Source organism: Herbaspirillum sp. SJZ099 (assembly GCF_007828355.1).
Classification (GTDB): domain Bacteria; phylum Pseudomonadota; class Gammaproteobacteria; order Burkholderiales; family Burkholderiaceae_D; genus Herbaspirillum.
The window spans coordinates 1-57671 of the sequence record NZ_VIUO01000012.1 but is presented as its reverse complement, the minus strand read 5'-3'; the positions used below and the strand labels follow the sequence as shown (position 1 = coordinate 57671).

The 57671-nt window shown below is 63.6% G+C and carries 54 protein-coding genes (1 of these 54 running past the window's edge); 23 read left to right on the top strand and 31 right to left on the bottom strand.

All coding sequences use genetic code 11. The annotated features are described in order from the left end of the window. Positions 1–384: the 3' portion of a DMT family transporter gene (locus tag FB597_RS18795; RefSeq protein ID WP_141911422.1), read on the top strand. It extends 534 nt beyond the left edge of the window; the window shows 384 of its 918 coding nt (coding positions 535–918); its start codon lies off the left edge, out of view; it ends in the stop codon at positions 382–384. A 38-nt stretch (positions 385–422) separates the two neighbouring features. Beyond that, the gene (locus FB597_RS18790) at positions 423–1280 is read left to right on the top strand and encodes a sulfurtransferase (RefSeq protein WP_144770369.1); all 858 of its coding nucleotides are present in this window, start codon (positions 423–425) and stop codon (positions 1278–1280) included. 30 nt (positions 1281–1310) lie between these two features. On the opposite strand, the gene FB597_RS18785 is transcribed toward FB597_RS18790, so the two are convergent. The 8 genes from FB597_RS18785 to FB597_RS18750 form a co-directional block, all read right to left on the bottom strand. Beyond that, a complete protein-coding gene (locus tag FB597_RS18785; protein WP_144770368.1) occupies positions 1311–2234 on the bottom strand; it encodes a LysR family transcriptional regulator in 924 nt (307 codons plus the stop codon). 272 nt (positions 2235–2506) lie between these two features. Then, on the bottom strand, positions 2507–7549 hold the full coding sequence (locus FB597_RS18780; protein WP_144770367.1) for an Hpt domain-containing protein: 5043 nt from the start codon (positions 7547–7549) through the stop codon (positions 2507–2509). Positions 7550–7586: 37 nt separating this feature from the next. After that, the gene (locus FB597_RS18775) at positions 7587–9770 is read right to left on the bottom strand and encodes a methyl-accepting chemotaxis protein (protein WP_141911411.1); all 2184 of its coding nucleotides are present in this window, start codon (positions 9768–9770) and stop codon (positions 7587–7589) included. Between the two features lie 74 nt (positions 9771–9844). Next, a complete protein-coding gene (locus FB597_RS18770) occupies positions 9845–10324 on the bottom strand; it encodes a chemotaxis protein CheW (RefSeq protein WP_255517215.1) in 480 nt (159 codons plus the stop codon). A gap of 125 nt (positions 10325–10449) precedes the next feature. Next, positions 10450–10815: a PleD family two-component system response regulator gene (locus FB597_RS18765; RefSeq protein WP_141911406.1), complete on the bottom strand. Its 366-nt coding sequence runs from the start codon at positions 10813–10815 to the stop codon at positions 10450–10452. Positions 10816–10847: 32 nt separating this feature from the next. Continuing rightward, entirely contained in the window at positions 10848–11246 is a 399-nt protein-coding gene (locus FB597_RS18760) for a response regulator (protein WP_186442821.1), read from the bottom strand. A gap of 124 nt (positions 11247–11370) precedes the next feature. Beyond that, a complete protein-coding gene (locus FB597_RS18755) occupies positions 11371–11586 on the bottom strand; it encodes a hypothetical protein (protein ID WP_144770364.1) in 216 nt (71 codons plus the stop codon). A 30-nt stretch (positions 11587–11616) separates the two neighbouring features. After that, positions 11617–11769 carry a rubredoxin gene (locus FB597_RS18750; RefSeq protein WP_141913301.1) on the bottom strand — a complete coding sequence of 51 codons (153 nt, stop codon included), beginning with the start codon at positions 11767–11769 and terminating at the stop codon, positions 11617–11619. Positions 11770–11970: 201 nt separating this feature from the next. Between FB597_RS18750 and FB597_RS18745 the strand changes: the two genes are divergently transcribed. After that, positions 11971–12801: a hydroxymethylpyrimidine/phosphomethylpyrimidine kinase gene (locus FB597_RS18745; RefSeq protein WP_141911400.1), complete on the top strand. Its 831-nt coding sequence runs from the start codon at positions 11971–11973 to the stop codon at positions 12799–12801. A gap of 44 nt (positions 12802–12845) precedes the next feature. Beyond that, complete coding sequence (hemL, locus tag FB597_RS18740) at positions 12846–14132, top strand: glutamate-1-semialdehyde 2,1-aminomutase (RefSeq protein WP_141911397.1); 1287 nt, start codon at positions 12846–12848, stop codon at positions 14130–14132. Between the two features lie 116 nt (positions 14133–14248). Here hemL and erpA read toward each other — a convergent pair whose 3' ends face one another. The 6 genes from erpA to rplM all read right to left on the bottom strand — a co-directional run bounded on the left by erpA (position 14249) and on the right by rplM (position 17936). Beyond that, positions 14249–14614, bottom strand: coding sequence for an iron-sulfur cluster insertion protein ErpA (erpA, locus tag FB597_RS18735; protein ID WP_141911395.1), 366 nt, complete (start codon positions 14612–14614; stop codon positions 14249–14251). A 57-nt stretch (positions 14615–14671) separates the two neighbouring features. Beyond that, positions 14672–15067, bottom strand: coding sequence for a polymer-forming cytoskeletal protein (locus FB597_RS18730; protein ID WP_141911394.1), 396 nt, complete (start codon positions 15065–15067; stop codon positions 14672–14674). Positions 15068–15076: 9 nt separating this feature from the next. Beyond that, on the bottom strand, positions 15077–15781 hold the full coding sequence (locus FB597_RS18725; protein WP_141913300.1) for a DUF6776 family protein: 705 nt from the start codon (positions 15779–15781) through the stop codon (positions 15077–15079). A 23-nt stretch (positions 15782–15804) separates the two neighbouring features. Next, positions 15805–16842: an N-acetyl-gamma-glutamyl-phosphate reductase gene (argC, locus tag FB597_RS18720; RefSeq protein WP_141911393.1), complete on the bottom strand. Its 1038-nt coding sequence runs from the start codon at positions 16840–16842 to the stop codon at positions 15805–15807. A gap of 263 nt (positions 16843–17105) precedes the next feature. After that, the gene (gene rpsI / locus FB597_RS18715; protein WP_050469370.1) at positions 17106–17498 is read right to left on the bottom strand and encodes a 30S ribosomal protein S9; all 393 of its coding nucleotides are present in this window, start codon (positions 17496–17498) and stop codon (positions 17106–17108) included. Between the two features lie 9 nt (positions 17499–17507). Then, positions 17508–17936: a 50S ribosomal protein L13 gene (rplM, locus tag FB597_RS18710; RefSeq protein ID WP_050469369.1), complete on the bottom strand. Its 429-nt coding sequence runs from the start codon at positions 17934–17936 to the stop codon at positions 17508–17510. Positions 17937–18577: 641 nt separating this feature from the next. Between rplM and FB597_RS18705 the strand changes: the two genes are divergently transcribed. Further along, a complete protein-coding gene (locus FB597_RS18705) occupies positions 18578–19036 on the top strand; it encodes an OsmC family protein (RefSeq protein WP_144770363.1) in 459 nt (152 codons plus the stop codon). A 68-nt stretch (positions 19037–19104) separates the two neighbouring features. Here the strand turns inward: FB597_RS18705 and coq7 are convergent, their stop codons facing one another. The 10 genes from coq7 to FB597_RS18655 form a co-directional block, all read right to left on the bottom strand. After that, positions 19105–19731 (bottom strand): 2-polyprenyl-3-methyl-6-methoxy-1,4-benzoquinone monooxygenase, encoded by a 627-nt coding sequence (coq7, locus tag FB597_RS18700; protein WP_144770362.1) that lies wholly within the window; start codon positions 19729–19731, stop codon positions 19105–19107. A gap of 22 nt (positions 19732–19753) precedes the next feature. Next, positions 19754–20788, bottom strand: coding sequence for a dihydroorotase (pyrC, locus tag FB597_RS18695; protein ID WP_144770361.1), 1035 nt, complete (start codon positions 20786–20788; stop codon positions 19754–19756). Between the two features lie 226 nt (positions 20789–21014). Next, complete coding sequence (locus FB597_RS18690) at positions 21015–21743, bottom strand: amino acid ABC transporter ATP-binding protein (RefSeq protein ID WP_141911389.1); 729 nt, start codon at positions 21741–21743, stop codon at positions 21015–21017. 71 nt (positions 21744–21814) lie between these two features. Further along, positions 21815–22510 (bottom strand): amino acid ABC transporter permease, encoded by a 696-nt coding sequence (locus tag FB597_RS18685; protein WP_141911388.1) that lies wholly within the window; start codon positions 22508–22510, stop codon positions 21815–21817. 3 nt (positions 22511–22513) lie between these two features. Further along, positions 22514–23263 carry an amino acid ABC transporter permease gene (locus tag FB597_RS18680; protein ID WP_141911387.1) on the bottom strand — a complete coding sequence of 250 codons (750 nt, stop codon included), beginning with the start codon at positions 23261–23263 and terminating at the stop codon, positions 22514–22516. Between the two features lie 246 nt (positions 23264–23509). Further along, positions 23510–24460: an amino acid ABC transporter substrate-binding protein gene (locus tag FB597_RS18675; protein WP_141911385.1), complete on the bottom strand. Its 951-nt coding sequence runs from the start codon at positions 24458–24460 to the stop codon at positions 23510–23512. A 463-nt stretch (positions 24461–24923) separates the two neighbouring features. After that, complete coding sequence (locus tag FB597_RS18670; protein WP_183405782.1) at positions 24924–25853, bottom strand: amino acid ABC transporter substrate-binding protein; 930 nt, start codon at positions 25851–25853, stop codon at positions 24924–24926. A gap of 79 nt (positions 25854–25932) precedes the next feature. Then, positions 25933–27225, bottom strand: a complete 1293-nt coding sequence (locus tag FB597_RS18665; RefSeq protein ID WP_141911380.1) for a Glu/Leu/Phe/Val dehydrogenase — start codon at positions 27223–27225, stop codon at positions 25933–25935. A gap of 374 nt (positions 27226–27599) precedes the next feature. Beyond that, positions 27600–28610 (bottom strand): LysR family transcriptional regulator, encoded by a 1011-nt coding sequence (locus tag FB597_RS18660; RefSeq protein ID WP_141911377.1) that lies wholly within the window; start codon positions 28608–28610, stop codon positions 27600–27602. Positions 28611–28734: 124 nt separating this feature from the next. Next, positions 28735–30648 carry an ABC transporter ATP-binding protein/permease gene (locus tag FB597_RS18655; protein WP_144770360.1) on the bottom strand — a complete coding sequence of 638 codons (1914 nt, stop codon included), beginning with the start codon at positions 30646–30648 and terminating at the stop codon, positions 28735–28737. Positions 30649–30900: 252 nt separating this feature from the next. Between FB597_RS18655 and FB597_RS18650 the strand changes: the two genes are divergently transcribed. The 4 genes from FB597_RS18650 (at position 30901) to FB597_RS18635 (ending at position 34128) form a co-directional block, all read left to right on the top strand. Continuing rightward, positions 30901–31368, top strand: coding sequence for an acyl-CoA thioesterase (locus FB597_RS18650; RefSeq protein WP_141911372.1), 468 nt, complete (start codon positions 30901–30903; stop codon positions 31366–31368). Positions 31369–31509: 141 nt separating this feature from the next. After that, the gene (locus FB597_RS18645; RefSeq protein WP_141911370.1) at positions 31510–32451 is read left to right on the top strand and encodes a 2-hydroxyacid dehydrogenase; all 942 of its coding nucleotides are present in this window, start codon (positions 31510–31512) and stop codon (positions 32449–32451) included. An 8-nt stretch (positions 32452–32459) separates the two neighbouring features. After that, positions 32460–33431, top strand: a complete 972-nt coding sequence (locus FB597_RS18640; protein ID WP_144770359.1) for a 2-dehydro-3-deoxygalactonokinase — start codon at positions 32460–32462, stop codon at positions 33429–33431. Between the two features lie 70 nt (positions 33432–33501). Next, on the top strand, positions 33502–34128 hold the full coding sequence (locus tag FB597_RS18635; RefSeq protein ID WP_144770358.1) for a 2-dehydro-3-deoxy-6-phosphogalactonate aldolase: 627 nt from the start codon (positions 33502–33504) through the stop codon (positions 34126–34128). A 112-nt stretch (positions 34129–34240) separates the two neighbouring features. On the opposite strand, the gene FB597_RS18630 is transcribed toward FB597_RS18635, so the two are convergent. The 3 genes from FB597_RS18630 to FB597_RS18620 all read right to left on the bottom strand — a co-directional run bounded on the left by FB597_RS18630 (position 34241) and on the right by FB597_RS18620 (position 39477). After that, positions 34241–35944 (bottom strand): long-chain fatty acid--CoA ligase, encoded by a 1704-nt coding sequence (locus tag FB597_RS18630; protein ID WP_141911362.1) that lies wholly within the window; start codon positions 35942–35944, stop codon positions 34241–34243. Positions 35945–36248: 304 nt separating this feature from the next. Then, a complete protein-coding gene (locus FB597_RS18625; RefSeq protein ID WP_144770357.1) occupies positions 36249–37361 on the bottom strand; it encodes an aminopeptidase in 1113 nt (370 codons plus the stop codon). A gap of 10 nt (positions 37362–37371) precedes the next feature. Then, on the bottom strand, positions 37372–39477 hold the full coding sequence (locus FB597_RS18620; protein ID WP_144770356.1) for a molybdopterin-dependent oxidoreductase: 2106 nt from the start codon (positions 39475–39477) through the stop codon (positions 37372–37374). A gap of 107 nt (positions 39478–39584) precedes the next feature. On the opposite strand from FB597_RS18620, the gene FB597_RS18615 reads away from it, so the two are divergent. Further along, positions 39585–40427 (top strand): AraC family transcriptional regulator, encoded by an 843-nt coding sequence (locus FB597_RS18615; protein ID WP_144770355.1) that lies wholly within the window; start codon positions 39585–39587, stop codon positions 40425–40427. Here FB597_RS18615 and FB597_RS18610 read toward each other — a convergent pair. Both FB597_RS18610 and FB597_RS18605 read right to left on the bottom strand, forming a co-directional pair. Then, positions 40413–41042, bottom strand: a complete 630-nt coding sequence (locus tag FB597_RS18610; RefSeq protein ID WP_144770354.1) for a LysE family translocator — start codon at positions 41040–41042, stop codon at positions 40413–40415. The two genes, FB597_RS18615 and FB597_RS18610, sit on opposite strands and share 15 nt — an antisense overlap. Positions 41043–41207: 165 nt before the next feature. Continuing rightward, the gene (locus FB597_RS18605) at positions 41208–41675 is read right to left on the bottom strand and encodes a hypothetical protein (RefSeq protein ID WP_144770353.1); all 468 of its coding nucleotides are present in this window, start codon (positions 41673–41675) and stop codon (positions 41208–41210) included. Positions 41676–41992: 317 nt separating this feature from the next. On the opposite strand from FB597_RS18605, the gene FB597_RS18600 reads away from it, so the two are divergent. Both FB597_RS18600 and FB597_RS18595 read left to right on the top strand, forming a co-directional pair. Beyond that, on the top strand, positions 41993–42346 hold the full coding sequence (locus FB597_RS18600) for a DUF1304 domain-containing protein (RefSeq protein ID WP_144770352.1): 354 nt from the start codon (positions 41993–41995) through the stop codon (positions 42344–42346). 173 nt (positions 42347–42519) lie between these two features. Then, positions 42520–43239: a DUF4088 family protein gene (locus tag FB597_RS18595; RefSeq protein WP_141911343.1), complete on the top strand. Its 720-nt coding sequence runs from the start codon at positions 42520–42522 to the stop codon at positions 43237–43239. A 72-nt stretch (positions 43240–43311) separates the two neighbouring features. Here FB597_RS18595 and FB597_RS18590 read toward each other — a convergent pair whose 3' ends face one another. Beyond that, positions 43312–44118 (bottom strand): DUF3047 domain-containing protein, encoded by an 807-nt coding sequence (locus tag FB597_RS18590; protein WP_255517214.1) that lies wholly within the window; start codon positions 44116–44118, stop codon positions 43312–43314. A 204-nt stretch (positions 44119–44322) separates the two neighbouring features. After that, positions 44323–45297, bottom strand: a complete 975-nt coding sequence (locus tag FB597_RS18585; protein ID WP_144770350.1) for a LysR family transcriptional regulator — start codon at positions 45295–45297, stop codon at positions 44323–44325. A 283-nt stretch (positions 45298–45580) separates the two neighbouring features. Here FB597_RS18585 and araD1 point away from each other — a divergent pair, with 283 nt between their 5' ends. From araD1 to FB597_RS18525, 11 genes are all read left to right on the top strand, one after another. Continuing rightward, positions 45581–46576, top strand: coding sequence for an AraD1 family protein (gene araD1 / locus FB597_RS18580; RefSeq protein ID WP_141911335.1), 996 nt, complete (start codon positions 45581–45583; stop codon positions 46574–46576). 269 nt (positions 46577–46845) lie between these two features. Further along, the gene (locus tag FB597_RS18575; protein WP_144770349.1) at positions 46846–47529 is read left to right on the top strand and encodes an amino acid ABC transporter permease; all 684 of its coding nucleotides are present in this window, start codon (positions 46846–46848) and stop codon (positions 47527–47529) included. A gap of 276 nt (positions 47530–47805) precedes the next feature. Next, positions 47806–48456, top strand: a complete 651-nt coding sequence (locus FB597_RS18565; protein ID WP_141911330.1) for an amino acid ABC transporter permease — start codon at positions 47806–47808, stop codon at positions 48454–48456. Beyond that, entirely contained in the window at positions 48440–49174 is a 735-nt protein-coding gene (locus FB597_RS18560) for an amino acid ABC transporter ATP-binding protein (RefSeq protein ID WP_141911328.1), read from the top strand. Before FB597_RS18565 ends, FB597_RS18560 begins: the two co-directional genes overlap by 17 nt. Positions 49175–49262: 88 nt before the next feature. After that, positions 49263–50069: a transporter substrate-binding domain-containing protein gene (locus FB597_RS18555; protein ID WP_050469340.1), complete on the top strand. Its 807-nt coding sequence runs from the start codon at positions 49263–49265 to the stop codon at positions 50067–50069. Positions 50070–50135: 66 nt separating this feature from the next. Continuing rightward, positions 50136–51671, top strand: a complete 1536-nt coding sequence (locus FB597_RS18550) for a UxaA family hydrolase (RefSeq protein ID WP_141911325.1) — start codon at positions 50136–50138, stop codon at positions 51669–51671. Positions 51672–51867: 196 nt separating this feature from the next. Next, on the top strand, positions 51868–53043 hold the full coding sequence (locus FB597_RS18545) for a fumarylacetoacetate hydrolase family protein (RefSeq protein WP_144770348.1): 1176 nt from the start codon (positions 51868–51870) through the stop codon (positions 53041–53043). 10 nt (positions 53044–53053) lie between these two features. Beyond that, entirely contained in the window at positions 53054–53818 is a 765-nt protein-coding gene (locus tag FB597_RS18540) for an SDR family oxidoreductase (protein ID WP_141911320.1), read from the top strand. Positions 53819–54002: 184 nt separating this feature from the next. Then, positions 54003–54911, top strand: coding sequence for an SMP-30/gluconolactonase/LRE family protein (locus tag FB597_RS18535; protein ID WP_144770347.1), 909 nt, complete (start codon positions 54003–54005; stop codon positions 54909–54911). A gap of 58 nt (positions 54912–54969) precedes the next feature. Beyond that, complete coding sequence (gene glpK / locus FB597_RS18530) at positions 54970–56475, top strand: glycerol kinase GlpK (protein WP_144770396.1); 1506 nt, start codon at positions 54970–54972, stop codon at positions 56473–56475. A 203-nt stretch (positions 56476–56678) separates the two neighbouring features. After that, the gene (locus tag FB597_RS18525) at positions 56679–57233 is read left to right on the top strand and encodes an acyloxyacyl hydrolase (RefSeq protein WP_141911313.1); all 555 of its coding nucleotides are present in this window, start codon (positions 56679–56681) and stop codon (positions 57231–57233) included. Positions 57234–57671: the final 438 nt, after the last annotated feature.

Here is a 57671-nt window from a genome sequence, read left to right as displayed (position 1 = left end):
TTCTACTTCTCGTTGACCGGCTTGGTGGCCGGATTGGCGGGCAGCCTGTTTACCGGCAAGATCCCGTTGCTGCACACGCATTCGGCCACCGGCGCGCTGCTGGTGTTGGCCATCGGCCTGACGGCGACGCTGGCGCAAATCGCCATGACGCGCGCCTATCGCCTGGGCAACACGCTCCTGACGGCCAACCTGCAATATACGGGCATCGTGTTTTCCAGCCTGTTCGGGGTAGTCATCTGGAACGACGCGCCGGGCTGGGTCGGCTGGAGCGGCATGGCCATCATCCTGGCCAGCGGCATCTTCGCCACTTACCGCAACCAGCGCAGCAGCCAGACCACCGCCAAGAACGTGCCCAAGGTCGACCCCATCGCGACCGAAGTGTGAACCCCGATTATCCGAATCCGACAACCAGGAGAGACCGCATGACCTACAACACCCTGATCAGCGCCGCCGAACTGAAGTCGCGTGCGCAATACCTGAACCTGGTCATCGTCGATTGCCGCCACGACCTGGCCAACCCGAACGCCGGGCGCGACGCCTATGCCGCCGGCCACATCGCCCAGGCGCGCTTCGCCCATCTGGACGACATCCTGTCCGGCCCCAAGACCGATGCCGAGGGCCGCTTCCACGGCCGCCATCCGCTGCCCGACCGCCAGCGGTTCGTCGAGGCGATGCGCACGCTGGGCATCAACAACGATACCCAGGTGGTGGCCTACGACGCCCACGGCGGCATGTACGCCGCGCGCCTATGGTGGATGCTGCGCTGGATCGGCCACAGCGACGTGGCGGTGCTGGATGGCGGCCTGTCCGCCTGGCAGGCCATCGGCGAACAGTTGACCGCGGAAGTGCCGCCGCCGGCCGCGCATGGCAACGTCCAGGACCTGACCTCGATCGTCAAGACGGTCGATGCGCATGCGCTGGTGGAGAATCTGAAATCGCAAACGCTGCAGGTCGTGGATGCGCGCGCGCCGGACCGCTTCCGCGGCGAGAACGAAACCATGGATGCGGTCGGCGGCCACATCCCTGGCGCCCGGAACCGTTTCTTCAAGGACAACCTGCAGGCCGATGGCAGCTTCAAGGATGCCGCCCGGTTGCGCGAGGAATGGCTGTCGGTGATCGGCGATCCGCATGCCGCGGTGATGCAGTGCGGCTCGGGCGTGACGGCCTGCCACAACCTGCTGGCGCTGGAAGTGGCCGGACTGGGCGGCGCCCGCCTGTATCCGGGCTCCTGGAGCGAATGGAGTTCGGACCCCAGGCGCCCGGTCGCGACCGGCGCCTGAACCGCTTCCCGACTCGCCGCGCCGGCCGCATCAGTTCCCGTGCGGCGCCTGCAAGCCCTCCGCCCTCAAGCCCCCGATGAAGGCCTGCACGAACTGCATCACCATGGCCGGCGCATCGCGCCGCCGCAGCAGCGCGACCTCCGAATAGAAATCGGCGTCCTTGACCGCCGGAAAGCTCACGCCCGCCGCCAGCGAAATGCTGGCCATGCTCTGCGGCACCACGGCGATGCCGAAGCCGGCGTTGACCAGGCTCAGGAGCGAGTTCTTGCGCGAAGTGGCGCGCGCCACGCGCGGATAGAAGCCGTGCGCGATGCAGCGCTCGGCCACCAGGTAACTCAACCCGCCGCGGTCGCGGTGCGGCACCGAAACAAACTGCTCTTCGCGCAACTCCGAGATCTCCACCTCGTCGCGCTGCGCCAGCCGGTGCGTGGCCGGCACCGCCGCCACCAACCGCTCGCGATACAGCACCGTGCTCTCCAGGTTGGGATGCTTGCGCAGGATGGGCAGGCGCGCCAGGCCGATGTCGGCGCTGCCCTCGTCGATTTCGCGCGCCTGGTATTCGGACGGCGCCTGCGAAATCTCCAGCGAAATGCCGGGAAAGGCCTTGAGCGCGGCGTTCAGGGTCGGCCCCAGCGGCGCCGACAGCGGCACCGAACTGGAATGCAGCAGGCGCAACGCGCCATGCTCGCCCTTGCCGATGGTGCGCGCCTGGGCCACGGCGCGGTCGATATCGAGCAGGATCTTGCGGCTGCGCTCGTAGAAATCCTGCCCGGCATCGGTGAGCTCGAACTGCTTGGCGTCGCGCCGCAGCAGCACCACGTCGAGATCCCCCTCCAATTCCTTGATCTGCCGGCTCAGTGCCGACTGGGCGATGAACAGGCGTTCCGCCGCGCGCGTATAGCCGCCGGCTTCGACGATTTCGACGAAGTACCTGATCTGCCGAAATGAAATCATGTCTCCTCCCAGAGTCTCCATATCGTTTTGAGATGGCGCCCCGCCCCATTTGATATTGGCGCGGCGGGCGGCGCACGCATACAGTGAAGCCATCCACAACGCCCGCGCCATGCGGGCCCTTTTCCCAAGGACCCATTGTGCTTGACGACCTGTTGTTGTTCCTCGGCCTGCTCGGCCTCGTTTTCAGCATCGGCATCCGCTGGACGATGCGGCGCGGGAGCAAGCGTAACGGCAATCCGCGCTAAAGCGCACTGAAGCGCACCAACGCGCGCTCAATACAAGACGTCGCGAAAGTCGTCTTCGCCCCGCGCGCCGGCATCGCCGGTGAAGTGCCGGATCAGTTCCAGCAGCTTGTCGTCCTGGTAAGGCTTGCCCATGTAATGGTTGACCCCCACCTCCATTGCGCGCTCGCGGTGCTTGGCGCCGGTGCGGGAAGTGATCATGATGATGGGCTTGTGGCGCGTGGACTCGTTGTCGCGCAGGTGGCGCACCAGAGTATAGCCGTCCATGCGCGGCATCTCGATATCGACCAGGAAAATGTCCGGCGTCAGGTCGTGCAACTGGGCGATGGCGTCATAGCCGTCGGTGGCCGTCGCCACCGCATAGCCTTCGCGCGCCAGCAGGCGCTGCATCACCTTGCGCACCGTGAGCGAGTCGTCGACCACCATCACCAGCTTCTGTTCGGGGCGCGGCACGGCTTCGGCCTGGCGGCTTGGCGACCGGCGGATTGCGGTGCGGCGCGCCAGCAGCAGTGGATTGATGATCAGGGCGATCTCGCCGTTGCCCAGCACGGTGGCGCCGACCACGCCGACCAGGGTGTCAAGTTGCGGCCCAAGCGGCTTGGCGACCACTTCCCGGTTGCCCAAGACCTGGTCCACCAGAATCGCCACCAGGTCGTTGCCGCCCTTGACGAACAAGGCATAGCTCGACGCCTGCGGCAAGCGGCCGTCGGCACGCGGCTCGTCGAGCAACCGCTCCAGCGGATGCAGCGCCACCATGCGCCCGCCTTCGGCCAGGGCCCCCGTGTCCAGCGCCTGCTGCATCTCCTTGCCGCGCAACTGCACCACCTTGTCGACCAGCATCGATGGAATCGCATAGGTCTGCTCTCCCTGCCGCAACAGGCAGACCTGCTTGACGGCCAGCGACAACGGCAAATGGATCGTGAAATGCGTGCCCGCGCCGGCCTGCGACTGCACCGAGATGCGCCCGCCCAACGCCGTCACTTCGGAGCGCACGACATCCATGCCCACGCCGCGCCCGGCCAGGGACGACACTGCCGATGCGGTGGTGAAACCGGGTTCGAAGATCAGTTCGCTCACCCGCGCGTCGTCCAGCGCGGCATCGGCGCCGATCAGCCCCTGCGCGGCGCCCTTGCGGCGGATCGCGGCCAGGTCGAGGTCGAGGCCGCGGCCGTCGTCGGCGATGCGGATGATGGCTTCGCTGCCCTCCTGCGCGGCCTGCACGCTGAGCCGGCCGGCCACCTGCTTGCCTGCCGCGGCGCGCTCGGCGCCGGCCTCGATGCCATGCACGGCGGCATTGCGCAGCAAGTGCTCGAAAGGTCCGATCATCCGCTCCAGGATGCCGCGGTCCAGTTCGACGTCGCCGCCGCCGATGTCCAGCGCCAGCGCCTTGCCGGTTTCATTGCCCAACTGCCGCACCAGATGCTGCAAACGCTGCTCCAGGCTCCTGAACTTGACCATGCGGGTGTACATCAGCTCCTGCTGCAACTCGCGCGTGAGGCGCCCTTGCCGCCGCAAGCCTTCCTGCGTCTTGCCGGCCGAATCGATCAGCTGTTTTTGCAGTGACGCCGCATCGTTGACGCTCTCGGCCATCATGCGCGTGAGTTCCTGCAAGTAGGTGAAGCGATCCAGCTCCAGCGGGTCGAAACGCACGCTCTCGCCGCCGGCATGATGGGAAGCCGCGATCTGGATCTCCGCCTGGATTTCCACATCGCGCAACTGGGCCGACAACTTGGCGATATTCTCCGCCAGTTCGCGGGCGCCCTTATGCAAGGCATCGACTTCGTTTTCCAGCTGCGAGCGCGCGATGGACACTTCACCGACCTGGTTGAGCAACTTGTCGAGCACGCTGACCTTGATGCGCACCAGCGGCGAAGCCAGCTTGCGTTCGCTTTCGGACAAGCGTTGCAGCGGCGCGGATGCGCCATCGACGGCGCCCAGCGCGCCCAGTTGCTCCAGGGCTTCGAACTGCTTGAGCGCCTGGTCGTACAGCACCAGCAAGCCGGCCACGGCATCCGGCCCGTCTTGCTGGCGCAGCATGCGCTGCACGCCGCTTTCCAGCTCATGCATCAGTTGCCCCAGGCGCAAGGCGCCGGCCATGCGCGCGCTGCCCTTGACGGTATGCAGCGGCCGCTGCAATTCGGAAATGGCCGCGCGATCGGAAGCGTCGCGCTGGAAGCGCTGCAATCCCTCGCCTACCGCCGCCAGCAGATCCTGCCCCTCTTCCAGGAAGACCGGCAGCAGGTCGTGGTCGATTTCGTCGCGCAACTCGCCGGCCGCGTCGGCAAGCGGGAGCGGGGCCGCCGCCGCACCGGGGGAAGGGCCGGCTGCCGGCGCGGCATTAGCGCGCGGCTGGCGCACATGCTGCAACAGTGCCGACAAGGCTTCGCTCTCCCGCGCCGGCGCCGGCGGCAGGTCGCCCTGCCGGTACTGCTCCTGCATGGCCTCCATGGCATCGACGGCACGCTCCACGGTCGCCAGCTGGTCGCCGTCGAGCCCGCCGGCCGCCGCCTTGACCTGCTCCAGCAAGTCATCCAGCAAGGCGGCCAACTGCTGCATGCCGGCAAACCCGGCCGTGGCGCTGCAGCCGCGCAAGGTATGGACGGCGCGCATGAACAAGGGCGGCGCCGGCGCAATCAGGCCGCTGTTTGCCTTGGCGCGCCAACTGCTGCCATGCTGGCGCAGGGTCTTGAACAACTGGCGGGCCTCGTTCAGATAGATGTCGCGCAACTGGGGATCGACAGTGGCGGCATTGACTGCATCGGATGATCGGGCAACGGCGGGAGCGGCTGCCGGCGGGTTATCGGCCGCCGTATCGGCCGGCGCTTGCCGCAAGGCGGGGACAATTTGGTTTTCGCGCTCCGGCGGCTGCGCTGCCGCCACGCCATTGCGCAAGGCCAGGGCCGCGGCCACCAGCGACGGCGCGGTGCGGCATGAGCCGCCTTGCGTGGCGAGGTCCCCGATCCATTCCTCCAGCAACAGCCGGCTGTTTTCCAGGAACGTCAGTACCGGCGGCGCCAGCACGGCGCGCCCGGCCGTGCGCGCTTGGGCGAGGCAGGCATTGAGCAGCGTCTCCACCGCATGCGCGGCATCGGCAAGCGCCGCCAGCCCGACCATGCGCCCGCTGCCCTTGAAGGTATGGAAGCAACGGCGCACGCTGGCCAGCAATTCCGGATCGGCGGGCCCATCTGCAAGCCTGGGCAGCTCCTCGCGCAAACTGCCGAGCATCTGGTGCGCCTCGGTCAGGAATACGTCCATCATCTCCGGGTCGCGCTCCTGCGGCTGCCACTGGCCAAGGGCGTCCTGCGCGAAATGGCCCGAGGCAGGCGCTGCCGTCGCATCGGCCGGCACAGGCGCGTCGCCGTCCTGGTCGAGCGCGCGCCGGATGTCGGCCAGCAGCGCCGGATCGGCCGGCGCCGCCAGCGCCCGGCCCTGGCGTTTGTCCCAGCGGTTGAAAGGAGATCGGCAAGCCTGCTCAAGCAATTGCCCCAGGCGGGCGATGTCGCGCACCAGCGCCGCGCGCCATGCATCGCCGCGCCGCTGCGCCTGCAAGTCCGCGCCGGCGGCAGGCAGGCGCAAGGTACCGGGCAAGCGGGCGGCGGCCTGGACGCGCAAGGTCCTGGCCAGTTCGCGTATCTCGGCCGACCGCAGTTGTGCCGCCAGCCCCTCGATCTTGGCAAAAGCGATGTCGATGTCCGCCGCCGAGAGCACCGGCGCCGGGCCCTGGCCGGCCGGCGACCACAACGCCTCCAGCGCCTGCTCGATGCCGGCGAGCTTGCCTTGTATTTTCCGCTCCACCACACCGTCCATGCGACGCGCCATGTCTGCGCGCAATTCGCGCGAGAACCAGGGAAAGGGTTCTGGCTCGACATCCCCGTGGGCGAGCATGGCAAGATGGTCGATGATGCAATCGACCTGCCCGCTGAAGTCCTCTTCGCTGTAGAGACGGCGGCGCAGGCATTCGTCGAAGAAGATCAGGCAACTGCTCACTTCGCGGTCGCGGCCATCGGCCCGCTGCGACATCGCCAGGTCCAGCGCCAGGCGGCCCAACGCGTCCAGGAAACCCGACATGCCCGGCGCGCGCAGGCGCGGCCAGATCCTGCGGCTGACCGCGCCTGCGCGCAATACGATTTCGCACCATTCCCAGGCGGCGTCGATACGTCCGGCGGCGGCGCCAATGCCGACGCAACGGTCCCACGCGACCAGCAAGTCGGCTGCCAGCAGCATCAGCCTGAGCATCTGTTGCGACTCGTCGCCCGGCCGCGGCTTATAGAGCGCCTGTTCATCCGCCATGGCCTGCAGGAAGGCGATGCGGCGCGAGACAAAGGCGGTGCGCGCGGCAAGGCTGGAGGGATCGACGGTCGTTGCCGCCAGCAAAGCGGCCAGCGATGACAGCACCGACAGCGCGTGCGCATCCAGCGGCTGGATGCCGGCGGCGATACGGCCGACGAATGCCTGCGCCGGCGCCAGTTCGGGCAGGCCGGACAAGGCGGCCGCCATCGCCCGCACGGCAGCCAAGGCGGCGTCGACACCGCGGTCGGCTTCGAGTTCAGCCAAGGCATGCGCAAAAGCCGCGCTGCGTTCCCTGTCGCTGCCGGGAGGTGCGGGCTTGGCAACGTCTGCGTCTGCGTCTGCGGCCGCATCGTCATGCGCAGGCTGCAGCCGCAGGCTGGCCGTCAGCAACGGCCAGTCGCAGATATCGCTGCTGCCGCCCTTGTCGTACAAGGCATCGAGATAATCGTGCATGCTCCACAGCGCCTGCACGATCGGGGTACTGCCTGCGGGGGGCCAGGCGGATGGGTCTTGTCCGGCACAGCGCAGCAGGCGCGCATGGGCCGTGGCCATCAGCCGCGCCGCGGCATCGGCCCCGGCCAGGGCGAGCACGTGCATCAGTTCGGACAGGCCGGCGGCCGCAAGCGCTGCCTGCTGTGCCGGCGGCGCCTGGCTGGGGGCGCCATCCAGATTGGCGATGAGCTGGTCGAGCGCCTCATGCAGCGCCGCCGCCAGCATCCTCAGGTTGTCCGAGATCTGCGCGCGCGGCTGCGGCCTTGCAGCCGGGGTAGCGGAGATGGCCATGGCGGCCTCCATCGATGACATTGCGGCAGGCAAAAGGTCAGGACACGGTCACGCGGAAGCGCGACACCGAGCTTTCCAGCTCCCGGGCCGCATCCCACAGCTCGTGATACAAGGTGGTCACCTGCTCGCGGCTCTGCTCGATGATTTCGTTTTCGGTGAGGATGCTCTGGATATTCTGCGCCACGCCATTGGCCGAGATCGCCTGCTGCTCGGTCGACAGCGACATGCCCTGGATCAGTTCGGCCAGCTGGTTGGACACGCTGCGGATATCCGACAGCGCGGCGCCGGCGGCATCGGAGAGCACCGCCCCCTCCACCACGCCGGCGGTGGATTTCTCCATCGCCGCCACGGCGTCGTGGGTATCGGTCTGGATCATGCGCACCAGGGCGCCGATTTCGCGCGTGGCGGCGCTGGAGCGTTCGGCCAGGCGCTGCACCTCTTCGGCCACCACCGAGAAACCGCGCCCGGCCTCGCCGGCCGATGCGGCCTGGATGGCGGCATTGAGCGCCAGCACGTTGGTCTGTTCGGTAATGTCGGAAATCAGTTCGGTGATCTCGCCGATGACCTGCGAAGACTCGCCCAGCCGCTTGATGCGCTTGGAGGTTTCCTGGATCTGTTCGCGGATCTCGTTCATCGCCTTGACCGCATCCTCCACCGCCTTGGCCCCGCGCTCGGCCACCACCACCGAATGGCGGGCCACATCGGCCGATTCGCTGGCGGAAACCGAGACGTCGGTAATCTGCATCGACATCTCCAGCATGGATTGCCCGGTCTCCTGGATGCGCCGCGCCTGCATGCGGGCCGCATTGGCCAGTTCGGTGGTGGTGCTGCGCACATGGTCGGAGGATGCCGCCACCTTCGATGCCATCTGCGTGACCTGCCCCACCAGGCCGCGCAGCGCCTCCACGGTGTAGTTGACGGAGTCGGCGATGGCGCCGGTGATGTCTTCCGATACGGTGGTATGCACCGTCAGGTCGCCGTCGGCGACTTTCTGCAATTCATTCATCAGGCGCAGGATGGCCGCCTGGTTGGCGACGTTGGTGCGCATGGCCTTTTCTTCCTGCTGCTGTGCCAGCAGGCGTTGCGCCTCGGCTTCCTGGCGCCGCGCTTCGGCGTCGGCGGCATTGTTGCGGCTGTTTTGCAGTTGCACCAGCGCGATGCCGATGGCGCTGATCAGTGCGCAGACCATCGCCGCCAGCATGGCCCAGAAGGTCCAGCCGCGCGACTCCTGGACGATGCGATAGTCGGTCTGCAATACGGTCAGGTGATTTTTCAGCAGCTCGTTCTCAAGAAAAACCAGTTGCTCGGATTGCTTGGCGGCGATGAAATTCTGCAGGTTGCCCAGGATGCCGGCCACCTGCGGCTGGTATTCGCCGAAGACCCGTTCCAGCTCGACCAGCTTGTCGCGCGTTTCCGTGTCCGACACCGGCTTGAGGCGCAACAGTTCGCTGCCGTTCAGGAAGCCGTCGATAATGTCGTGGAAGGTATTGACGTCCTTGCCGAGCAGGAAGGCGGTTTCGGGATTGACGCCTTCCGAGGTCAGGAATTCGTTGGCGCTGCGCCCCAGGCGCAGCGTCAGCAGCACCAGTTGCCCGGCGGCGTTCATCTCGCGCGGGCTGGCCGAGCCTTGCGAGTACAGCATGGAAATCTGCTCGCTCAGGTCGAGCATGGTCGGCAGCAGGAGGTTGAGGCGCTTGAGGGTGACGCCGAATCCGGTGAGCTCCTTTTCCAGCCTGAGAATGGTTTCCGACGCGCGGTTGGTGTGCTCCCAGATCTTTTGCACATCGCCCAGCACCGGCTTCATCGCGGCGTCGGGAAGGCTGATCCGGTAGCCCTGATAAGTGCCGCCGGCCGTCAGCAGGCCAAGGTCACGGTTGAATTCGTTACGGCTTTCGGCAAGCTGGGCAAACGCTTCCTTGTTGCCCTGGATGGCATTCGGCACGGCCTTGCCGATGCGCTGCGAATGCATGACCAGGTCGGAGGCGATGTGCGTCTGCAAGGTGGCATGGATATAGTTGCGCGAGCCTTGCCACAGGAAAAAGAAGGTGCTGGCCAGCGACAAGGCGAGAATGCCCAGCAGGATGCGGGTCTGCTTGCGCAGCGAGAAACGGTTGATGAAGGGCAGCCGGGTCAGGCGCGATGCTGACGCGGCGGGACTCCCCTGCCCTTTCTCGGCTGCATGTCTTTGCTTTTTTGGCAGACGCGGCAAACTCAGTGCCATGACTGGTGCTCCTTTGTAATGTCAGATCGGCATACCCCTTGCCGCGGCCATTGCGCCGCCGGCCCCTCGCCGTACTACCGGCCGATATGCAAGAAAGCGGCCTCTTTCAGCAGCGCGGCCAGGCCGATTTCACTCCACTCGGTCCCGGCCTTGTCTTTATAACGCCCAATAACTCCAATTAATTCGTTTTCATCGTCGTAATTATTCGATATTTGTGTCATTTCGGAGATATGCCGCAAGCCCAGCACGGAGGACAACAGCAAACCGCAGTTGGGCGCCAGCGCAGGAGAAAACACCAGCACGCGGCTATCGCGCTCGCGCGCCTGGGCTTCGTACCCGCTCAACACGGCAAGATCGACAATGCCGACCAGATTGCCGCGGAGATTGACCAGGCCGAGATACCAGGGCTGCGTCAAGGGCACCCGCACCGGCGCGGGCAGGCTGGACAACGGCAGGATTTCTCCGGCATCGGCCAGGCGGATGAGGCAATGGGCCGTTCCGATCGTCACGGCCAGGCGCCGGGCCTGCAACTCCTCGCTGCTGGCCGCTTCCATGCGGGCCAGCAGCGAGGCCTGGAAGGCCTGCAGCCCGCCCTCCTTCCTGCCGGCGTCGGCCAGGCTCCGTACCGGCGGCTGGCGCGCGCCCGCTGCGTCGGGATGGGTATTGTCTTGCCCCGCTGTCATTCGATGGCGCCGATCTTCGCCAATAGCTCGTCCGGGTCGACCGGTTTGACGATGTAGTCGCAAGCCCCCTGGCACAGCGCCCAGATGCGGTCGGTTTCCTGGGCCTTGACGCTGCACATCACGATCGGCAGATCCTTCAGGCTGGGGTCGCGCGCAATCTGGCGCGTGACCTGGTAGCCGTTCTTCCCGGGCATGACAACGTCGAGCAACACCAGTTGCGGCTTGTCTTCGCGGATCTTTTGCAGGGCATCTTCGCCGCTGTCGGCCATGGCAACGGAAAAGCCGTTCTTTTCGAGAATGTTGGCCAACACGTATCGGTCAGTCGGCGAATCATCGACCACGAGTACCTTTTTTATTCTCATGCTTCCCCCTTGCTCCGAAATGACAACCCAGCTCAGGCGCCGTCGACGCCATCGACATGCGCCCTGACGACTTGCAGCAATCCCTCTTCGGAAAACGGCTTGGCCAGATAACCGTCGGCCCCGGCCATGGCGCAGCGCGCCTGGTCGAACAGCCCGGCCGCATCGGACAGCATGACGATGGGCAAACCGGCATGCCGCTCATTGCGGCGAACCAGCATGCAGGCGCTCAGGCCATCCAGGCGCGCCAGGGCCACGCCGCACATGAGCATATCGGGCGCCTCCCGCTCCAGCAGGGCCAGCGCCTCGATGCCGTCGGCGGCCGGCAATACCTGGTAGCCGGCGGCGGCCAGCACTTGCCCGGCGGTGTCGCGCACGGCCGGATTATCGTCGGCAAGCAGGATTTTCTTCGCGGGCTGGGGCCGGGACGCCATGTCTTTCTTCCACATCGTTGGAGCTTATCGGGCCACTTTAGCAAATGCCAGCCCCATCTAGCACCGAAACAGCAGCAACTTCGCTGCTTTATTGAAAACACTGGAATGATGCCTACCAGCAAATTCAGTTTCCATAAAAACAAGTTTGATGCGGGAAATGGCGGCCCCCGGAACCGACAGCGATTGCCGGCAGGGAAATGGCCGACGGCAGCGCCGGCAAATGCGCCGCGACAAGTCCGCCGGGAGCGCTTCCAACAGAAAATTGCGCCTGCGCCTGATCCTGGTCAAACGCGCGAAAAGAAGGGAATAGGGAAATGCCTGCGGCGGCTGGTGTAGACAAACAGGCCGCCGCATGGAGGAGGGAAAATGTTCAGATCTCGACCATTTCGAAATCTTCCTTGCGCGCGCCGCACTCGGGACAGGTCCAATTGATGGGGACGTCTTCCCAGCGGGTGCCAGGAGCGATTCCCTCTTCCGGCAGGCCTGCCTCCTCGTCGTAGATCCAACCACAGATCAGGCACATCCAGGTTTTGAATTCGGTTTGGCTGCTTTGGCTATCTGTCACGGCTGACTATCCCTCAAATCAATTCAAGTAAAATGCTTGAAACCCGCTTCATCGGGAAACCCCGGCAAGCCGCGAAACGGCAGCCATGAAAAGTCAAACAGCCGCTCTGCGAAAGCTTGATGAAACGAGTTCCAAACACGCTATCTTAATCTACTCGACGTGCAAAACCAAACCTCCCCTCTCATCCTGACCTTCGGCGCCGCCGATCCGGTCGGCGCCACAGGCATCCAGGCCGATCTCGCCACATTCGCAGCCATGGGCTGCCATGGCCTGTCGGTCGTGACCGCTCTGCTTATCGGGGATACCGCCCGCGTGGAAGACGCGCAGATCATCGAAGTCGACTGGGTGGCGGACCAGGCGCGCGTCATCCTCGAAGACATGCCCGTGGCCGCCTTCAAGGTCGGCGCCGTGGGCAGCATCGAGAACATCTCGGCGATTGCCGAGATCGTCTCGGACTATCCCGACGTGCCGCTGATCCTCGATCCCTTCATCTCTTCCCTGTCCAACCTGGAGGAGGAAGAAGAGCGCCTCATCGCCATTCGCGAACTGCTGGTGCCGCAGACCACGCTGATGCTGGCCTCCGCTGCCGAACTGGCGCGGCTGGCCGAGACCTGGCGCGAACCCGTGCCCGGCGAAGCGCTGATGCTCGATGCCATGCGCATCATCGAAATGGGGTGCGAATACCTGTTCGTCACCAACACGCAAACCGATCTGCAAGAGATCGGCAATACCCTCTTCGACGAGTCCGGCCTGGTGCGTCAGGATGCCTGGCAGCGCCTGCCGGGCTCCTTCACCGGCGCCGGCTCCACGTTGTCGGCCGCGATTGCGGCGATGCTGGCCAATGGCCTGGAAATCCCCGAGGCGGTCACCGAAGCCCAGGAGTTCACCCTGGCCGCGCTGGCCAACGCGCAACGCTTCGGCATGGGCAAGCTGGTGCCGGACCGTTACTTCTGGGCACGCGAAGCGGAAGATCCCGGCCACCCCGGCTAACGTATTTGCAGTTGAGAATTTAAGTATTTGAATCGGTAAGGAATATGTCCAAGTCCAGCAATGAATCCCTGTTCGCCCGCGCCCAGAAAACCACGCCGGGCGGCGTCAATTCCCCGGTACGCGCCTTCCGTTCGGTGGGTGGCACGCCGCGCTTCATCGAACGCGCCGACGGCCCCTATTTCTGGGATGCCGAAGGCCGCCGCTACATCGACTACATCGGCTCCTGGGGCCCGGCCATCGTCGGCCACGCCCATCCCGATGTGATCAAGGCGGTGACCGATGCGGCTGCGCGCGGCCTGTCCTTCGGCGCGCCGACCGAGGCCGAAATCGAGATGGCCGAAGAAATCATCAAGCTGGTGCCGTCGATCGAGCAGATCCGCCTGGTATCGAGCGGCACCGAAGCCACCATGAGCGCGCTGCGCCTGGCGCGCGGCGCCACCGGCCGCGACAAGATCGTGAAGTTCGAAGGCTGCTACCACGGCCACGGCGACTCGCTGCTGGTCAAGGCCGGCAGCGGCTTGCTGACCTTCGGCAACCCGACCTCGGCGGGCGTGCCGGAAGATTTCGCCAAGCACACGCTGGTGCTGGACTACAACAACACCGCGCAACTGGAAGAGGCCTTCAAGACCGCCGGCAACGAGATCGCCTGCGTGATCGTGGAACCGGTGGCCGGCAACATGAACCTGGTGCGCGCCAGCGACGAATTCCTGCAGGCGATGCGCCGCCTGTGCACCGAGTACGGCGCCATCCTGATTTTCGATGAAGTGATGTCGGGCTTTCGCGTGGCGCTGGGCGGGGCGCAGGAACTCAACGGCATCACCCCCGACCTGACCGCGCTGGGCAAGGTGATCGGCGGCGGCCTGCCGGTGGCGGCCTTCGGCGGCCGCGCCGATATCATGAAGCACCTGGCGCCGCTGGGCGGCGTCTACCAGGCCGGCACGCTCTCGGGCAACCCGGTGACCGTGGCGGCCGGCATGGCCACGCTGAAGATCATCCAGCAACCGGGCTTCTACGCCAGGCTGGGCCAGCAGACCAGGAAGCTGGCCGACGGCCTGGCAGCAGCGGCCGGCAATGCCGGCGTGACCTTCGCCGCCGACGCCATCGGCGGCATGTTCGGCCTGTATTTCGCGGCATCGGTACCGGACAGCTATGCCGCAGTGATGAAGGGCGACAAGGAAAGCTTCAACCGCTTCTTCCACAAGATGCTGGACGCCGGGGTCTACTTCGCGCCCTCGGCATTCGAAGCGGGCTTCGTCTCCGCGCAGCACGACGATGCGGTGATCGACGCCACCATCGCGGCCGCGTCCAAGGCGTTTGCCGAACTGGGCTGAAACGCAAAGGCTGCTGGCGCATGCCGCAGCCTTTTCTTTCCGACAATAAAAAAGGACGCCGAGGCGTCCTTTTTTATTCGGTAAAACCTTGTGTCCGGTAAAACTTTTCCCCCGGATCAGGCCGAGAACGACGAGCCGCAACCGCAAGTGGTCGTGGCATTCGGGTTCTTGATCACGAACTGCGCGCCTTCCAGGTCGTCCTTGTAGTCGATCTCGGCGCCGACCAGGTATTGGTAGCTCATCGAGTCGATCAACAGCTGCACACCGTTCTTGGACATGGTGGTGTCATCTTCGTTGACGATTTCATCGAAGGTGAAACCATACTGGAAACCCGAGCAGCCGCCGCCCTGCACGAATACGCGCAGTTTCAGGTCGGGGTTGCCCTCTTCTTCGATCAGTTGGGCCACCTTGGCGGCGGCGCTGTCGCTGAAGTTGATCGGGGTCGGGATATCGGTTTGTTGCAGTTCGGCTACGGCATTCATGTTGGGCTCCTGCTTGGCTTGGGCGGACAATGGCTCATTATAAGCGCTTGCGGATTTTCATGCTTCGGACGACGCAGCCAGCTTCAGCAACGGCGTTTCTTCCGCCTGGTCATGGCTGAGCTTGCCGGAAACCAGCGCGCCGCCATGCATTTCCAGCGCCTTGTAATAGACATTCCCAGTAATGCGGGCTTTTGGCTGCAATTCAAGCAGTTCGGTCGAATAAACGTCGCCGACGATCTCGCCATTGACGATCAGGTGCGCGGCGCGCACCTCGCCGACCACCTTGGCATGCTCGGAAATGACCAGCACGCTTGATTGGCCGCTCTCGCCGCTGATGTTGCCATTGATATGGCCGTCGATGCGCAGGCCGCCCTTGAAGCCGACCTCGCCCTTGATGCTGGTCGACATGCCGATCAGGCTGTCAATCGTGCTTTTGGTCTTGCGTCCGAACATGAAATCACCTCACAGGTCTACCGACTGCTGGGCGCGCACCTGGCCGCGGTCGAGAACACGAACTGCAACCGCTTTAATGGTCGCTCCCTCCGGCACATTCAACACGCCTTCAACCCGCTGGTAGTACTTGAATGCGAGCCTGTAACGCGCCAGGTCGGTCGAATTGGATTCCGGAAAATTGATAATAGCACTCTTGCCCGCCTGCCAAATCGTGATACTGAGCTGTAAATTCCCGGCAAATTGCTGGGTACCGCCCCCGCCTTGCATGACCAGGACCCGGTAGCGCAGCTGACTGGGGCCGGCCAGTTCGGCCTTGAAACGCTGGATGGTGATCCCCGGCGCGCCGAGGTTGGTCGGCAACAGGCTGTCGAAAAAGGCAAGATCCTCTTTCTGGCGGTTGTTTTCCGCTTCCAGGTTCTTCACCTGGTTCGCCAGTTGCGCCTGGGCGGCCTGGGCGATCTTCAGCTCGTTCTGCGAGGCGTTCGAGGCGGTCTGCAGCCGCTCGTTTTCCGCCGACAGCTTTTTGACCTGCACCGACAGCTCCGCCAACTGCTCGCCGGCATCGCTCTGGATCCCGGGCAGGTTGTTGCGCCCAAGTTCATACGTCCATACTGCCAACGCTACCCCGCCCCCCAGCACAACCGCCCACAACAGGGCCTGCAGCGGCCACGGCAGATGGCGCTTGATGGTCATCTTCGGCGCGGAAATCGTCAGGCGCCGTTGCCATAACCTGTACTTCACGGCAGGACGGGCACTTGCAACAGACCGGTGGTTTCTTCCAGGCCGAACATCAGGTTCATGCACTGCACCGCCTGGCCGGAGGCGCCCTTGACCAGGTTATCCTGCACTACCAGCACCACCACGGTGTCGCCGTTGTCCGGACGATGCACGGCCAGGCGCAGCATGTTGGAAGCGCGCGTGGTGCGGGTTTCCGGATGCGAACCGAACGGCATCACGTCGACGAACGGCTCGTTCTTGTATGCGTCTTCGAACAGGGCCTGCAGCGCGGCATTGTCGATATCCTTGGTCAGGCGCGCATACAGCGTGGAATGCATGCCGCGGATCATCGGCACCAGGTGCGGCGTGAACAGCAGGCCGACCTTTTCGCTGGTCAATTTAGAGAGACGCTCGATGGTTTCCGGCGAATGGCGATGGCCGGATACGCCGTAGGCCTTGAAATTGTCGGAGGCTTCCGAGAACAGCAGCGACAGCTCGGCCTTGCGTCCCGCGCCGGACACGCCGGACTTGCAGTCGGCGATCAGGTGCGAGGCATCGATCACGCCGGCCTTCAACAGCGGCGCGAAACCCAATTGCATGGTGGTCGGATAGCAGCCCGGATTGCCCACCACGCGCGCGCTGCGGATCTGTTCGCGGTTGAGCTCCGGCAGGCCGTAGGCGGCTTCCTTCAACAGCTCGGTGCAGCTGTGCGGCAGCTTGTACCATTTTTCAAAGGCGGCCACATCCTGCAGGCGGAAATCGGCGGCGAGGTCGATCACCTTCACGCCCGCGGCCACCAGCTCAGGCGCCTGGGCCATGGCCACGCCGTGCGGGGTGGCGAAGAAGACCACGTCGCAATCGGTCAGGCGGGCCTTGTCCGGCGAGGAAAACGCCACGTCGACGCGGCCGCGCAGGGACGGATACATTTCCGCCACCGGCATGCCGTCTTCCTTGCGCGAGGTCACGGCCTGCACGCGGGCTTGCGGATGGCTTGCGAAAATACGCAGCAATTCGACGCCGGTGTAACCGGTTCCGCCGACGATACCTACCTTGATCATGTCTTGTCCTTGCGAAAAAAGGCGAACAGAAAGCTTCGCGGAAGCAAAGTTTCCCAAACTTTTTCATTCTAGCAGGAGAATATTTCCCGCTGATTTCTGTTGGGGAAGTTATTTCACCGGCAATCTTCAAAAATCCCGCCATGCGGGAACCGCGGCGCCGCCCGGCAAACCGCACTCGCGCGCGGCCCGACAGCATGCCAAACCGCGCAAAAAGCAAAAAGCCGCCAGCAAATGCCGGCGGCTTTCTGTGATGCGAGAAACGATTAACGCTTCGAGAATTGCTTTGCGCGACGTGCCTTGCGCAGACCAACCTTCTTACGCTCGACTTCACGCGCGTCACGGGTGACGTAGCCTGCGTTCGACAGGGCTGGCTTCAGGCCTGCGTCGTAGTCGATCAGGGCGCGGGTGATGCCGTGGCGCACTGCGCCGGCCTGGCCGGACTCGCCGCCGCCGTGCACGTTGACCATGATGTCAAAACGCTCGACGTTGCCGGTCAGTTCCAGCGGCTGACGGATCACCATCAGGCCGGTTTCGCGGGAGAAGTATTCAGCGGCGGGCTTGCCGTTGACGACGATGTTGCCAGAGCCTGCCTTGATGAAAACACGAGCCACAGCACTCTTGCGACGGCCGGTTCCGTAATTGTAGTTACCGATCATGTCTGTTCCTTAGAGCGCGAGGGGTTTCGGTTGCTGGGCGGAGTGCGGATGGTTGCCATCTGCATACACCTTCAGCTTCTTGATCATGGCATAGCCCAGCGGGCCCTTGGGCAGCATGCCCTTGACAGCCTTCTCCAGCGCGCGGCCGGGGAAACGCTGTTGCATCTTCAGGAAGTTGGTTTCGTAGATGCCGCCCGGATAGCCGCTGTGACGGAAATACGTCTTTTCAGTAGCCTTGGTGCCGGTGACGCGCAACTTGCCAGCGTTGATCACGACGATGAAATCGCCGGTGTCGACGTGGGGGGTAAATTCCGGTTTGTGCTTGCCGCGCAGTCGGAGTGCCACTTCGCTGGCAACACGTCCGAGGACCAAGTCCGTCGCGTCAATCACGAACCACTCGCGCTGAACCTCATGGGCTTTAGCGGAAAAGGTCTTCATGTTTGACTTCCTAAATGAAAAAATAACGCTCAAAGTGGCGGTTCCGTTCGTCCGTGCCGGCCGTGCCTAGATGTATCTAGACGGGCCTTCACGCCTGGCGGACTCATCCTTTTATCTTCCCGAGCGCATGGGAAAGCCGAGAATTATAGCCTTTTCAAAGACTTAGCGTCAAAAGGTTTGACGGCTTTTGTCGCATTCCGTGGCGCCGGGGCATGGGACGGGCCGCGCACGCGCCTTTTACGATGGCAAACAGGCAAGTTTTCCGGCAGGCCCGGCCGGGATCGCGGAAAAACGGACAAAAAAAACCCGGAAACAGTGGTTCCGGGTTCAATCCACACCAATGAGGAGGGTGGAGGAGACATCGTTACGTGCTGCAAATACATCCGTTGAAACCAATATAGCAAAGCGAATTGTGCATTGCAATATGCGTTCGGATATTTTTTCAAAAACCTTTAAAAGGCACGCCATTGTTGGGGTTATGCGACTCGGCCGGGCTTGGAATAGAATAACAAACAGGCAATTTTCCCGCATCGCAAAATGACATACCCGGGCGCAACTGCGCGCCCGTGCATCGCCACGGCAGCGGCCCTGCCCGCCAAAAGCTACAATACGCAGCTCTTTCAACCAATTTGGACTACACGATGGAATGCACAGTGCGCTGGACCGGATTGTCCGGCATGACCTTTACGGCGGAAACAGGTTCGGGACATCTGGTCACCATGGACGGCGCGCCCGACGGCGGCGGCCGCAACCTGGCCCCGCGCCCGATGGAAGTGGTGCTGGCCGGCACCGGCGGCTGCACCGCTTATGACGTGGTGGTGATCCTGCGCAAGAGCGGCCAGGATGTGCGCGGCTGCGACGTCACGCTCAAGTCCGAGCGCGCCGAAACCGACCCGAAAGTGTTCACCAAGATCCACTTCCACTTCACCGTGCGCGGCCGCAATCTCAAGCCCAATGTGGTCGAACGCGCCATCAAGCTGTCCCACGAAAAATACTGCTCGGCCTCGATCATGCTGGAAAAGAGCGCGGAGCTGACCCACTCCTTCGAGATCGTCGACGACCTCGCCGAAGCCGCGCCGGCGCTGGGCCAGCAGCAGTAAACAAGGAGCACGACAAAAAACGCCGCACGGCTTGCGCCGGTGCGGCGTTTTTTTACATTCGGGGCGGCTCAGACGTAGTAAGCCACGCCCGTCATCACTTTCGACATCGCCTTCATCAATCCCTTGACGGGCGCCGGCATCTCGGCCGCGCCCAGCGCCTTCGCCGCCTGGCCGTGCTCGACCTCATCGATGCGCATCTGCTCGACGATGGCGCGCGACTTGTTGTCCTGCGCCGGCAGCTTTTCCAGGTGGCTCAACAGGTGCAATTCAACCTGGTGCTCGGTCTCGGCCACAAAGCCGAGGTTGCGCGCATCGCCCACCCGGGCCGCGATGGTGCCCAGCACGTAGGAACCGGCATACCAGAGCGGATTCAACAGGCTGGTGCGCGAACCCAGCTCGCGCAAGCGCTCGGCGGTCCAGGCCAGGTGGTCCTCCTCTTCGATGCCGGCATGTTCGAAGGCCTGCTTGATCTCGCGCTTCTGGGCGAATCGCCCCTGCGCGTCGTACAGCGCCTGGGCGCATACCTCGCCGACATGGTTGACCCGCATCAGGCCGGCCGCATGCCGCTTCTCGGCCTCATCCATCACGCCATCGGCCAGGCCGCGCCCGGGATTGGGCCGGCTTTCGGAGACCACGCCGCTGACCACGCGCAGCGCTTTATCGAGATCGGTAATCAGTCGGTCGACGAATTGCATGCGTAACCTTTCAAATGCTGGCTCAGGCCATCTTCCAGTTGATCTGCTCGCCGGCCGACAGCGGCACCACAGTGGTATCGCCCATCGGCAATTCGGCCGGGATGGTCCAGCTGTCGCGCTTGAGGGTGACGGTGCCCTGGTTGCGCGGCAAGCCGTAGAAGGCCGGGCCGTTGAAGCTGGCGAAAGCTTCGAACTTGTCCAGCGCGCCGGCCTGGTCGAAGGCTTGCGCGTACAGCTCCAGCGCGTGCAATGCGGTGTAGCAGCCGGCACAGCCACAGGCGTGTTCCTTGAGGCCCTTGGCGTGCGGCGCCGAATCGGTGCCGAGGAAGAACTTGTCGTTGCCGGAAGTGGCCGCGGCCACCAGCGCCTGGCGGTGGGTCTCGCGCTTCAATACCGGCAGGCAGTAGTAATGCGGGCGGATGCCGCCCTTGAAGATCTCGTTGCGGTTGAACAGCAGGTGGTGCGCGGTGATGGTGGCGGCGGTCGGGCCCTCGCCGGCCAGCACGTAGTCGGCGGTTTCCTTGGTAGTGATGTGCTCGAACACCACTTTCAGCTCAGGCATGGCCTGGCGCAAGGGTTTCATGATGCGCTCGATGAACACCGCTTCGCGGTCGAACAGGTCGATCGCCGGATCGGTGACTTCGCCGTGGACCAGGAACGGCATGTCCAGTTCCTGCAGCACTTCCAGCGTCTTGTAGCACTTGCCGAGGTCGGTCACGCCGGCGTCGGAATTGGTGGTGGCGCCCGCCGGATACAGCTTGACGGCCTTGACGAAGCCGCTGTCCTTGGCGCGACGGATCTCATCAGGCGGGGTATTGTCGGTCAGGTAGAGCACCATCAGCGGCTCGAACTGCATCCCCTCCGGCAATACTGCCAGGATGCGCTCGCGGTAGGCCGCGGCCTGCTCGGTGGTGGTGACCGGCGGCTTCAGGTTGGGCATGACGATGGCGCGCGCGAACTGGCGCGCGGTGTGCGGCAACACATCCTTCAGGGTGGCGCCGTCGCGCAGGTGCAGGTGCCAGTCGTCCGGGCGGGTGATGGTCAGTTCATTGCTCATTGGATGTTCTTTCTGGTCTGGAATTGGCGGATGGCGGGCATCCCATGGCCGCGCCCGGCCGTGCGGGCCGGGGCTTCACCATCAAGAGCGATATTCTACCGTAGCCGTCAAGCCCCCAGCCGGCCCGGCGCGCGCCGGTTTGATGCCGGACAAAAAGAAAGGCCGCATCGTCGCCGATGCAGCCTTCTCTTCTTCGGATGCGCCCAAGGGCGCTACCGGAACCGGATCAGTGGGTGATGATCTTGGCCAGGAAATCGCGCGCGCGTTCCGAACGCGGCGAGGCGAAGAACTCGTCCTTGGCGCAATCTTCCACCACCAGGCCCTTGTCCATGAACACGACGCGGTTGGCGACCTTGCGGGCAAACCCCATTTCGTGGGTCACGACCATCATGGTCATGCCTTCCTGGGCCAGGCCGACCATGACATCCAGCACTTCGTTGATCATTTCCGGGTCGAGCGCCGAGGTCGGCTCGTCGAACAGCATGGCGATCGGATCCATCGACAGCGCGCGGGCAATCGCCACGCGCTGCTGCTGGCCGCCGGACAATTGGCCGGGGAATTTGTCCTTGTGCGCCAACAGGCCCACGCGGTCGAGATACTTCAGGCCCTTCTCGGTCGCCTCTTCCTTGCTGCGGCCCAGCACCTTGATCTGGCCGATGGTCAGGTTCTCGCGGATGGACAGGTGCGGAAACAGTTCAAAGTTCTGGAACACCATGCCGATGCGCGCGCGCAGCTTGGACAGGTTGGTCTTGGGGTCGCCCACCGAGATGCCGTCCACGGTGATGTCGCCCTTCTGGAACGGCTCCAGGCCGTTGACGGTCTTGATCAGCGTCGACTTGCCCGAACCGGAGGGGCCGCACACCACCACCACGTCGCCCTTTTTCACCGAAGTCGTGCAATCGGTGAGGACCTGGAAGCTGCCATACCACTTGCTGACGTTGTTGAGTTCAATCATTTGTTTCTCCTGGATTTCTGGATTCGTTGGGCGGCCGGCGGGTCATCCGCGCCGCGCCGCCGTCATTGGGCTTAACGGATGATGGCGATCTTCTTCTGGAAGCGCTTGACCAGTTGCGACAGGCCAAAGCTCAGGATGAAGTACACCACTGCCACGAACAGGTACATTTCCACCAGGCGTCCGTCGCGCTGCGCGATCTTGGAAGCGCTGGTGACGAAGTCCGGCACCGAGCCCAGCACATACACCAGCGACACGTCCTGGAACAGGACGATGGTCTGGGTCAGCAAGATCGGCGTCATGTTGCGGAACGCCTGCGGCAGCACCACGTTGCCCATCATCTGCCAGTAGTTCATGCCGATCGCGTAGCCGGCGAACACCTGGCCGCGCGGAATCGACTGGATGCCCGAGCGCATGATTTCGCAGTAATAGGCCGCCTCGAACAGGATGAAGGTGATCAGCGCCGACTGGAATGCGCCGACCCGGATGGGTTCGGACGCGCCGATGATCCACGCCCCGATGAACGGCACCAGGAAGTAGAACCAGAAGATCACCAGCACCAGCGGGATCGAGCGGATCAGGTTGACGTAGGTGGTGGCGATGAACGACAGCGGCTTGTTGCTGGACAGGCGCATCATCGCCAGCAGCGTGCCGATGATGATGCCGCCCAGCATGGCCGAGAAGGTCAGGACAAGCGTGAATTTCAGGCCGGTGGTGAACAGGTAGACCCAGGAACGCTCGATGACGTCGAAGTCGAAATTGCTGAACATGGATCAATGCCCTCCCGCACTGGTGCTACCGCTGGAGATATAGCCAGGGACAGCCGTTACCTTTTCCAACAGGCGCGCCAACAGCAGCGCAATGGCGGAAATGAGGATGTAGATGATGGTTGCGCCGGTCAGCGCCTCGAAGGTCTGGAAGGTGAATTCGCGCATCGAGTAAGTGGCGGCGGTCAGTTCGATCAGGCCGATGGTCAACGCCACCGAGCTGTTCTTGATGATCGCGGCGAATTCGTTGGTCAGCGCCGGGATGATGATGCGAAACGCCATCGGCAGCAGCACGTAACGATAAGTCTGCGCCGGCGTCAGGCCGAGCGCCTGGCCCGCCATGCGCTGGCCGCGCGGCAGCGCCTGGATGCCGGTCGTGACCTGCACCGCGACACGGGCCGAGGTAAAGAAACCCAGCGCCAGGGTGGCGGTGACGAAGGATGCGTCGGGCAGGCCCTTGAGCCAGTCGCCGATCGAGCCGGGCATCAGTTCCGGCATCACGAAATACCAGAGGAACATCTGTACCAGCAAGGGAATGTTGCGGAACAGTTCCACGTAGCCGTTGGCGAGGCGAACCGCCCATGGTTTTGTTGTTGTACGGATGGTGCCGGCGATGGTGCCGAGGATCAGCGCCATGATCCAGGCGGATATCGCTGTCGCGAGGGTCCATTTCAGGCCCGCCATCAGCGTATCGATATAGGGGATGCCGTCGGGAGACATCTCCCAGAAGATTCCCCAGTTCCAGTTGTAATGCATAAGTGGCCTCGTCTCTGTTTCGAGTCAGTCTGTCAGGCGCGATCACCAGGCAAATGCCGCGCCATGGATATTCCGGTCAGTCACCGGCCGCTGTGGATAAAAGCAATTGCACCGCGGCAACCGCCTTTGCCGGCCGGTTAAACAAAACGGGGGACAACGCCCCCGTTTCGTCAAGACGGATTGATTCGTCTTGGGATAAAACGGGTCGCCCCGTTTTATCACTCATTGCCAAAGGCAATCAGCCGATTACTTCTTCTTGGAAGAAGATTGCTTCTGTGCTTCCGGAACGGCCGCATAAGCAGCCGGGTCGCCCGAATCGGTCGGCTTGGCCAGCACAGCTTGCAGCTGCGGGCTCATCGGCACGTTCAGGTTCACGCCCTTGGGCGGAATCGGCGACTGGAACCACTTGGCATAGATCTTCTTGATCTCGTCACCCTTGTAGACCACGGTCAGGGCATCGTCGACCACCTTCTTGAAGGCGACGTCATCCTTCGGCAGGATCAGGCCATAGGGCTCGACCGACAGGGCTTCCGAAGAAACCTGGTAGTCGCCCGGCGCCTTGGAGTTGGCAGCCAGCGAGGACAACAGGATGTCGTCCATCACGAACGCTGCGGCGCGGCCGGTTTCCACCATCAGGAAGGCTTCGGCGTGGTCCTTGGCGGCCAGGATGTTCATGCCCAGGTTACGCTCTGCGTTCAGGGAAGTGATCTGCTTCAGGTTCGAAGTACCCGAGGTCGACACGACGGTCTTGCCCTTCAGGTCGTCCAGGGTCTTCAGGTTGGCTGCCTTCTTCGACAGGAACTTGTTGGCGGTCACGAATTCGGTCACCGAGAAGGACACCTGCTTCTGGCGCTCCATGTTGTTGGTCGCGGAGTCGCACGAGATGTCGGTGGTGCCGTTGGCGATCAGCGGAATACGGGTCGCCGAAGTCACCGGAACCATCTTGATGTTGAGCGACGTCAGGCCCAGCTTCTTCTGGATCGCGGTAGCGGCCTTCAGGCACAGGTCGATCGAGTAGCCCTGGTAGGACTGCTTGTCATCGAGATAGGAGAACGGGATCGAGGAATCGCGCACGCCCAGTGTCAGGGTGCCGGTATCCTTGATCTTCTTCATCCGGCCGGTGAATTCTTCCGCATGGACCGAACCCATCAGAACGCTTGCGCCGACCAACACCCCTGCTAGCTTCAATAACTTCATTGTGTGACCTCCTGGAAAAATTTTTACGTAGTGTACCAAAAGCCCTCTTCCAAAAACAGCCTGAGCAGTCCATGGAGCAAGGCTTAGCGGTCCTGTTGCCATGCCTCTTTTTTATTGTTAAGCCATATCTTCGCAGGCTTTTTTCATCCGCTTGCGGCCGCTGCCGCCAATCGATGGCGGCACGCAACCCATAGCAGTGATCCAGAGCGAGGCATGCGGCGGCGGCATTTTACGACAGATCCCCAACGCCAATCGCCCGCATGCGCCAATATTCCCAATATTCCATTTCCGATGAAGCATCCGTCATCTGCGGCGCTGCAGCGGCCGATTCCCCCTCGGATAGCCGACACATCTTACATGAGCATCCCGCCTGGCCGGTTATGCTTTCGCGGCATCGCCTCCGATTGCCCGCCCAGACCGCCACGATAACCCCTTATGGTCAGCAATATCCATGCCAGAACAACTATTTTGCGATCTTATCCGAGGGGAAGCGGAACGAATCGCGCAGCACATACCCCATCGGCAGCCCCAGCGCCTGCTTGCGCGCTCCCGCCGGCCGCATGAACCAGCGCTGATACATGTCCTGGATCTCGCCATCGAAAATCATGCGCGCCATCTCGCGGTCGACCAGCGCCTTGAAGGCGGCATCGCCCTTGCGCATCATCATTGCATAGGGATCGACCGACAATGCCTCGCCGACGATATCCAAGGCTTCCGGCGTCTTGATTTCGGCGCGGTATGCATACAGCAACACGTCGTCGTCGGCATAGGCGTCGGCGCGCCCCTCCAGCACCAACGCCACGGCTTCCTCGTCCGTGGTCGCCTCGATCCAGCGCATATCGAGCACGCCCGCGGCGTCGCGCGCCTTCACATAGGGCAGGATGGAACTGCCGCGCAGCGTCACCACGCGCTTGCCGCGCATGTCGAGCCACGAGTGGATGCCCGAGTCCTTGCGCACCATCATGCGCGTGGTCGTATAAAAGTGGGGAACGGTGAAATCGAAACGGCTTCTGCGCGAAGCGTTGCTGGTGGTTGTGCCGCACTCGATGTCGGCGGCGCCGCTGGCGATAGCCTCGAAACGGCCATCGATATCGACCTGCTGGAACCTGAGCTGCAGCTGTGGCAGCCGGGCCTCGCGCCGGACGGCATCTGCGATCTTCCGGCAAATCTCGATGGAGTAGCCCACCGGCCCGCCATCGCTGCCGGCCTCGGCGAACGGGAAATGGTTGGCCGGGAAGGCGATCACCATCGTATTGGTGCGCCGGATCTTGTCCAGCGTAGTTTCGGCGTGCGCAAGCAACGGCGCCAGGCACAAGCATGCCAGCACCGCCATTGCCAGTTTCACGCACCGCACGGCATCAGCGCCGCCGGCGCGCACGCGCACACGAACCACGTCTCCTCCCATACCGCTTTTACGCAGCCGACGATCTTATGCTGTCGCCTTGGCCGCCCATACTGTAAATAAAGCCCTATTACGGGTACAAACCCCGCATTTCACGCGCCTGCAGCACGCGTGTGCATGCCACGATGAACGCTGCGGTACGCAGTGACACCTTCTTCTCGTCCGCCAGTTGCCAGACTGCGGCAAAGGCTTCGCGCATGATGCGGGTCAGGCGCAGATTGATCTCGTCCTCGGTCCAGAAGAAGCTGGAGAAATCCTGCACCCATTCGAAGTAGCTCACCGTCACGCCGCCGGCGTTGGCGATCACGTCGGGCACGATCAGCACACCCTTGTCGCGCAGGATATCGTCGGCCGCCGGCGTGGTCGGGCCGTTGGCGCCTTCCAGGATGATCTTGGCCTTGATGTTGTTGGCATTGGCTTCGGTGATTTGCTGTTCCAGTGCGGCAGGCACCAGAATGTCGCAATCCACCGACCAGAATTGGGCGCGGTCGGCAATCTCGTCGGCGCCGGAGAAACCCTTGACGCTGCCGTTTTGCGCGACATAGGTCTGCAGTGCGGCGACATCCAGGCCGCCGGCATTGAACACCGTCGTCACATGATCCTGAACCGCCACCACCTTGGCGCCGGCTTCGGCGAACAGGCGCGCGGCGATGCCGCCGACGTTGCCGAAACCTTGCACGGCGACCTTGGCGTCCTTGATGTCGAGGCCGCGCTTGGCGGCCGCTTCGCAGCCCACCACGAACACGCCGCGACCGGTCGCCTCATGCCGTCCCAGGCTGCCGCCCAGCGAGATCGGCTTGCCGGTGACCACGCCCGAAGAGGTGCTGCCCTGGTTCATGGAATAGGTGTCCATCATCCATGCCATGATCTGCGAATCGGTGTTGACGTCCGGCGCCGGAATGTCCTTGTTGGGGCCGATGATGATGCCGATTTCGCTGGTGTAGCGGCGCGTGACGCGCTGCAGCTCGCCGCGCGAGAGCGTCCTCGGATCGACGCGGATGCCGCCCTTGGCGCCGCCGTAGGGAACGTTCACCGCCGCGTTCTTGACTGTCATCCAGGCCGACAGCGCCATCACTTCCGACAGCGTCACATCCTGGTGGAAACGCACGCCGCCCTTGCCCGGGCCGCGCGACGTGTTGTGCTGGACGCGATACCCCTCGAAGTGGGCGATGGTGCCGTCGTCGCGCTCGATGGGGACGTCGACCACCAGTATGCGCTTGGGGCGCTTGAGGGTTTCCACCCAGCGCGCCAGCGAGCCCAGGTAGGGCGTCACGCGGTCGATCTGCTCAAGGTAGACGCCCCACGGACCGATGCCGTGCGGGACGAGGTAGGAAGGCACTTCGTGGTTAGGTACGTTCGACATGATGCAATCGCTCCTTTTGTTTGCCGTGCTGTTCAAGACGCTGCAAAGAAATCGAGACCTGCCGAGCATAGTACTCCGCCCCGGCCAACGATCAAGGTGCGCCGCGCTACCCGGCATTGCAAGCCGATGGCGCAGGCATCCTGACCGGCCGCTCTCGCAGTGCGCAAGCGCCTGAAATCTTCTCCGTCCGAATCAGCGACGCAATCGTAGCCAGCCGGACAATTCAAGGCTAATGCTTTGTGAGCATGCAACTATGCACAGGATGCATAACCAGCGAACATCCCCTGTGATGGCGGGATTGCGGAAGATTGACACCCTCGCCGGGCGGTTTTCGCGTCCCTCGCGCGGCCACTTCGGGCGAGCCTTCCCCAGGCTCAGGATTCGCGCTTTTCGGCATGGCGGGCCGCCTTCGACGCCGCCCTGCCGGAACCGGCCGCGCCCCCCTTCTGGCGTTCGGCCCGCGCCGCATCCTGCTCCACCAGGTATTCCCACAGGCGCGCCACCAGCGCCTTGCCGACGCGCTGCGCGGTAGGCCGTTCGCGGTACAGGCGAATCTCCATCTCCACCTCCCACTCGCCGGCCGGCCCATCGGTGCGCGCCAACTGGCGGTTGCGCACCTCGCGCACCACCGAAGACTCTGGCAGGAAGGCCACGCCATGGCCCTCCAGCGCCATCATCTTGAGGCTTTCCGACATATCGGTCTCGTAGTGCTTGAGCAGGTGCAGCGGACGTTTCACATCCGACATCATCAGCTCCACCATCCGGCCCAGGTAGGCATTGCTGGTGTAGGACAGGAACGGCACCGGCGCCTTGGAGGTGCCGGGAAACAGGTAGTCGGGCGTGCCGTTGCGGTCGCAGCGCGAATACGGGCGCAGCGTCTCGGTGCCCATGGTCAGCATGTCGTAACGGCTGGCGTCGAGCTGCACCGGCTGGCGCGGATGGTGATAGCACAGCAGCAGGTCGCAACCGCCCTCGACGATGGTCATCACCGCATCATGCACGTTCAGCGCGATCAGGCGCGTGTTGATGGAGCCGAAGCCCGACTCCAGCGAACTGAGCCACTTGGGCATGTAGGTCAGCGAAAGCGTATGCGGCACCGCAAAATCGATGGTGGTCTGGGCCGTCGGGCGCTTGCCGCGCAGCAGGGCACGGGTATTGTTGATCTGCCCCAGCATCTCTACCGCCTGCTCATAGAACACCTCGCCGGCCGCGGTCAGCCTGGTCGGGTAGGAAGTCCGATCGATCAGGTCGGCGCCCAGCCAGGCCTCCAGCGACTGGATACGGCGCGAGAAAGCCGGCTGCGTGACATGCCGCAAATCGGCGGAACGGCTGAAACTGCGGGTTTCAGCCAGGGAGACGAAATCTTCAAGCCATTTGCTTTCCATTGCCCGCCCACTTCTCGTTCTTTTAAGAATTCATGCGAATCGACGAATTGTGCCGCCGCGCCAGTCGCCGCGCAAGCGAACGCTGTAGCGGATAACCCTTAGCCGGGGAAGCGGGAACCGCCTCTCACCTGCTGGCCGTGGGCATCAGCACCGTCGGCTCGCCGCCCGGCCCGACGGCTGCGGCCGCCTCCTCGCCGGCATCCGCCCCGGGCACCGGCGATGCGCCCTCGTCATCGGCGCCGGCCTGCTGGCGCAGCCACATCTGGGCGTACAGGCCATTGGCCAGCAACAGCCCGGCGTGCGTGCCGCGCTCGACGATGCGGCCGTGATCCAGCACCAGGATCTGGTGGGCATCCACGATGGTCGACAGGCGGTGCGCGATGACCAGCGTGGTGCGCTCGCGCGCGATCTCCGCCAGTTGCTGCTGGATCGCCTGCTCGGCGCGCGAATCCAGCGCCGATGTCGCTTCGTCGAAGATCAGGATGGCCGGGTCCTTGAGCAGCGTGCGTGCGATCGCCACCCGCTGCTTTTCGCCGCCCGACAGTTTCAGTCCGCGCTCGCCCACCATGGTGGCGTAACCGTCGGGCAGCGATTCGATGAACTCATGGATATACGCCGCCCTGGCTGCCGCCACAATCTGCTCGCGGCTGGCGCCCGGCTTGCCGTAAGCGATGTTGTATTCGATGGTGTCGTTGAACAGCACCGTATCCTGCGGCACGATGCCGATGGCCTGGCGCAGCGAAGCCTGGGTCACCTCGCGCAGGTCCTGGCCGTCGATGCGGATGGCGCCGCGGTCGACGTCGTAGAAGCGGTACAGCAGCCGCGACAGCGTCGACTTTCCCGAACCGCTGTGGCCGACCACCGCGGTCGTGGTGCCGGCCGGCACGGTGAAATCGACATCGAACAGGATCTGGCGCTTGCTCTCGTAGCTGAAATCGACATGCTCGAAACGCAATGCCGCGCCGTGCGTCCTGAGCGGCACAGCGGCGTCGCCGTCGGCCACTTCGCGGTTTTCTTCCAGCAGCGAGAACAGGCGTTCCATGTCCGCCAGGCTCTGCTTGATCTCGCGATACAGCACGCCCAGGAAATTGAGCGGGATGTAGAGCTGGATCATGAAGGCATTGACCAGCACCATGTCGCCCAGCGTCATCGTGCCGTCGATCACGCCCGCCGTGGCGCGCCACAGGATCAGCGTGACCGCGATGGCGATGATGGCCGACTGGCCGGTATTCAACAGCGACAGCGAGCTCTGGGACTTGACCGCGGCGCGCTCGTAACGCTGCAGGCCTTCGTCGTAGCGGCGCGCCTCAAAACTCTCATTGCCGAAATACTTGACCGTCTCGTAGTTGAGCAGCGAATCGATGGCGCGAGTGTTGGCGCGCGAATCCAGGTCGTTCATCGTACGGCGGAAATGCGTGCGCCATTCGGTCACGGTGATGGTGAAAAAAATGTACAGCGCCAACGCGCCGGCCGTGATGACGGAAAACCAGATGTCGTAATGCAGCACCAGGTAGGCCAGCACCAGCAGGATCTCGATGATGGTGGGCAGGATCGAAAACAGCGTGTACGACACCAGAGTGGAAACGCCGCGCGTGCCGCGTTCGATATCGCGCGTCATGCCGCCGGTCTGGCGATTCAGGTGAAAGCGCAGCGACAGCGCGTGCAGGTGCTGGAACACCTGCAAGGCAATCGTGCGCACCGCGCGCTGGGTCACGCGCGCAAACATCAGTTCGCGCAACTCGGTAAAGACCGAAGTCGCCAGCCGCAGCGCGCCGTAAGCGGCCAGCAAACCCAGCGGCAGCACCAGCAAGGCTTGCGGATGCGCAACTGCGGCGCTCATCTGGTCGACCAGTTTCTTCAGGATCAGCGGCACGCCCACGTTGGCCACCTTGGCCCCCACCAGGAAGGCCAGCGCCAGCATGACGCGCCACTTGTAGGTCCACAGATACGGCAACAGCGTCCTGACGATGGCCCAGTCGCTGCGTTGGCGCGGCGCGGCATTGGCTTGCGGGGAGGAGCTATTCGGATAACGGCGCATGTGGTGGCTGGAAAATGGCTGGCGGCAAGGCCCGCTGCGGCGGGGCAACATCCGATAAACTATGGCTCTCGCGCGCCATTGGCGCGACAATGATCCATAAACGATTCATCTGTGCTTTAGTTGTGCTTTACGTGCCGGTTTGACAAGTGAGGACGCCTGCAGCGCGCCTCGCCGTCATCCAGGCGAGCGAAGCTGGAATTATAAGAACCTATTCGGAATCTCGCCGGACTTTACGCTTTCAAGGAAAAAGCAATGACCACACCGCTCAGCACCCGGCTGCCTGCCGGGAAATCCCCGCAACTGCGCGTCATGCCCATGCCGGCCGACGCCAACGTGTACGGCGACGTCTTCGGCGGCTGGATCATGGCCCAGGTCGACGTGGCCGGCTCGCTGCCCGCCACGCGCCGCGCCAATGGCCGCGTGGCCACCGTCGCCGTCAATTCCTTCCTGTTCAAGAATCCGGTGTTCGTGGGTGACCTGCTCTCCTTCTACGCCGACATCGTCAAGGTCGGCAATACTTCCATCACCGTCAATGTCGAGGTATACGCCGAGCGCAACCGCCTGCAGACCGAGGTCGTCAAGGTGACCGAAGCCACGCTCACCTATGTCGCCACCGATGAAAGCCGCAAGCCGCGCGCACTGCCGCCGCTGGGGCCGGACGACAATATCGGCGAGCTCAACGCCATGCAGGACCTGGGCGGCGGCTGGCATGCCATTTGACATTGCCAGTTGAGGCTGCCAACGCATCCCGCGCGGCCGCCATGTTGAAAAGAATTCAGCACGCGGGCCGCGCTTAGTTTGTATCGTTACGATCCTTCATCATCGTTACTCCGTTCCCGGATCTTCACCATGCCTCCATCCATGCCTTCCCGTCCAGATATCCTGATCGTCGCACGCCTGCCGCAACACCTCATGCAACTGCTGCACGACAATTTCAACTGCCACAACCTGCTCGATGGCCTGAGCGAAGAGAAGCTCGGCCAGATCGCCCCGACCATCCGCGCCATCGCCGCCAACGGTGAGGCCAAGGTGCCGCGCGAATTGATGGCGCGCTTGCCGGCGCTGGAGATCGTCTCGGTGTTCGGCGTCGGCTATGACGGCGTCGACGTGCCGGCCGCGCGCGAACGCGGCATCCACGTCACGCACACGCCCGACGTGCTCACCGACGATGTCGCCGACATGGCCATCGCCCTGATGCTGGCCGTGGCCCGCAACGTGGTGCGCGCCGACCGCTTCGCCCGCAGCGGCGAATGGAAAAACGGGCCGTTCCCCTTCACCACCAAGGTCAGCGGCGCCAGGCTGGGCATTGTCGGCCTGGGCCGTATCGGCGAAGCGATCGCCCGGCGCGCGGCCGGCTTCGACATGGATATTTCGTATCACAACCGCTCGCAAAAGGATGTGCCTTACACCTACTACGGCGACATCAAGTCGCTGGCCGCGGCAGTCGACTTCCTGGTAATGATCACCCCTGGCGGCGCCGGCACGCGCGCCCTGGTCAATGCCGAGGTGCTCGAGGCGCTGGGCCCCAAAGGTTTCCTGATCAACGTCGCACGCGGCTCGGTAGTGGACGAGGCGGCGCTGACCCAGGCGCTCAAGGACGGCAAGATCGCCGGCGCCGGCCTCGACGTGTTCGAAAACGAACCCAATATCCCGGCCGAACTGGCGGCGCTGGAGAACGTGGTGCTGACCCCGCACATGGCCAGCGGCACGCTGGTCACGCGTACCGCCATGGCCGACCTTGCCTTCCATAACCTGCAAGCGCATTTCGCCGGCAAGCCTGTGCTCACGCCGGTGCCGAACTGAAAACGACGATGGCTGACTCCTCCAAACTGATTGCGCTCGACTGGGGCACCTCCTCGCTGCGCGCCTATCGGCTGGGCCGCGGCGGCGTGGTGCTGGACAAGCGCGCGCTGCCCTGGGGCATCATGAACCTGCCGGTGGTCGAGGCATCGGGCGTCGGCGCCAAGGCCGGTTTCGAACAAGCCTTCAACGAAGCCTGCGGAGACTGGCTGCGCGATGCGCCCGCCACTCCCGTGCTGGCCGCGGGCATGGTCGGCAGCGCCCAGGGCTGGCGCGAAGCGGCCTATCTCGACGTGCCGCTGCAAGTCGCCGACATCGGCGCCGGCCTGACCGCGGTCCCCACCCGCGGCGGCGCGGTGCTGCACATCGTGCCCGGCCTGATCGAGCGCGGCGCGTTGCCCAATGTGATGCGCGGCGAAGAAACGCAGGTAGTCGGGGCGCTGGAAGGCGGCGCCGACGAGGAACTGCTGATCGGCCTGCCCGGCACGCATTCCAAGTGGGTGCGCATCGCCGGCGAACGCTTCATGCACTTCGATACCTTCATGACCGGCGAGGCATATGCCGCCCTTTCCATGCACACCATCCTGGGCCGCACCATGCAGCGCGGCGCGGATTTCAACCTGCCGGCCTTCGAACGCGGCGTGCGGGTCGCCACCGACCGGGCCGGCATCAACGGCGTGCTGTCGACCATCTTCAGCACGCGCACGCTGGGCCTGACCGGCGCGCTGGATGGCGCGGCCCAGGCCGACTACCTCTCGGGCTTGCTGATCGGGCACGAGATCGCGGCGTTGCGCGACAGCCGGGCGGCGGCCAGGCTGGCAGGCGACCCGCGCATCGTCCTGATCGGCGATGGCAAGCTGTGCGAACGCTACCATCGGGCGCTGGCGATTTTCGGCTACACCAATGTCGGCGCGTCGGCGCAGGCGACCGAGCGCGGCCTGTGGAAAATCGCCGCGCAAGCGGGACTGGTGCGCCAGGACTGAGCGCGCCGGCCATATTTATCCCATCCACCTCAACGTGGACGAAAATCCAAGACACCATGCGAGAGACACCATGTTCAAAGAAGCCATGAAGAAATGCCGGCTCATCGCCATCCTGCGCGGGGTACGCCCCGACGAGGTGGAGGCGGTCGGTCGCGCCATCTACGATGCCGGGTTCCGCATCATCGAAGTCCCCCTGAACTCGCCTGAGCCGCTGGAAAGCATCCGCATCCTGCGCCGCGCGCTGGCGGCCGACTGCGTGGTCGGCGCCGGCACCGTGATGTCGCCGGCCCAGGTGCAGCAGGTGGCGGATGCTGGCGGCCAGTTGATCGTGATGCCGCACAGCGACCCGGCCGTGATCCGTGCCGCCACCGATGCCGGCCTGGCCAGCGCGCCGGGCGTGGCCACGGTCACCGAAGCCTTCGCCGCGCTGGCCGCCGGCGCCGACATCCTCAAGATGTTCCCGGCCGAGCAACTGGGCCCCGCCGTGGTCAAGGCCTGGCGCGCGGTGGTGCCTGCCAGCGTGGTGCTGGCGCCGGTGGGCGGAATCACGCCGGACAGCCTGCAAACCTTCATGCAAGCCGGCGCCACTGCCTTCGGTTTGGGATCCGCACTGTACAAACCCGGCATGAGCGCGCAAGAAGTCGGGACCAATGCCAAGGCGTTCATCGACGCATTGCGCGCCTGCGAACCGGCCTGACCCCCTCATCGGCCATCCAGCCGTTCACGCCGGACCGGGATGGCGACAAAACAAAAGCGCCGCTGCGAATTTCTTCACAGCGGCGCTTTTTGCCTGACACCTGGATACGATATCAGGCGGCCTTCTTTTCTTCCTGCGCTTTCTTTTGCTCGTCGCGCAGCTCGCGGCGCAGGATCTTGCCGACATTGGTCTTGGGCAGCTCGTCGCGGAACTCGATGTACTTGGGCTTCTTGTAGCCGGTGAACTGCTCCTTGCAATACGCCATCAGTTGCTCGGCGGTGAGCGACTTGTCCTTGCGCACCACGAACAACTTGACCGCCTCGCCGGTGTGCTCGTCCGGCACGCCCACGCAGGCGCATTCCAGCACGCCCGGATGCAGCGCCACCACGCCTTCGATCTCGTTCGGATAAACATTGAAGCCGGACACCAGGATCATGTCCTTCTTGCGGTCGACAATCCTGGTGTAACCGCGCTCGTCCATCACGCCGATATCGCCGGTCTTGAAGAAACCGTCGTCGGTCATGACCTTGGCGGTCTCGTCCGGGCGCTGCCAGTAGCCGGCCATCACCTGCGGGCCGCGAATGGCGATCTCGCCCGGCTGGCCCAGCGCCACCGGCTTGCCGTTGTCATCCAGGATGGCGATGTCGGTCGCCGGCAGCGGCAGGCCGATGGTGCCGGTGTATTCGTCGATGGTGCAGGGATTGGCGCTGGCGATGGGCGAGGTTTCCGACAGGCCGTAGCCTTCGATGATGGGGCAGCCGGTCAGTTTCTTCCACTTGTCGGCCACGCTCTTTTGCACCGCCATGCCGCCGCCCACGCAACAGCGGTAGCCCGAAAAATCCAGCTTGGCGAATTCGGCGTTGTTCAACAGCGCGTTGTACAGCGTATTGACCGCCGGGAAGGTGTTGACCTTGTACTTGGCCAGCTCCTTGACGAAACCGGGGATGTCGCGCGGATTGGGGATCAGCAGGTTCAGCGCGCCTTCGCGCGTGCCCAGCATGTTGCAGACCGTCAGCGCGAAGATGTGGTACAGCGGCAGCGCGCAGACGAACACCAGCTGGTCGATCGGCTTGCCCGACTTGAGCGCCGGGTTCAGCCACTCTTCGGCCTGCAGCACGTTGGCCACCAGGTTGCGGTGGGTCAGCACGGCGCCCTTGGCCACGCCGGTGGTGCCGCCGGTGTATTGCAGGAAGGCGATATCCTCATGCCCCAGCGCCACCGGCCGCAACTGCTTGCCGGCGGCCTGTTGCAGCGCCTGGCTGAAGGTGATGGCATGCGGCAGGGACCAGGCCGGCACCATCTTCTTCACATGGCGCACCACCAGGTTCACGATGGCACCCTTCAGGGTGCCCAGCAACTCGCCCATGCTGGCGACCACGATATGCTTGACCCGGGTTTTCTCCAGCACTTTCTGCAAGGTGCAGGCAAAGTTTTCCAGCACGAAGATGGCTTCGGCGCCCGAGTCCTTCAACTGGTGCTCCAGTTCGCGCGCGGTGTAGAGCGGATTGACGTTGACCACGGTATAGCCGGCGCGCAGGATGGCGGCGATCGCGATCGGGTATTGCAGCACGTTGGGCATCATGATCGCCACGCGCGCGCCCTTTTCCAGGCCCAGGCCCTGCAGCCATGCGCCCAGCAGGCGCGACAGGCGATCCAGTTCGGCATAGCTCAGGTACTTGCCCATGCACACGTAGGCGTTGCGATCGGCATACTTGGCGAAGGCCTCGTCGATCATCTGCACCAGCGAGCCATAGCGGCCGGGGTCGATCTCCGCAGGCACGCCCGCGGGGTAGGAAGCAAGCCAGAATTTTTCCATGTTGTTACCTCTGTCTCCGGTCAGAACTTGCGCTGGGCTGAGCGTTGATAGGACATCATTGCCTTGGCGCGCACAGCAAAAAAAGCACGAGTGTTTTTTTATTTAGTGCAGATGCTATCCAGCATTGGCCGCTTGGGCAAGTAGTTTAAGAGGTTTTTTGCGTAAAACCGTCCCCGCGCCCTTCTCGCATGGCCCGTATCCGGCCTGTCTTGCTTCCCGGACAAATCCTCGGGCTTTTGCATCATACCCTTGGGCGCCATGCCCGTGCGTCCTGGCACGCCTTGCGGAAACGCACCTTCCAAGGTCACAGCGGCGCGCGCTCGGTCTTGCGGTCCCGCTGCCGGCCCGGCGCCCCCGCCGGCAGCGGATCGCCCAGGGCGATGTGGCGCGCGGCCTTGTCCATCTGCGCCAGTTGCTTCACCTTGGCATAGAAGTCCGGGAACCCGCTGCTGCGCGCGAACAGCGCCTTGAATGCCGGCACCAGGTCGTGGTACGCGCCGACCAGCGCCAGGTGCGCATTGGACAGCGGCATGGCGAACCAGCGATCGTAACCGGCATAGCCGTCCCAGCGCTGCGCCTTCATCTGCGCATACTCCGCGCGCAGTTGGTCGAAGATCTGCTGCTTGCGTTCGCGCTTGGCATCGTCCGGCGCATCGCTGTCGTAGTTGGCTTCGAGCTTGTCGCGGTATTTGTCCAGCAAGGCCAGGAAATCCTGTTTGCGCGCATCGAAGCGGCGGTACGCCTCGATCAGCGAGGCGTCATGCCGGGATGCCAGCCAGCGCTCGACGCCGATTTCCTCGACCGCCACGGCGAAGCCTTCGTTGAACGGCGTATCGTCGCGCGCGTAGACGGTCTGGTGCGCCAGTTCATGGAAGATCAGGCGCGCCAGCTCGCCGTCGGGGTAATTGATGAAGGTGGAAATCACCGGATCGTTGAACCAGCCCAGCGTCGAGTACGCCGGCACGCCCACCACCTGCACGTCATAGCCCTGCCGTTGCAACTGCGCGCCATACGCCTGCGCCGCCTGCTGGCTGTAATAGCCCCGATAATCGACGCAACCGGCAACGGGGAAGCACCACTGATGCGCCTTGAGCGACAACTCGGGCGCCGCCACCACGTTCCACAGCACGAAAGGGCGGTCCAACTGGGCATAGGTCTTGTAGCTGCCGTTGTCAGGCAAACCCAGTTGATCGACGGCGAAACGCCGGATTTCACGGATGGTCTGCAATTTGGCCTTCAGGCCCGGTTTGGCATGCGGGTCGGCGATCCAGTCATCGAACGGCTTGGCCTGGGCCAGCAAGGAGAACTGGCCGTGGGCCGCCTGCGCGTAATAGGAGACCGAGGTGCAGCCGGCCGCCGATACGACTACCGCAGCCAGCGCCGCCAGCGTCGGCGCCCGCAGCGCACGCCATTTCATGCGCAAGGGATCAGGCTGCGGCGGCCGCATCCCCGGCCATCCTTTCAACCTGCACCAGCACATCGTAGAAAGTCGGCGCGTTGCCCATATCGGTCAGGCGCTGGCTGGTGACTTCGTTGGCGTTCTTGCCGTCGGCGGCGAACTTCTTCCACCAGATCGACAAGCCGACCACCAGGCCCAGGCGCGCCTTGTCGGTCACGCGCACACGCGCCTGCATGCTGCCGCGGTCGTTGAAGATGCGCGCCATGTCGCCGTCGGCGATGCCGCGCGCGGCGGCGTCGGCCGGATGCATGTCGAGGTGCGGTTCGCCTTCGGTGTCGCGCAGGCTTTGCACGTTGACGAAGGACGAATTGAGGAAATTGCGCGCCGGCGGCGAAATCATCGCCAGCGGGTATTTCGCGCCCAATTGCGGATTGCTGGCCACCGATTCGTAAGGCGGGGTGTAGGCCGGCAGCGGATCGAGTCCGGCCGCCTTCATCTGCTCCGAATAGAACTCGCACTTGCCCGAGGGCGTGGCGAAACCGCCTTCGGCGAATGGCGCAATGGGCATGGCCAGGCGCTGCCAGCCCTTCTCCTTCAATTCGTTCCAGTCGTAGCCGGCGCTGCGCGGATGGTCGCGGCGGAAGGCGGAGGCGGCGATGGCATCGTCGCTATCCTTGAAGCAATCCTCCTCAAAACCCATGGCCGCGGCCAGCAGGCGGAAGATCTCGGTGTTCGGCTTGGCCTCGCCCAGCGGCGCGATGGCGGCATTGTTGGCCATCATGTAGACGTGGCCGTAGGCGCTGTGCACATCCACGTGTTCCAGCTGGGTGGTGGCCGGCAGCACGATGTCGGCATAGTCGGCGGTATCGGTCTGGAAATGCTCCAGCACCACGGTAAACAAATCCTCCCGCGCGAAACCTGCGGCCACCTTGGCCGACTCCGGCGCCACCGCGACCGGGTTGGCGTTATAGACGACCATGGCTTCGATCTGCGGGCCGAACGCGGGCGAGGCCGGTTTCAGCAGTTCGTCGCCGATGGTGCTCATGTTGATCACGCGGGCCGGCGCGCCGTGGCGGGCCGCCAGATCGGGGCGCGACAGCGCGGCATGGTCCCTGGGGAAGGAATCCGAGGTCGACATCTGGATGCCGCCGGCCGGATGGCGCCATGCGCCCACCAGCGCCGGCAGGCAGGCAATATTGCGCGCCGCCATGCCACCGCCGCGCACGCGCTGCAAGCCGTAGTTGGCGCGGATCATCGCGCCTTCGCCGGCCAGCGCCACGCGGCCGTATTCGCGCGCCAGTTCCTGCACTTCCTCAACGCGGATGCCGCACACCTCGGCGGTGCGCTGCGGCGTCCATTCGGCGACGCGTTCCTTCAACTGTTCGAAGCCCAGCGTGTGGCGGGCGATATAGTCGTGGTCCAGCAGGCCTTCGGCGGCCAGCACATGCATCATGCCCAGCGCCAGCGCGGCATCGGTGCCCGGCAGCAAGGCAATGTGCCGGTGGCATTTCTCGGCCGTCAGCGAACGATAGGGATCGATGGCGATGATGCGCGCGCCGTTGCGCTTGGCGGCCTGCACGCGGGTCCAGAAATGCAGGTTGGAGGCGATCGGGTTGCCGCCCCAGATCAGGATGAGCTTGGCATGGTCGACCTGTTCCAGGTCGGTGCCGATGCGCGCGCCGACGGTATAGCGATAGCCGGTGCCGCCAGCGGAGGCGCAAATGGTGCGCTCCAGTTGCGAAGCGCCCAGGCGGTTGAAGAAGCGCCCCGCCATCGACTCGCCCTGCACCAGGCCCATGGTGCCGGCATAGCTGTAGGGCAAGATCGCCTGCGGATCGCGCAGCGCGATGGCGCCCAGGCGATCGGCGATGGTCGAAATCGCCTCGTCCCAACTGATGCGCTCGAATCTGCCTTCGCCCTTGCGGCCCACGCGGCGCAGCGGATACAGCAGGCGATCCTTGTGGTAGGTGCGCTCGGTGTAGCGCGAGACCTTGGTGCACAGCACACCGGCAGTCGGCGGATGCGCGGGGTCGCCGCGCACTTCGGTGGCGACGCCGTCTTTCACCGTCACCAGCAAGGCACAGGTATCGGGGCAATCATGCGGGCAGGCGGCCCGGACTATCGTGGTGGACATGGCAGATCGGCAGGAAACGTAAAGACAGGCTGAACCATCACCGGTCCATAGCAAAGCGGATACTTTATCTTAAAATGCACCAACCCGAGCCTCCAGCACACGCAACCATGCAACCTACCCTCCATTTCTGGCGCGACCCCGCCCTGCCCTTCCTGGAAGGGCGGCGCGCCACCGGCAGCCTGTCGTGCTATGCGCCGCATACGCATCCGACCTTCTCGATCGGCATCGTCGACGCCGGCCACAGCACCTTCGCGCTGGTCGGGCGCAGCATGCCCATCGTTCCCGGCGACGTGGTGCTGGTGCGCGCGGGCGACGTGCATAGCTGCAACCCGGAAGACCTGCAACGCTGGAGCTACCGCATGTTCCACATCGACCCGGCCTGGCTGCGCGACTTGCTGGCGGAATCGCCGGACACATGCCGCCTGTTGGCCGCGATGGAGTCGCAGGTGATCCGCTCGCCGCAAGCGGCGTTGCTGCTCGACCGCATGACCGCGGCGCTCGACGGCAACGACGGTGCGGCCAAGGAAGCGGAAGTCATCACCTGCCTGCACGAGCTGATGCTGCTGTGCGCCGAAGCCGGCAGCGAGCCGCCCGTGGAGGAAACCGACAATCCCGATGGCCTGCAGCAGGCTCACGATTACCTGTTGGCGCATTGCCGCGAACGGGTTGACATCGACACCCTGGCGCAAGTGGCCGGCACCGGCCGCTACCAACTGATCCGGCTGTTTCGCCGACGCTACGGCCTGACCCCGCATGCGCTGCAGCTGGACATGAAAATCAACCAGGCGCGCGCCCTGCTCAGGCAAGGCGCCAGTGCCGCCGACGCCGCCTACGACACCGGTTTCTCCGACCAGAGCCACTTCCACCGCGCGTTCAAGTCGCGCGTGGCGGCCACGCCGGCGCAGTATCAAAAGCGCCGGACCGCCAACAAGCTGTCAGCTCCGGGATAAGGCCAGCGCCGCGGCCGCCGCCATCAGCAACAACCCGGCCCCGCGTTCGACCATCGGCAAACTGCGCGCCAGCCATGCCATCGCCCGGCGCTGCGATAGCGCGCACACCAGCGCCGCATCCCATGCGAACACCGCGACGAACATCCACACGCCGTAGACAAGCTTGAGCCCGAAGCCGGTCTGCGCCCCCACGATCAGCGTGAACAAGCCGAAATAGAAAATGCCGTTCTTCGGATTCAATATCGCCGACAAAAAGCCCGCCCCCATGCCTGCAGCAAACCCCGCATGGCGGCGTGCCCCTGCCGGCCCGACACCGGCCAATGCCTGCGGCTTCAGGCTGGATTGCATGAACAGCCATCCCAGCCATGCAAGATAGACGCTGGCCGCCCATTTCATGACAGTCAGCCATGCCGGGCTCTGCTGCAACAGGCTGAACCCTGCCAGCGCCAGCGCGATGTACAGGCCATTGGCCAGGGCAATGCCCAGGCTGGCGCCGATACCGTTGCGCCGCCCGTGGCGCAAGCAATTGCGCACCAGCAACAGGAAGTCCGGGCCGGGGCTGGCCAGGGCCAGGAAATGGGCCGAGGCCAGCAGGAAGAATTCGGAAGTCAACATGGGTGCACGCGGCTCATGGCAATGATGGAGCAACGCATGCTAGGCAAACCGCGCCAGCCTGTATTGAACAAAATTGCGCAGGCTGGAACCGCCGCATCGCAATGGCAATGGCAACGGCGCCGGTATCCACCGGCGCCGTTTTTCATTGCGGCATGACAGGCAATCTCAATGCGCCAGGATCGCCACCGCCTGTGTGCCGTAGGCGATCAGGTAACCGCCATGTTCGCGCTGCCAGCCTTGCGCGGCCGCCATGTCGGGGAACCAGTTGGTCTCGAAATCGCGGAACATGCCCAGTTCCAGGCGATAGCGGTCCAGCAGCGCAGACGGGCGTGCATCGACCTGGCGCGCGCACAACTCCCAACTGGCAAAACCGACTTCGCGCGCCAGCGTATGCAGCACATGCTTGAGTTGCAGGCTGCGGCGCAAGGGGTGGAGTTCGGCCACGGAAATTTCCGGCGTCACCTGCATGGCGACAATGCGCCGCAGGACGGGCAATGCCTCGCTGCTGCGCTCGGAATGCGCGGCGCGCAGCAGCCGCTTGGCATAGCGGCGCAGGAAATCGCTGTTGGCGAGGCTGCGGCCGAAGCCGGGTTCGACGATATGAATGGCGTGGGGGAATTGGGTAGACCACATTACGTTTGTTCCTTTCAAGCGTCGTCTCCCGCCACGACTATCAAGGTTCAACGTCTGTGTTCAAGAACCTGGGCAGGTTCCAAGAAGGGTACTTCCGCAGACGGCAGGTGCATCGGCTTTCGCGGGACTGGGCGCCCTGCCGCGCCCGTGGCCGCATTCTATCCGCAGCGGAGCAGGTCTGCCAAGCCGGCGGTGGCGGCGATGCGACAGCCGTGCCGGTACAGCGTCAACATTGGCGGGGCTGGCGCTTTCGGGCATGATCGCAAAAGCGCCCAGCCTCGCCTGGGACGCGCCCCATAACGAAAAAGGAGAACCCCTTGCAAACGCTCGCCACCGCCCTGCTCATCCTGATCGCCATCGAGCATGTCTGGATCCTGGTGCTGGAGATGTTCCTGTGGACCAAACCCATCGGCCTGAAGACGTTCGGCCAGTCGAAACAAGCCGCCGAGGCTTCGCGGGTGCTGGCCGCCAACCAGGGCCTGTACAACGGCTTCCTGGCCGCCGGCCTGTTGTGGGGAGTCGCCGCGGGCGAACGTCCGGTGCAGTTGTTCTTCGTCGCCTGCGTACTGCTCGCCGGCATCTACGGCGGGCTCACCGCGAAACGCTCCATCCTTTATGTCCAGGCCTTGCCGGCCCTGCTAGCCTTGCTCGCCCTGCTGGCCGCACGATGACCTGCGCCCCCTGCGACAGCGGCGGCCGGAATTTCCCCGGATAAAGTTTTCGGCCGATCTGGCCGATAATCACTATTCAAGCTTGCTTTCTCACAAAACCGTGAAGAAATGACAACCTCCGGCTGCGCCTGCGATGCCGGCGCGACCACCTCAAACACGCTCGGGGAAGGGCAATGAAACAGATCAAACTCAACCTCAAGGACGAGGTATACGAATCGCTGCAACGCGATTACAAGAACTTTGTTCGCCTGTCGACGAAAATCGATTCAGGCTTCGTCTCCCCGACATTCGACGGTTTCTTGCTGGCCAAGGTCTCGGAAAATCCTCACTTCCTGACCGAGGACGGCGTCCAGCACCTGATGCTCTCGGGCCAGTACGCCTGGGCCAAGCGCGCGCTGGACAAGGATTTTCCGGATGTGGTGGAGATCCTGATCTCGCAGGCCTCCAACTACGGCTTTTACATCGCGGTGCGCCATGACTGGAGCACGGACGACCTGCTGGCCGCTTCCAAGGCCTGGGCAGCCTCCATCGTCAAGCAAGCCAAGGGCGACGAATCGCAGATCGATATCCTGGCCGCGCAGATCAAGAATTCGGTGACCAACATCACCGTGGTGCAGGAAAAACTGAAAACCCCCGCTTCGCAACTGGCGCACGCATTGGTGCAGGAACTGCGCGAAACGCACATCGCCATCGAGCATGCCTCCGGCGCGGTGGCGCGTGAAAAGCTGGGGGCGCTGCGCAGCCTGCTGCGGCTGGGACGCGCCTACGGCAATGTGTCGGAAAAGGCGGAGCAGGAGATGATCGAGCGCCTGAGGGCGCAGAAGCCCTGGCTATTCACGGAAGGGCCGAAGGGGTTCTGGGGCCATGTCGCCGCATGGTGGCGCGGCGTGTGATGGATTAATGCAATCAACGCCAACAAGGCCTGCCGGCGCACGTCCGGCAGGCCTTGTTTGTCTGGCGCCTGTTCACGCGCCGGCGTCAACCTCGCGCATCAGCCTGATGTCGCCATACCAGGCTTCCACCTTTTGCCCGGTGTTATCGGTATCGGTGAGCACGCCCACGCCGATCAGCCGTCCCGGCTTTTCGCCGAACGCCTTTTCGTAATCCTCCACCACATTGCGCTTGTATTCCACCCATTGCCCGACATTGACCGGGCCGCTTTCGGCCACCAGCATCTGGATGCGCCCGGTGCGGGAATTGGCGATCACGCTGCCTGCCGGCGCCTTGTTTTCCCAGATGTACATCAGCGTGGCATAAGGCAGCTCGTGGCCGGTCAGCAGCTTGGCCGTGTCGAACAGGATGGTGTCCATCAACGACAGCTTGTCATGGTCGCCGTCGAACGCCAGCACGATGCGCACCGGCGAATCCTCGGTCTCGCGCTGGGTATTGTCGGCGCTGGGAATCAGGGCCGAAGTCTTCCAGCTCCATGACAGCCAGGGTTTCTTGTTGATGTCGATATTGACCTGGTGGCGCAGGCCGGACGATGCCTTGTTCGCATACGCGCGCAGCACCGTGCGGCCGGCCTTCTCGACCAGCAGGTAGTCGGTGCTCTTCTTCTTGCGCGCCAACGCCAGCGGCTCCCATTCTGCCGGCAGTCCTCCCGGCGCATTGGCGGAGAACAGCGCCAGGGCCCGGTCCAGCCGCGCCTGCCTGGCCGCCGCCTCGGGCGACAACGGCGCCTGCTTTTGCCCGGCGCAGCCTGCCAGCGCCAATGCGGCGATGGCCAATGCCGCCACCCGCAACGGCTGGCGAAAACGGGGAAAAGGACGCAAGCCCGGAAGGAGCAATCCAACAGCAGGGACAAGCCAGAACCGCAAGCAACGCAATGTCATGGAAACAACCAGAGGAGCCGGCCTAGGCGGCCGCAATAACGGAAACTGCGTGAAACCACCGCCATCGTCGTGCGAGCGCGGTGAACAGGCAGGGGAAAATCGCCCCACATCATACGCCAAGCCGTGGCCGGCCCGACAGCATCCTCAATTCTGCTGGCGCAAGATCTGGATGAACATCTTCGATAACGAAGACAAGGTCGTATTTTTACGCGTGACGATGCCGTAATGTTCGATCCGGGTTTTCAGCCCGACCGGCAGGATGCACAGCATCTGCTTGGCGGCGAAGAAATGGGCGATGTCCAGCGGCATGACGGCCACCATGTTGGACTGCGCCAGCAAGGTCACCGTGACGAAGGGCGATGCCGTCTCGATCACATTGCCCGGGACTTTCTGGCCATCCAGCTTGAACTCGTGTTCGATCCAGATGCGCATGGGCATATTGCTCGAATACAAAATCCAGGAGGCGTCCGATAGCTCCTGCAGCCGCACCTTCTGCGCGGTGGCCAGCGGATGGTCGATGCCGCTGACGATGCACATAGGTTCGCCGCGCAGCATCTCATAGTTGTACAGGTTGGGTTGGGAACTGACCGAGGAGCGCCCGATCATCAGGTCGATGCGTCCCTGGTCGAGCAGCAGCAACTGGCGCGCGCTGGTGTCTTCGGTAATTTCGATGGAAACGTCCGGCTGGATCTCGCGCAGGCGCGACAGCGCGCGCGTGACGAAGGGCGCCGCGCCCATGATGGTGCCGATGGACAGGCGTCCGCCGCGGCCGCTGATCATGTTCTGCAGTTCGTCGCGCAGGTTGGCGACGTCGCTTTGGATCAGGCGCGCATAGCGGATCACGCAACGCCCTAGCTCGGTAGCCTCGATGCCGCGCGGCGAGCGGTCGAACAGGGTGACGCCCAGGGCATCTTCCATTTCATGCAGGGCCTTGGTGGCGGCCGGCTGCGTCATGTGCATCACTTCGGCCGCCTTGTGCAGCGAACCCTGCTCATCGAGCGCCGTCAGCAGGGCGACTTGCCGGAACCGCAGGCGGCTGACAATGGAACCGACCGAGGGCAATTCCCCCCCGGCCGTCCTGAGTTGGTTATCACCCGATGAATTAAGCTCATTAGACATCGTTTTGTAAGCCTCTTATATTCGGTGCTGCGAAAAACCACAATGCTAGCGCATCTATCGTCCAGCCAAAGCGATGCGTGAAAAAAGCAGGAGACTTTTGCGAAATCGACCTGGCGGCGTGCGCATTCCCGCCGACTGCGAATCACTGGCATCCGCTTGCCCTGGCGCCTATCGTGCACTGCAGCGTAACGGGAACGGGTGCCGCGCCAGTCCGATCCCGCAACAGCCGATACGACATGGGAATCGCGCCGTTCAAGCAACAAGAATGACCATCGGAGACAAGGTGAGGCTGATTCAATTTTCGGATCGTGAGGGTGCGCGCCGCGTCGGCATCGTCAACGGGACGCATATCCAGGCGCTGTCGCAGGTCGCCACCATGCGCGAGCTGGCGTTGCTGGCCGTGCGCAGCGGCAATGGCCTGGAGCGCCAGGCCCAGCTGCTCAATGGCAACCAGCAGGAAGACTACGCCGCCATCCTGAAGGAACAACGCATCCTGGCGCCGCTGGATCATGAGGATCCGGCGCATTGCCTGGTCTCCGGCGCCGGCGTCACGCACCTGAGCAGCGCCTCCACGCGCGACAAGATGCACCGCACGATCGATGGCGAAGACATGGCCAAGACCGACATCATGCGCATGTTCGAATGGGGACTGGAAGGCGGCCGCCCGGGCAAGGGCAAGGTCGGCGTGCAGTCGGAGTGGTTTTACAAGGGCGACGGCGGCATCGTGGTCGCCCCCGGCCAGCCCTTCCCCAGTCCCGACTTTGCGCTGGATGCCGGCGAAGAGCCGGAACTGGTCGGCCTGTACGTGATCGACGACGAAGGCTGCCCGCGGCGCCTGGGATTTGCCATCGGCAATGAATTTTCAGACCACGTGATGGAGCGCAGGAATTACCTGTACCAGGCGCATTCGAAACTGCGCCATTGCTCCTTCGGGCCGGAACTGCTGGTAGGCATGCCGCCTTCGCACCTGGTCGGGATGACCCGCATCCGCCGCAATGGCCGCGTGATCTGGGAGCAGGAATTCCTGGCCGGCCAGGACAACATGTGCCACGACATCGAGAACCTGGAGTACCACCACTTCAAGTACAACCAGTTCCTGCGTCCCGGCGACGTCCATGTGCATTACCTGGGCGCGGCCAACCTCTCATTCGCCTCCGGCGTGCGCACGCAGACTGGCGACAGCTTTGAGATCAGCATTCCCGACTTCGGCGCGCCGCTGGTCAATGGCATTGAAAAAGCCGAAACGAAATTCGGCATCGGCGGCGCCAAGGCCTTGTAAGCCCAGCGCAAACCGCCAGTGAAAGATCGCCGCAAGGCGTAGCAGCAAGCAGTAATAGCAGCAACAAGCCCCCCTGGCGCACAGGCCGACAAGAGCCTGCCCACCGGTAGCCGGATCCTTCTGTGCAACCGGCTGCACGCCAGGCGTCAGACCTCAGGTAACAGAAAGGAGAACACTTCATGTCAACAACACATCACTCCCGGCCGGGAACGGCGCATATCTGCCGCCACACGTAATCCTGCCACCCGCCCCGTTCCACCGGAGTATCAATGAATTACACATTTGATTTCATGAGTGTGTTCGCCAACTGGGACCGCCTGCTGTACGGCGCCTGGCTGACGATCCAACTCTCCGCCGTGTCCATTGTGCTCGGCTTCGTGGTCGGCACATTGTGCGCGATTGCCTACCGGAGCAAGAACCCGCTGCTGCATGGCCTGGTGAAGGCCTACGTGGAGATCATCCGCAATACGCCGCTGCTGGTGCAGGTGTTCCTGGTGTTCTTCGGCCTGGCCAGCATCGGCTGGAAGCTGACCGCCGAAACCGCCGCCGTGATCGCGCTCACGCTCAACGTCGGCGCCTACACCACCGAGATCATGCGCGCCGGCATCAACTCCATCCATCCCGGCCAGATCGAGGCGGCCGAATGCCTGGGCATGTCCAAGCTGCATGTCTACTGGCATGTGGTGCTGCTGCCGGCGGTGGAGCGCGTCTATCCGTCGCTGACCAGCCAGTTCATCCTGCTAATGCTGGCATCGTCGATCACTTCGCAGATCTCGGCCGAAGAACTGACCGCCACCGCCAACCTGGTGCAGTCGGAAACCTTCCGCAGCTTCGAAGTGTATGTGGTGATCGCAGTGGCCTACCTGGCGCTGTCCTTCCTGTTCCGTGCGGCATTCTGGCTGATCAGCCAGGTCGCGTTCGTCCGCAAGCGCAAGCTCGGCACCAACCTGTGAGCGTGTTATGAACTATTTCAACTCCCACGTTCGGATGAGAAGGGATGCAGTGCAAGGCGCGGCGCGCGGCACAGGGTGGCCCCCTGTGCAAGCGCCGCAACGCCGCAATGCGCCCTTCTCACCCGAACCCTTCGGGCAGCCCCGGCAATGGGCCGCCTGCTGCGTTACTCCTCCTTGCCGTGGCACCACCACGGCGCGTCGTCGTGCCTTGCATTCAGCCCATTGCCGGGGCTGCGTGGGGGCTGAAATAATTCATAACACGCTCAAGGAGACAACGTGAACTCATTCAGTTTTTTGCACGTTGAATACCTGCTGCAGGCGGCCGTCTGGACCGTGGTGCTGTCGCTGGTGGCCTTCGTGTTCGGCGGCATCGCCGGCATCGTGATCGCGCTGTGGCGCGTCTCGCCCAACAAGGCGTTGCGCACCATCGCCAGCTGGTACATCCAGATCGTGCAGGGCATCCCGCTGCTGGTGATCCTGTTCGTGGCCTACTTCGGCCTGGCCATCGCCGGCTTCAAGCTCACGCCGCTGGTGGCGGCCGGCATTTCGTTTGCGATCTACTGTGCGGCCTTCCTCGGTGAGATCTGGCGCGGCTGCATCCAGGCGGTGCCCAAGACCCAGTGGGAAGCGTCGGAATGCCTGGGCTTCAACCGCTTCGAGCAGTTGACCAAGGTGATCCTGCCGCAGGCGATGAAGATCGCCACCCCGCCGACGGTGGGCTTCATGGTGCAGATCGTGAAGAACACCTCGCTGGCCTCGGTGATCGGTTTCGTCGACCTCGCGCGCGCCGGCCAGATCATCAACAACTCGACCTTCCAGCCCTTCACCGTGTTCGGTTGTGTGGCGCTGATCTATTTTTGCCTGTGCTACCCGCTATCGGCGTTGTCCAAGCATTTTGAAAGGAAATTGAATGTCAGCAATCGTTAAGATCAAGGACCTGCACAAGAGCTTCGGCACCAACAAGGTGTTGAACGGCGTCTCGCTGGATGTGCAGAAGGGCCAGATGGTGGCCATCATCGGCCGCAGCGGCTCGGGCAAGAGCACCCTGCTGCGCTGCCTCAACGGCCTGGAGAAGGTCGATGCCGGCGACATCAACGTCTGCGGCCACGACATCCACCATCCGGACAAGCTCAACCTGCGCGAACTGCGCAAGCAGGTCGGCATCGTGTTCCAGAGCTACAACCTGTTCCCGCACCTGACGGTGGAGCGCAACATCACGCTGGCGCTCACCACCATCAAGAAGATGTCTTCCGACGAAGCCAGGAAGATCGCGCAGAACGTATTGCAACTGGTCGGCCTGGAAAACAAGAAGGAAGCCTATCCCGAGCAGCTCTCGGGCGGCCAGCAGCAGCGCGTGGCGATCGCCCGTTCGCTGGCGATGGCGCCGGAACTGATGCTGTTCGATGAAGTGACCTCGGCGCTGGACCCGGAGCTGACCTCGGAAGTGCTCAAGGTCATGGAAGACCTGGCCAAGCAGGGCATGACCATGGTGCTGGTCACGCACGAAATGGCCTTCGCCCGCAAGCTGGCCGATGTGCTGGTGTTCATGCACCAGGGCAAGGTATGGGAAGTGGGTCCGCCGGATGAGCTGTTTTCCAATCCCAAGACCGCCGAGCTGCAGAAGTTCGTAGCCAGCGACCTGTAATCGCGCAGCATCCCGATCGCATTAGCCGTATCAGCCGCATCATCAAGACGACGTACCCAAGCAGTACCTTTCATCTCAGGAGACATCAATGAAAAACCTTTTGAACTTCACCAAAAAAGCCGCCGCCGTGGTGCTGGGCATCGCCTGCTTCGCACAGGTCGCGCACGCCGATGCGCTGGCCGATATCAAGGCCCGCAAGAAAGTGCTGGTCGCCATCGACCTGGGCGCGCCGCCGTTCGGCATGACCAGCGCCAAGCTGGAGCCGCAGGGTTCGGACGTGGAAACCGCGCGCGCCCTGGCCAAGGACCTGGGCGTGGAACTGGAAATCGTGCAGGTCACCGGCCCCAACCGCATCCCTTTCCTGATGACCGGCAAGGCCGACATGGTGATCGCCTCGTTCTCGATCACGCCGGAACGCCAGAAGGTGGTGTCGTTCTCGCAACCGTACGGCGCCTCGCAATTCGTGGTGGCCGCGCCCAAGGGCGAGAACATCAAGGGCCTGAATGACCTGGTCGGCAAGCGCGTGGCCGTGGTGCGCGGCAACATGCAGGATTCGCTGCTGACCCCGATCGCTCCCAAGGGCGCGACCATCGTGCGCTTCGATGACGACGCCACGGTGACCGCCGCCATCGTCTCGGGCCAGGTGGATGCTTTCTGCACGCCCAACTCGCTGGCCTCGGCCGTGTCCAAGCAGAACCCTTCGAAGAACATCGAAACCAAGTTCGTGATCAAGGACATCCCTTACGCCATCGGCATCCGCAAGAACGAGCCGGCACTGGAAAAGTGGCTCAACGACTGGATCGGCGCGAACCTGAAGAACGGCAAGCTGGCCGGCATCTACCAGCAATGGGTGGGCAGCCCGATGCCTGACCTGTCGCAGTTCGCCGCAAAGTAATCCTGAAATCCGCGCCGGCGATTCTGCCGGACGCGGATTGTTTGAAACGCTCTCACCGAGATCACCATGAAACCTATTTCTCCCATCATTCGATTGAATCCGGTCGATGATGTCGTCATTGCGCGCCGCCAGCTCATTTCCGGCACCGTGCTGGAAGAGGAAGGCGGCCTCAAGGTCGTCGGCCTGATCCCCGCCGGCCACAAGATGGCGACCCGCGCCATCGCGGCCGGCGAACCGGTCAAGCGCTACGGCCAGATCATCGGCACCGCCAGCCAAGCCATCGAGCCAGGCCAGCACGTGCACACGCACAATCTGGCGATGGCGGAATTCTCCCGCGAGCACCACTTCGGCGCCGACGTCAAGCCGGTCGACTTCGCCGCGCAGCCGGCGACCTTCATGGGCATCGTGCGCCCGGATGGCCGCGTGGCCACGCGCAACTACATCGGCGTGCTGACTTCGGTGAACTGCTCGGCCACGGCCGCGCGCGCCATCGCCGACCATTTCCGCCGCGACATCCATCCGGAAGCGCTGGCCGATTTCCCCAATGTCGACGGCGTGGTAGCGCTGACCCACGGCCTGGGCTGCGCGGTGGATTCGCTGGGCGAACCGCTGCAGATCCTGCGCCGCACCCTGGCCGGCTACGCCAAGCATCCCAACTTCGCCGCCGTGCTGGTGGTGGGCCTTGGCTGCGAGACCAACCAGATCTCGGGCCTGATGGAAAGCCACGACCTCAAGGAAGGCGAATACTTCCATACCTTCACGATCCAGAGCACCGGCGGCACCGCCAAGACGGTGGCGCTGGGCATCGAGAAGATCAAGAAGATGCTGCCCAAGGCCAACGACATCAAGCGCGAACCAGTGCCGGCCAAGCACCTGACGCTGGGCCTGCAATGCGGCGGCTCGGACGGCTACTCGGGCATCACCGCCAACCCGGCACTGGGCGTGGCGGTCGACCTGCTGGTGCAAAACGGCGGTACCGCGATCCTGTCGGAAACGCCTGAAATCTATGGCGCCGAACACTTGCTGACGCGCCGCGCGGTGTCGCCGGAAGTGGGCCAGAAGCTGCTGGCGCGCATCGACTGGTGGGAAGAATACTGCCGCAAGAACGATGCCGAGATGAACAACAACCCTTCGGCCGGCAACAAGGCGGGCGGGCTGACCACCATCCTGGAAAAGTCGCTGGGCGCGGTGGCCAAGGGCGGCACCACCAACCTGGTGGATGTCTACAAGTACGCCGAGACCGTCACTGCCAAGGGCTTCGTGTTCATGGACACGCCGGGTTACGACCCGATCTCGGCCACCGGCCAGGTCGCCGGCGGCGCCAACATGATCTGCTTCACCACCGGCCGCGGTTCGGCCTATGGCTGCGCACCTTCGCCGTCGCTGAAACTGGCGACCAACACGGCGCTGTGGCAACGCCAGGAAGAAGACATGGACATCAACTGCGGCGAGATCGCGGACGGTACCGCGACGCCGCAGGAGATCGGCGCGCGCTTCTTCCAGATGATCCTCGATACCGCATCCGGCAAGAAGACCAAGAGCGAATTGCACGGATACGGACAGGATGAGTTCGTCCCCTGGCATATCGGCGTGTACACCTGAGCTGCATCCCCTGCTGCCGTTGGCGTCGCCGCCAACGGCAGTGTTGTTTGCGCCCTCCGGCGTTCGCCGTCAGATGCGGCGCCGCCGGCAAAGCATCCCCCTGGCTTTCATGCATCAGGGTGTTTTGCCAGCGGTGACGCCAACAAGCCAAGTCTGGCCAGCTTCATGCGGCCTCAACAACCTAGGAGTCAAGAATATGGCACATGCATTCACTATCCAGGCACACCTGCCTGAAGACCACGCGCAAGCGACGCTGATCGGGCGCGTCTGGCAGCCGGACGTCGGCCCGGTGCTGGTCAAGGTCGACGCCGATGGCGTGTACGACCTGAGCAAGCTTGCCGCCACCTCCAGCCAGTTGCTGGAACTGAACGATCCGGCCGCAGCGGTGAAGGCCGCGACCGGCCTGCCGCGCCTGGCTTCGCTGCAGGAACTGCTGGATAACGCCGACATTGCCAAGCGCGACACGGCCAAGCCCTGGCTGCTGGCGCCGATCGACCTGCAGGCGGTCAAAGCCAGCGGCGTGACCTTCGTGGCCAGCATGCTGGAACGCGTGATCGAGGAACAGGCGCGCGGCGATGCCGGCCGTGCGGAGTCGGTACGCAAGGCGATCACCGCCGTGATCGGCGACAACCTATCCAGCGTGGTACCCGGTTCGCCGGAAGCGGCCAAGCTGAAAGAAGTGCTGCTGGAACAGGGCGTGTGGTCGCAATACCTGGAGGTGGGCATCGGCCCCGACGCCGAGATCTTCACCAAGGCCCAGCCGCTGTCGTCGGTCGGCCTGGGCGACGAGGTCGGCATCCACCCGAAATCGGCCTGGAACAATCCGGAACCTGAGATCGTGCTGGCCATCAACAGCGCTGGCCGTGTGGTCGGCGCCACGCTGGGCAACGACGTCAACCTGCGCGACTTCGAGGGCCGCAGCGCGCTGCTGCTGGGCAAGGCCAAGGACAACAACGCCTCTTGCTCGGTCGGGCCTTTTATTCGCCTGTTCGACGCAAACTTTTCAATTGACGACGTGCGCCGCGCCGAACTTACAATGCGGGTCGACGGTACGGAAGGCTTCACGCTCAAGGGCAGCAGCTCGATGTCGATGATCAGCCGCGATCCGCTGCAACTGGTGGAACACGCGATCGGCCCCAACCACCAGTATCCGGATGGCCTGGTACTGTTCCTGGGCACCATGTTCGCGCCGACCCAGGACCGTTTCGGTCCGGGCCAGGGCTTCACGCACCAGGTCGCCGACATCGTGACGATCGCCACGCCCAGGCTGGGCGCGCTGGTCAACACCGTGAACTTCAGCGACAAGACGGCGCCCTGGACTTTCGGCCTGACCGCGCTGCTCAAGAATCTGGCAAAACGACAACTCATCTAAAGGAATCAACATGGCCTCATCCACTGGACGCCTCGCCGGCAAGACCGTTCTGATCACTGCCGCCGCCCAAGGCATCGGCCGCGCCTCGACCGAACTGTTCGCCAAGGAAGGCGCGCGCGTGATCGCCACCGACATCAGCAAGCCCCACCTCGACGCGCTGGCCGGCATCGCCGGCGTCGAAACCCGCCTGCTGGACGTGACCGACGATGCCGCCATCAAGCAGTTGGTGGCCGACATCGGCACCATCGACGTGCTGTTCAACTGCGCAGGCTACGTCGCCGCCGGCAACATCCTGGAATGCGACGACAAGGCCTGGGACTTTTCCTTCAACCTGAACGCCAAGGCAATGTTCCACACCATCCGTGCGGTGCTGCCGGGCATGCTGGCCAAGAAGGCCGGCTCGATCGTCAACATTGCCTCGGCTGCCTCCAGCGTCAAGGGCGTGGCCAACCGCTTCGCCTACGGCGCCTCCAAGGCGGCGGTGGTCGGCCTGACCAAGTCGGTCGCGGCCGACTTCGTGGCGCAAGGCGTACGCTGCAACGCGATCTGCCCGGGCACCATCGAGTCGCCGTCGCTGGAACAACGCATCGCCACCCAGGCCAAGGAAACCGGCAAGAGCGAAGCCGAAGTACGCGCCGCCTTCGTCGGCCGCCAGCCGATGGGCCGCATCGGCAAGGCTGAAGAAGTCGCCGCGCTGGCGCTGTACCTGGCCTCCGACGAGTCGAACTTCACCACCGGCTCGATCCACATGATCGACGGCGGCTGGTCGAACTGATCTCAGCATCGGTCTGAGCATCGGCATCGCAGGAGCGGGCCTGCCCGGCCTGAATGCCTGCCAAAAGAAAACGGCATGTGTTTCGACACATGCCGTTTTTCATTGCTGAGGCCGCTTGCGGTACAGGTTTGTGAATCGGCGGCTGCGGCGCATAATGTGTCTTTCCGTCATCCTTTGCCTTCCCATGACCGACACATCCCCGCCATCCGAACAGATCACGGCTGCCTTTGACCAACCGATGCTGCTGGGCGAATCGCCGTTGTGGCATGCCGAAGAGGCGGCGCTGTACTGGATCGACATTCCCGGCAAGGCGGTGCATCGCCTGCATATCGAAAGCCGGCAGCACAAATCCTGGCCGATGCCGCAAGAACCAGGCGCCATCGCCAAGCATGCCCGGGAAGGCCTGGTGGTGGCGCTGCGTTCCGGCATGGCGCACCTCAATACGCAGACCGGCGCGTTGTCGCCGCTGCTGGCGGCGCCTTACGACACCGCCCGCATCCGCTTCAACGATGGCCGCTGCGATGCCGCGGGCCGTTTCTGGTGCGGCACCATCTACGAACCGCGCGATCGCGAAGCCGGCACGTTGTACTGTTTCGAACGCAACAGCCTGCGCGATGCCCACCATCCGGTGACCACCTCCAACGGCGTGGCGTTCAGCCCCGACCAGCGCCTGCTTTACCACTCGAACACGCCGGCGCATCGCATCAATGTCTACGACTATGACCTGGCCACGGGCATGGCCGGCAACTGCCGCCTGCTGCGCCAGTTCGATGCCGACAAGAGCTCGCCCGATTATGGCGGCCGCCCCGACGGCGCCGCGGTGGACAGCGAAGGCGCTTACTGGTGCGCCATGTTCGAAGGCGGACGCGTGCTGCGGCTGTCGCCGCAGGGCGAGATCCTGCGGGAGATCCGCTTGCCGGCACGCTGCCCGACCATGGTAGCTTTCGGCGGCGCCGACCTGCGCACGCTGTACATCACGACCGGGCGCAATGGCCGCAGCGATAGCGAATTGCAGCAATATCCGCTGTCGGGATGCGTGCTGTCGCTGCGCGTGGATGTGCCGGGGCGGCTGGAATACAGCTACCGGCCCTGATTTCCCGGCACGCCGGATTAAAAGAAGACCAGCATCGGGAGACCATGTCATGAACCCCATGAGCCGCTACCTGCTCGCACTCGACCAGGGCACCACCAGTTCGCGCGCCATTCTGTTTGACCGCCAGGGCCGCATCGCCGCCATCGAGCAAAAAGAGTTTGCACAGCATTACCCGCAATCCGGATGGGTAGAGCATGACGCCAACGACATCTGGCGCTCCCAGCTTGACGTCGCCCAGGCAGTGCTGAAGAACAATCACGTGACAGCCGGCGAGATTGACGCCATCGGCATCACCAACCAGCGCGAGACCACCGTGGTGTGGGACCGCAAGAGCGGCGAACCGGTCTGCCCTGCCATCGTATGGCAGGATCGTCGCACCGCCGGCCTGTGCGACCGGTTACGCAGCGAAGGCAAGGAAGAACTGTTCGCCCGCAAGACCGGCCTGGTGCTGGACGCGTATTTCGCCGGCACCAAGCTGAACTGGATCCTGGAGAACGTGCCCGGTGCCCGCGCGCGCGCCGAGCGCGGCGAGCTGGCGTTCGGCACCGTCGATTCCTGGCTGGTCTACAAGCTCAGCGGGGAACATGTCACCGACAGCAGCAATGCCTCGCGCAGCCTGCTGTTCGACATCCATCGCTGCGAGTGGGACGATGAACTCATGGCGGTGCTGCAAGTGCCGCGCGCCATGTTGCCGCGCGTGGTGGCCAGCAGCGGCGTGGCCGCGCAGGCCAACGCCGAATGGTTCGGGAGCGCCCTGCCGATTGCCGGCATCGCCGGCGACCAGCAGGCCGCCACGTTCGGGCAGGCCTGCCTGCGTGAAGGCATGGTCAAGAATACCTACGGCACCGGCTGTTTCATGCTGATGCAGACCGGCGCGCAAGCCGCCGTGTCGAAAAACAAGCTGCTCACGACCATCGGCTGGACCCTGGCGGCAAAAGATGGCGCCCCGCCCCGGACCTCGTACATGCTTGAGGGCAGCATCTTTGTCGCCGGTGCGGTAGTGCAGTGGCTGCGCGATGGCCTGGGCGTGATCGAAAAATCATCCGATATCGAGGCGCTGGCGGCGCAGGCGCCGGACAACGGCGGCGTGTATTTCGTACCGGCCTTTACCGGACTCGGCACGCCGTATTGGGATCCTTACGCGCGCGGCAGCATCAGCGGCCTCACGCGCGGCTCCACCAAGGCCCATCTGGCCCGCGCCGCGCTGGAAAGCATCGCTTACCAGACCGCCGATGTATTGGAGGCGATGCAGAAGGATGCCGCCATCCCGCTCACGGAACTGCGAGTGGACGGCGGGGCTGCGCGCAATGATCTTCTGATGCAGTTCCAAGCGGACATGCTGGGGGTGCCGGTGGTGCGACCGCAGGTCACGGAAACGACCGCGCTGGGCGCCGCTTACCTGGCCGGTCTGGCCACCGGGTTCTGGCATTCCCAGGAAGAAATTTCCGCCATGTGGCAGGTCGACCGCCTGTTTGAACCGGCAATGGCGGCCGGGTTGCGCGATGAACTCCTGATGCGCTGGCATAAGGCGGTGGGATGCGCGCGGGGATGGATGCAGGACTGAAATGCGTCGCGCGGCCGATGGCAACGCTCTTTTGCCTTTGCCCGATGAGGTATTCGCATGCGCACGAGGCCAAAATCAGACACGCGAGTATGCATTTTCGATGATTGTGAGAAAATACTGCGTTATCGCGGGTACAGTATCCGCACCAGATTTCGTCTGACACCGACATCCATCAATACTATTTACGCGTCGAAAGAATATTTATGACTAAATTGAAGAGCCTGGTCGCCAAACTTGCATTCGTCGGCATCGCCTCCATCGCTGTCCAAGCACCGAGCTACGCCATCGACGGCATGTCGCTGGAATACGGTACCGGCAACAACACCCAGCTGGTTCGCCTCGGCGCCCAGTGGAACTGGGGCCCGAACTGGAATTTCTGGCAGTCGAACGGTACGCATATCGGCGGCTACTGGGACCTGTCGCTGGCCAACTGGCGCATGAACCACTATAACAACACGAATGACAGCGGCAACCTGGTCGATCTCGGCCTGACTCCGGTGCTGCGCTTCCAGCGCGACGACGGCAAGGGCTTCTATGGCGAAGCCGGCATCGGCGTCCACCTGTTCTCCAAGCTGTATCGCAACAATGACAAGGTTCTGTCGACTGCATTCCAGTTCGGCGACCATATCGGCGCCGGCTATGTGTTCAGCAATGGCCTGGATCTTGGCATCCGCTTGCAGCATTTCTCGAACGGCGGCATCAAGCAGCCGAACGGCGGCGTGAACTTCGCCGTGGCGCGTGTGGCGTACAAGTTCTAAGATCAGCAGCGAAAATTCGCAATGCTAAAAAGCCGGCTTTGCCGGCTTTTTTTGTGCGCCTTGATCCATTCAACCGACTCTGGCAAGGCAAGTGCGCGAGTTCATCTATGAACGATTTCGGCGGCGATTGACGGCACCGGATTGTGTGTGAGCAAAGACAGAAGGCGCCTCCATCCCGGGATGGGGCCCTTATTCTTCAAATGCCCGTCTCCGCAAACTGAAGAACTGATGCGCCCTATTGGAGGAGGCATCAAGATAATTTCGAGTGGATGCTTACAAGGTAATTTAAAAGGGTTTATCGCACTGCATGCGACGCATGCGGGATGCGAATAACTCGGTAAGGGGAGGTAGATGCAGGGGTTGCCACCGAATACGGCGTGCCTTGGCAGCGCGAGCGGCGGGGAGGCGGGTATGGAGTACGCTCGCAGAGGCAGCCCA

Excerpts from the sequence above, each read along its gene's own strand:
- FB597_RS18610 (WP_144770354.1), bottom strand. The coding sequence starts at position 41,042 with ATGTTGACTTCCGAATTCTTCCTGCTGGCCTCGGCCCATTTCCTGGCC.
- FB597_RS18555 (WP_050469340.1), top strand. The coding sequence starts at position 49,263 with ATGAAAAACCTTTTGAACTTCACCAAAAAAGCCGCCGCCGTGGTGCTG.
- FB597_RS18545 (WP_144770348.1), top strand. The coding sequence starts at position 51,868 with ATGGCACATGCATTCACTATCCAGGCACACCTGCCTGAAGACCACGCG.
- FB597_RS18655 (WP_144770360.1), bottom strand. The coding sequence starts at position 30,648 with ATGCGCCGTTATCCGAATAGCTCCTCCCCGCAAGCCAATGCCGCGCCG.
- FB597_RS18550 (WP_141911325.1), top strand. The coding sequence starts at position 50,136 with ATGAAACCTATTTCTCCCATCATTCGATTGAATCCGGTCGATGATGTC.
- FB597_RS18665 (WP_141911380.1), bottom strand. The coding sequence starts at position 27,225 with ATGTCGAACGTACCTAACCACGAAGTGCCTTCCTACCTCGTCCCGCAC.
- FB597_RS18650 (WP_141911372.1), top strand. The coding sequence starts at position 30,901 with ATGACCACACCGCTCAGCACCCGGCTGCCTGCCGGGAAATCCCCGCAA.
- FB597_RS18790 (WP_144770369.1), top strand. The coding sequence starts at position 423 with ATGACCTACAACACCCTGATCAGCGCCGCCGAACTGAAGTCGCGTGCG.
- FB597_RS18615 (WP_144770355.1), top strand. The coding sequence starts at position 39,585 with ATGCAACCTACCCTCCATTTCTGGCGCGACCCCGCCCTGCCCTTCCTG.
- FB597_RS18680 (WP_141911387.1), bottom strand. The coding sequence starts at position 23,263 with ATGCATTACAACTGGAACTGGGGAATCTTCTGGGAGATGTCTCCCGAC.
- FB597_RS18765 (WP_141911406.1), bottom strand. The coding sequence starts at position 10,815 with ATGAGAATAAAAAAGGTACTCGTGGTCGATGATTCGCCGACTGACCGA.
- FB597_RS18730 (WP_141911394.1), bottom strand. The coding sequence starts at position 15,067 with ATGTTCGGACGCAAGACCAAAAGCACGATTGACAGCCTGATCGGCATG.
- FB597_RS18605 (WP_144770353.1), bottom strand. The coding sequence starts at position 41,675 with ATGTGGTCTACCCAATTCCCCCACGCCATTCATATCGTCGAACCCGGC.
- FB597_RS18585 (WP_144770350.1), bottom strand. The coding sequence starts at position 45,297 with ATGTCTAATGAGCTTAATTCATCGGGTGATAACCAACTCAGGACGGCC.
- FB597_RS18775 (WP_141911411.1), bottom strand. The coding sequence starts at position 9,770 with ATGGCACTGAGTTTGCCGCGTCTGCCAAAAAAGCAAAGACATGCAGCC.
- rpsI (WP_050469370.1), bottom strand. The coding sequence starts at position 17,498 with ATGATCGGTAACTACAATTACGGAACCGGCCGTCGCAAGAGTGCTGTG.
- FB597_RS18540 (WP_141911320.1), top strand. The coding sequence starts at position 53,054 with ATGGCCTCATCCACTGGACGCCTCGCCGGCAAGACCGTTCTGATCACT.
- rplM (WP_050469369.1), bottom strand. The coding sequence starts at position 17,936 with ATGAAGACCTTTTCCGCTAAAGCCCATGAGGTTCAGCGCGAGTGGTTC.
- FB597_RS18625 (WP_144770357.1), bottom strand. The coding sequence starts at position 37,361 with ATGAAATGGCGTGCGCTGCGGGCGCCGACGCTGGCGGCGCTGGCTGCG.
- FB597_RS18535 (WP_144770347.1), top strand. The coding sequence starts at position 54,003 with ATGACCGACACATCCCCGCCATCCGAACAGATCACGGCTGCCTTTGAC.
- glpK (WP_144770396.1), top strand. The coding sequence starts at position 54,970 with ATGAGCCGCTACCTGCTCGCACTCGACCAGGGCACCACCAGTTCGCGC.
- FB597_RS18780 (WP_144770367.1), bottom strand. The coding sequence starts at position 7,549 with ATGGCCATCTCCGCTACCCCGGCTGCAAGGCCGCAGCCGCGCGCGCAG.
- FB597_RS18690 (WP_141911389.1), bottom strand. The coding sequence starts at position 21,743 with ATGATTGAACTCAACAACGTCAGCAAGTGGTATGGCAGCTTCCAGGTC.
- coq7 (WP_144770362.1), bottom strand. The coding sequence starts at position 19,731 with ATGCAATTCGTCGACCGACTGATTACCGATCTCGATAAAGCGCTGCGC.
- FB597_RS18560 (WP_141911328.1), top strand. The coding sequence starts at position 48,440 with ATGTCAGCAATCGTTAAGATCAAGGACCTGCACAAGAGCTTCGGCACC.
- FB597_RS18760 (WP_186442821.1), bottom strand. The coding sequence starts at position 11,246 with ATGGCGTCCCGGCCCCAGCCCGCGAAGAAAATCCTGCTTGCCGACGAT.
- FB597_RS18620 (WP_144770356.1), bottom strand. The coding sequence starts at position 39,477 with ATGTCCACCACGATAGTCCGGGCCGCCTGCCCGCATGATTGCCCCGAT.
- erpA (WP_141911395.1), bottom strand. The coding sequence starts at position 14,614 with ATGAATGCCGTAGCCGAACTGCAACAAACCGATATCCCGACCCCGATC.
- FB597_RS18705 (WP_144770363.1), top strand. The coding sequence starts at position 18,578 with ATGGAATGCACAGTGCGCTGGACCGGATTGTCCGGCATGACCTTTACG.
- FB597_RS18675 (WP_141911385.1), bottom strand. The coding sequence starts at position 24,460 with ATGAAGTTATTGAAGCTAGCAGGGGTGTTGGTCGGCGCAAGCGTTCTG.
- FB597_RS18660 (WP_141911377.1), bottom strand. The coding sequence starts at position 28,610 with ATGGAAAGCAAATGGCTTGAAGATTTCGTCTCCCTGGCTGAAACCCGC.
- FB597_RS18525 (WP_141911313.1), top strand. The coding sequence starts at position 56,679 with ATGACTAAATTGAAGAGCCTGGTCGCCAAACTTGCATTCGTCGGCATC.
- pyrC (WP_144770361.1), bottom strand. The coding sequence starts at position 20,788 with ATGAGCAATGAACTGACCATCACCCGCCCGGACGACTGGCACCTGCAC.
- argC (WP_141911393.1), bottom strand. The coding sequence starts at position 16,842 with ATGATCAAGGTAGGTATCGTCGGCGGAACCGGTTACACCGGCGTCGAA.
- FB597_RS18785 (WP_144770368.1), bottom strand. The coding sequence starts at position 2,234 with ATGATTTCATTTCGGCAGATCAGGTACTTCGTCGAAATCGTCGAAGCC.
- FB597_RS18770 (WP_255517215.1), bottom strand. The coding sequence starts at position 10,324 with ATGGAAGCGGCCAGCAGCGAGGAGTTGCAGGCCCGGCGCCTGGCCGTG.
- FB597_RS18635 (WP_144770358.1), top strand. The coding sequence starts at position 33,502 with ATGTTCAAAGAAGCCATGAAGAAATGCCGGCTCATCGCCATCCTGCGC.
- FB597_RS18645 (WP_141911370.1), top strand. The coding sequence starts at position 31,510 with ATGCCTTCCCGTCCAGATATCCTGATCGTCGCACGCCTGCCGCAACAC.
- hemL (WP_141911397.1), top strand. The coding sequence starts at position 12,846 with ATGTCCAAGTCCAGCAATGAATCCCTGTTCGCCCGCGCCCAGAAAACC.
- FB597_RS18640 (WP_144770359.1), top strand. The coding sequence starts at position 32,460 with ATGGCTGACTCCTCCAAACTGATTGCGCTCGACTGGGGCACCTCCTCG.
- FB597_RS18750 (WP_141913301.1), bottom strand. The coding sequence starts at position 11,769 with ATGTGCCTGATCTGTGGTTGGATCTACGACGAGGAGGCAGGCCTGCCG.
- FB597_RS18630 (WP_141911362.1), bottom strand. The coding sequence starts at position 35,944 with ATGGAAAAATTCTGGCTTGCTTCCTACCCCGCGGGCGTGCCTGCGGAG.
- FB597_RS18575 (WP_144770349.1), top strand. The coding sequence starts at position 46,846 with ATGAATTACACATTTGATTTCATGAGTGTGTTCGCCAACTGGGACCGC.
- FB597_RS18685 (WP_141911388.1), bottom strand. The coding sequence starts at position 22,510 with ATGTTCAGCAATTTCGACTTCGACGTCATCGAGCGTTCCTGGGTCTAC.
- FB597_RS18595 (WP_141911343.1), top strand. The coding sequence starts at position 42,520 with ATGAAACAGATCAAACTCAACCTCAAGGACGAGGTATACGAATCGCTG.